This is a genomic window from Streptomyces sp. NPDC005408, assembly GCF_040606445.1.
In the GTDB taxonomy this organism is placed as follows: Bacteria; Actinomycetota; Actinomycetes; order Streptomycetales; family Streptomycetaceae; genus Streptomyces.
Genome location: NZ_JBEXEX010000034.1, coordinates 1 through 57671, shown reverse-complemented (window position 1 = coordinate 57671; position 57671 = coordinate 1). Strand labels below are relative to the sequence as shown.

43 protein-coding genes and 4 pseudogenes (1 of these 47 running past the window's edge) are annotated in these 57671 nt (G+C 67.8%); 25 read left to right on the top strand and 22 right to left on the bottom strand.

What is annotated here, in order from left to right; all coding sequences use genetic code 11:
• On the top strand, window positions 1-388 hold the 3' portion of the coding sequence (locus tag ABZS64_RS27025) for a recombinase family protein (RefSeq protein ID WP_355834810.1). The gene continues 215 nt to the left of window position 1, outside the view; the window shows 388 of its 603 coding nt (coding positions 216-603); its start codon lies off the left edge, out of view; the stop codon is at window positions 386-388.
• A gap of 37 nt (window positions 389-425) precedes the next feature.
• Here ABZS64_RS27025 and ABZS64_RS27020 read toward each other — a convergent pair whose 3' ends face one another.
• The 4 genes from ABZS64_RS27020 to ABZS64_RS27005 all read right to left on the bottom strand — a co-directional run bounded on the left by ABZS64_RS27020 (window position 426) and on the right by ABZS64_RS27005 (window position 4021).
• Window positions 426-584 (bottom strand): hypothetical protein, encoded by a 159-nt coding sequence (locus tag ABZS64_RS27020; RefSeq protein ID WP_355834807.1) that lies wholly within the window; start codon window positions 582-584, stop codon window positions 426-428.
• 83 nt (window positions 585-667) lie between these two features.
• Window positions 668-1189, bottom strand: a complete 522-nt coding sequence (locus tag ABZS64_RS27015; protein ID WP_355834804.1) for a hypothetical protein — start codon at window positions 1187-1189, stop codon at window positions 668-670.
• A 202-nt stretch (window positions 1190-1391) separates the two neighbouring features.
• A complete protein-coding gene (locus ABZS64_RS27010) occupies window positions 1392-2660 on the bottom strand; it encodes an MFS transporter (RefSeq protein ID WP_355834801.1) in 1269 nt (422 codons plus the stop codon).
• Window positions 2657-4021 carry an MBL fold metallo-hydrolase gene (locus ABZS64_RS27005; RefSeq protein WP_355834798.1) on the bottom strand — a complete coding sequence of 455 codons (1365 nt, stop codon included), beginning with the start codon at window positions 4019-4021 and terminating at the stop codon, window positions 2657-2659. The genes ABZS64_RS27010 and ABZS64_RS27005 overlap by 4 nt, the downstream gene beginning before the upstream one ends.
• Before the next feature lie 85 nt (window positions 4022-4106).
• On the opposite strand from ABZS64_RS27005, the gene ABZS64_RS27000 reads away from it, so the two are divergent.
• From ABZS64_RS27000 to ABZS64_RS26970, 7 genes are all read left to right on the top strand, one after another.
• On the top strand, window positions 4107-4775 hold the full coding sequence (locus ABZS64_RS27000) for a metalloregulator ArsR/SmtB family transcription factor (protein ID WP_355834796.1): 669 nt from the start codon (window positions 4107-4109) through the stop codon (window positions 4773-4775).
• Window positions 4772-5941 (top strand): cysteine desulfurase family protein, encoded by a 1170-nt coding sequence (locus ABZS64_RS26995; protein ID WP_355834793.1) that lies wholly within the window; start codon window positions 4772-4774, stop codon window positions 5939-5941. Before ABZS64_RS27000 ends, ABZS64_RS26995 begins: the two co-directional genes overlap by 4 nt.
• Complete coding sequence (locus ABZS64_RS26990) at window positions 5938-6279, top strand: sulfurtransferase TusA family protein (RefSeq protein WP_355834791.1); 342 nt, start codon at window positions 5938-5940, stop codon at window positions 6277-6279. Before ABZS64_RS26995 ends, ABZS64_RS26990 begins: the two co-directional genes overlap by 4 nt.
• Window positions 6280-6479: 200 nt before the next feature.
• Window positions 6480-6815, top strand: a complete 336-nt coding sequence (locus ABZS64_RS26985) for a metalloregulator ArsR/SmtB family transcription factor (RefSeq protein WP_355834789.1) — start codon at window positions 6480-6482, stop codon at window positions 6813-6815.
• Window position 6816: 1 nt separating this feature from the next.
• Window positions 6817-7536 carry a cation transporter gene (locus ABZS64_RS26980; RefSeq protein ID WP_355834785.1) on the top strand — a complete coding sequence of 240 codons (720 nt, stop codon included), beginning with the start codon at window positions 6817-6819 and terminating at the stop codon, window positions 7534-7536.
• The gene (locus tag ABZS64_RS26975) at window positions 7533-8075 is read left to right on the top strand and encodes a hypothetical protein (RefSeq protein WP_355834783.1); all 543 of its coding nucleotides are present in this window, start codon (window positions 7533-7535) and stop codon (window positions 8073-8075) included. Before ABZS64_RS26980 ends, ABZS64_RS26975 begins: the two co-directional genes overlap by 4 nt.
• Entirely contained in the window at window positions 8072-8494 is a 423-nt protein-coding gene (locus tag ABZS64_RS26970) for a spore germination protein GerW family protein (RefSeq protein WP_355834780.1), read from the top strand. The genes ABZS64_RS26975 and ABZS64_RS26970 overlap by 4 nt, the downstream gene beginning before the upstream one ends.
• A gap of 38 nt (window positions 8495-8532) precedes the next feature.
• Here the strand turns inward: ABZS64_RS26970 and ABZS64_RS26965 are convergent, their stop codons facing one another.
• The 5 genes from ABZS64_RS26965 to ABZS64_RS26945 are packed head-to-tail and all read right to left on the bottom strand — an operon-like array spanning window position 8533 to window position 15109.
• Window positions 8533-8982 carry a hypothetical protein gene (locus ABZS64_RS26965; protein ID WP_355834777.1) on the bottom strand — a complete coding sequence of 150 codons (450 nt, stop codon included), beginning with the start codon at window positions 8980-8982 and terminating at the stop codon, window positions 8533-8535.
• Window positions 8983-11130 carry a hypothetical protein gene (locus ABZS64_RS26960; RefSeq protein ID WP_355834774.1) on the bottom strand — a complete coding sequence of 716 codons (2148 nt, stop codon included), beginning with the start codon at window positions 11128-11130 and terminating at the stop codon, window positions 8983-8985.
• Window positions 11127-12986 (bottom strand): hypothetical protein, encoded by a 1860-nt coding sequence (locus ABZS64_RS26955; RefSeq protein ID WP_355834771.1) that lies wholly within the window; start codon window positions 12984-12986, stop codon window positions 11127-11129. The genes ABZS64_RS26960 and ABZS64_RS26955 overlap by 4 nt, the downstream gene beginning before the upstream one ends.
• Complete coding sequence (locus tag ABZS64_RS26950) at window positions 12983-14512, bottom strand: site-specific integrase (protein WP_355834769.1); 1530 nt, start codon at window positions 14510-14512, stop codon at window positions 12983-12985. The genes ABZS64_RS26955 and ABZS64_RS26950 overlap by 4 nt, the downstream gene beginning before the upstream one ends.
• 57 nt (window positions 14513-14569) lie before the next feature.
• Window positions 14570-15109, bottom strand: a complete 540-nt coding sequence (locus ABZS64_RS26945; RefSeq protein ID WP_355834766.1) for a hypothetical protein — start codon at window positions 15107-15109, stop codon at window positions 14570-14572.
• 107 nt (window positions 15110-15216) lie between these two features.
• Here ABZS64_RS26945 and ABZS64_RS26940 point away from each other — a divergent pair, with 107 nt between their 5' ends.
• Together ABZS64_RS26940 and ABZS64_RS26935 are read left to right on the top strand one after the other, a co-directional pair.
• Complete coding sequence (locus ABZS64_RS26940) at window positions 15217-15606, top strand: hypothetical protein (RefSeq protein WP_355834764.1); 390 nt, start codon at window positions 15217-15219, stop codon at window positions 15604-15606.
• Between the two features lie 12 nt (window positions 15607-15618).
• Window positions 15619-15954 carry a DUF6233 domain-containing protein gene (locus ABZS64_RS26935; RefSeq protein WP_355834761.1) on the top strand — a complete coding sequence of 112 codons (336 nt, stop codon included), beginning with the start codon at window positions 15619-15621 and terminating at the stop codon, window positions 15952-15954.
• 175 nt (window positions 15955-16129) lie between these two features.
• On the opposite strand, the gene ABZS64_RS26930 is transcribed toward ABZS64_RS26935, so the two are convergent.
• From ABZS64_RS26930 to ABZS64_RS26910, 5 genes are all read right to left on the bottom strand, one after another.
• On the bottom strand, window positions 16130-16381 hold the full coding sequence (locus ABZS64_RS26930; protein ID WP_355834758.1) for a hypothetical protein: 252 nt from the start codon (window positions 16379-16381) through the stop codon (window positions 16130-16132).
• Entirely contained in the window at window positions 16378-16659 is a 282-nt protein-coding gene (locus ABZS64_RS26925; RefSeq protein WP_355834755.1) for a hypothetical protein, read from the bottom strand. The genes ABZS64_RS26930 and ABZS64_RS26925 overlap by 4 nt, the downstream gene beginning before the upstream one ends.
• A gap of 278 nt (window positions 16660-16937) precedes the next feature.
• Window positions 16938-17372, bottom strand: coding sequence for a restriction endonuclease (locus tag ABZS64_RS26920; protein WP_355834752.1), 435 nt, complete (start codon window positions 17370-17372; stop codon window positions 16938-16940).
• 59 nt (window positions 17373-17431) lie between these two features.
• Window positions 17432-17821: a DUF6415 family natural product biosynthesis protein gene (locus tag ABZS64_RS26915; RefSeq protein WP_355834749.1), complete on the bottom strand. Its 390-nt coding sequence runs from the start codon at window positions 17819-17821 to the stop codon at window positions 17432-17434.
• On the bottom strand, window positions 17818-18483 hold the full coding sequence (locus ABZS64_RS26910; RefSeq protein WP_355834746.1) for an ATP-binding protein: 666 nt from the start codon (window positions 18481-18483) through the stop codon (window positions 17818-17820). The genes ABZS64_RS26915 and ABZS64_RS26910 overlap by 4 nt, the downstream gene beginning before the upstream one ends.
• 195 nt (window positions 18484-18678) lie before the next feature.
• Here ABZS64_RS26910 and ABZS64_RS26905 point away from each other — a divergent pair, with 195 nt between their 5' ends.
• A complete protein-coding gene (locus tag ABZS64_RS26905) occupies window positions 18679-19995 on the top strand; it encodes a hypothetical protein (protein ID WP_355834743.1) in 1317 nt (438 codons plus the stop codon).
• A 10-nt stretch (window positions 19996-20005) separates the two neighbouring features.
• Entirely contained in the window at window positions 20006-20575 is a 570-nt protein-coding gene (locus tag ABZS64_RS26900) for a GNAT family N-acetyltransferase (RefSeq protein ID WP_355834740.1), read from the top strand.
• 108 nt (window positions 20576-20683) lie between these two features.
• Here ABZS64_RS26900 and ABZS64_RS26895 read toward each other — a convergent pair whose 3' ends face one another.
• The gene (locus ABZS64_RS26895; RefSeq protein ID WP_355834737.1) at window positions 20684-20974 is read right to left on the bottom strand and encodes a TauD/TfdA family dioxygenase; all 291 of its coding nucleotides are present in this window, start codon (window positions 20972-20974) and stop codon (window positions 20684-20686) included.
• A gap of 541 nt (window positions 20975-21515) precedes the next feature.
• Window positions 21516-21674: pseudogene (locus ABZS64_RS26890) on the bottom strand (S24 family peptidase); the annotation flags it as partial.
• 129 nt (window positions 21675-21803) lie between these two features.
• Here ABZS64_RS26890 and ABZS64_RS26885 point away from each other — a divergent pair.
• The 9 genes and pseudogenes from ABZS64_RS26885 to ABZS64_RS26845 all read left to right on the top strand — a co-directional run.
• The gene (locus ABZS64_RS26885) at window positions 21804-22895 is read left to right on the top strand and encodes a site-specific integrase (protein WP_355834735.1); all 1092 of its coding nucleotides are present in this window, start codon (window positions 21804-21806) and stop codon (window positions 22893-22895) included.
• Window positions 22896-22974: 79 nt separating this feature from the next.
• Window positions 22975-25458, top strand: a complete 2484-nt coding sequence (locus tag ABZS64_RS26880; RefSeq protein WP_355834732.1) for a hypothetical protein — start codon at window positions 22975-22977, stop codon at window positions 25456-25458.
• The gene (locus ABZS64_RS26875; RefSeq protein WP_355834729.1) at window positions 25455-26018 is read left to right on the top strand and encodes a DUF6262 family protein; all 564 of its coding nucleotides are present in this window, start codon (window positions 25455-25457) and stop codon (window positions 26016-26018) included. Before ABZS64_RS26880 ends, ABZS64_RS26875 begins: the two co-directional genes overlap by 4 nt.
• 1167 nt (window positions 26019-27185) lie before the next feature.
• Entirely contained in the window at window positions 27186-31508 is a 4323-nt protein-coding gene (locus ABZS64_RS26870) for a condensation domain-containing protein (protein WP_355834725.1), read from the top strand.
• A gap of 3 nt (window positions 31509-31511) precedes the next feature.
• A complete protein-coding gene (locus ABZS64_RS26865) occupies window positions 31512-36908 on the top strand; it encodes an amino acid adenylation domain-containing protein (protein WP_355834722.1) in 5397 nt (1798 codons plus the stop codon).
• Window positions 36905-37864, top strand: a complete 960-nt coding sequence (locus ABZS64_RS26860) for an NAD(P)-dependent oxidoreductase (protein ID WP_355834719.1) — start codon at window positions 36905-36907, stop codon at window positions 37862-37864. Before ABZS64_RS26865 ends, ABZS64_RS26860 begins: the two co-directional genes overlap by 4 nt.
• Window positions 37865-37885: 21 nt before the next feature.
• Window positions 37886-38293, top strand: a complete 408-nt coding sequence (locus ABZS64_RS26855; protein ID WP_355834716.1) for a Rid family detoxifying hydrolase — start codon at window positions 37886-37888, stop codon at window positions 38291-38293.
• A complete protein-coding gene (locus tag ABZS64_RS26850) occupies window positions 38290-39189 on the top strand; it encodes a GNAT family N-acetyltransferase (RefSeq protein WP_355834713.1) in 900 nt (299 codons plus the stop codon). The genes ABZS64_RS26855 and ABZS64_RS26850 overlap by 4 nt, the downstream gene beginning before the upstream one ends.
• Window positions 39190-39288: 99 nt before the next feature.
• Window positions 39289-39873 (top strand): annotated as a pseudogene (locus ABZS64_RS26845) (Tn3 family transposase); the annotation flags it as partial.
• Window positions 39874-39911: 38 nt separating this feature from the next.
• On the opposite strand, the gene ABZS64_RS26840 reads toward ABZS64_RS26845, so the two are convergent.
• Window positions 39912-41069 carry a serine hydrolase domain-containing protein gene (locus ABZS64_RS26840; protein WP_355834710.1) on the bottom strand — a complete coding sequence of 386 codons (1158 nt, stop codon included), beginning with the start codon at window positions 41067-41069 and terminating at the stop codon, window positions 39912-39914.
• Between the two features lie 146 nt (window positions 41070-41215).
• Here ABZS64_RS26840 and ABZS64_RS26835 point away from each other — a divergent pair, with 146 nt between their 5' ends.
• Window positions 41216-42007: an IS5 family transposase gene (locus tag ABZS64_RS26835; protein ID WP_355834707.1), complete on the top strand. Its 792-nt coding sequence runs from the start codon at window positions 41216-41218 to the stop codon at window positions 42005-42007.
• Here ABZS64_RS26835 and ABZS64_RS26830 read toward each other — a convergent pair.
• Complete coding sequence (locus ABZS64_RS26830; protein WP_355834704.1) at window positions 41964-42500, bottom strand: hypothetical protein; 537 nt, start codon at window positions 42498-42500, stop codon at window positions 41964-41966. The two genes, ABZS64_RS26835 and ABZS64_RS26830, sit on opposite strands and share 44 nt — an antisense overlap.
• Window positions 42501-42632: 132 nt before the next feature.
• On the opposite strand from ABZS64_RS26830, the gene ABZS64_RS26825 reads away from it, so the two are divergent.
• On the top strand, window positions 42633-42929 hold the full coding sequence (locus ABZS64_RS26825) for a hypothetical protein (RefSeq protein ID WP_355834701.1): 297 nt from the start codon (window positions 42633-42635) through the stop codon (window positions 42927-42929).
• 78 nt (window positions 42930-43007) lie between these two features.
• Here the strand turns inward: ABZS64_RS26825 and ABZS64_RS26820 are convergent.
• From ABZS64_RS26820 to ABZS64_RS26805, 4 genes and pseudogenes are all read right to left on the bottom strand, one after another.
• Window positions 43008-43202: pseudogene (locus ABZS64_RS26820) on the bottom strand (transposase); the annotation flags it as partial.
• A 132-nt stretch (window positions 43203-43334) separates the two neighbouring features.
• Window positions 43335-43817 (bottom strand): hypothetical protein, encoded by a 483-nt coding sequence (locus ABZS64_RS26815; RefSeq protein ID WP_355834699.1) that lies wholly within the window; start codon window positions 43815-43817, stop codon window positions 43335-43337.
• Between the two features lie 77 nt (window positions 43818-43894).
• Window positions 43895-50362, bottom strand: a complete 6468-nt coding sequence (locus tag ABZS64_RS26810) for an RHS repeat-associated core domain-containing protein (protein WP_355834697.1) — start codon at window positions 50360-50362, stop codon at window positions 43895-43897.
• Between the two features lie 193 nt (window positions 50363-50555).
• Window positions 50556-54230 carry a LamG-like jellyroll fold domain-containing protein gene (locus tag ABZS64_RS26805; protein WP_355834694.1) on the bottom strand — a complete coding sequence of 1225 codons (3675 nt, stop codon included), beginning with the start codon at window positions 54228-54230 and terminating at the stop codon, window positions 50556-50558.
• 298 nt (window positions 54231-54528) lie between these two features.
• On the opposite strand from ABZS64_RS26805, the pseudogene ABZS64_RS26800 reads away from it, so the two are divergent.
• Window positions 54529-55093, top strand: a pseudogene (locus ABZS64_RS26800) (IS5 family transposase); the annotation flags it as partial.
• A gap of 465 nt (window positions 55094-55558) precedes the next feature.
• Complete coding sequence (locus ABZS64_RS26795; RefSeq protein ID WP_355834691.1) at window positions 55559-56788, top strand: IS110 family transposase; 1230 nt, start codon at window positions 55559-55561, stop codon at window positions 56786-56788.
• The last annotated feature ends 883 nt before the right edge of the window (window positions 56789-57671 follow it).

Here is a 57671-nt window from a genome sequence, read left to right as displayed (position 1 = left end):
CCTGCATCTGGTCACCCTCGGCGCCGAGCTGCGCGAACGCGGGATCGGCCTGCACGTCATCGAGCAGGGCATCGACACTGCCACCATGGAGGGACGCGCGATGTTCGGCATGCTGTCTGTGCTGGCCGAGCTCCAGCGGGAGCTGATCGTGGCGAATACGAACGACGGGCTCGCCTCCGCGCGGGCCCGCGGCCGTGTCGGAGGGCGTCGGCCGAAGCTCACCGAGGACCAGGCCGCGCTTGCCCAACGGCTCTACGACGAGCGGGAAAAGACCGTCCAGCAGATCGCCGACATGTTCAGCGTGCCTCGCTCGACGGTGTACGGGCACCTCGACCGCGAGAAGACCGTTCCCCGCCAGTCGAAGAAGACCGCCGCGGTGAAGCCCTGAAAGCTACCGGCGGGTTACTTGCTCCCTGGTGTCTGGGCTAGGACTCCGGGGCCGTGTCAGCGGGCCGCAATCCAATCGCGAAGAGTATCCGGCCGTCGGTGAAGTCGCGGCGCTCCATGGCTGCGCCGAAGTACGGCCGTCCCGCCACCTGCAACCGCACGCCGGGCTCTTTGCGCGGCGTGTAGAGCTGCACCATGACCGGCTCCTCCCCCACGGTCATCGGGTCCACCTCCACCGCATTCCGCCGCATGCTCAACGCGCGCTCCTCGTATCGGGCCGTCAGCCGGCGTGACGGTAGGAGGCGGCCGGGCCGACGGTGCCGGAGCCGTACCTGCGGTTGAGGGCGTCGACCGCCTGCTCGGCGCGCAGGCGGTCCTCGCGCATCGCATCGAGGCTCAGCTGCTCGGCCACCGTCTCGGCGGCTACCAGCTGCTCTCCCCTGACCGCCACGCCTCGTACCCGAGCCCGCTGGAGCGCCATGGACCGGTAGAGGTCGTAGGCGAGGTTGCGCAGGTCGTCAGTGTGCGCGGACGGCCCACCCGGCAGCTGCCGGCTGCGGATCAGCTGGCTACTGCCGGCGAACGACACCGTGAGCGTTACTGCTTTCGCGGCCTGGCGGCGGCCGCGCAGGCACTCGCCGAGCTCGGTCGCGCAGGACAGCAGCGCGGCCCGCATCACGTCCGGCGCCAGGGTGTCGGTGGAGAAGCGGCGCGCGGCGGAGGCGCTGTGCGGAAGCTCTGCGGGCACGATTACCCGGCGGTCGATGCCGCGGGTTCCGTCGCTCGTTCGGAGGTGTTGCATTGACAACACCGCCGCGGACGCAGTCGTCAGGTCGGGCGGTACTTGGTGGGCCTGCGGGGTCGGCGGTCTTGACGGTGGCGTTGAGCGGCGACGAGTGCTCGGCGGCGTAGCCGATGGTGCGACAGCAACATCAGGTGCCGAGCGTGTTGGCGGGCGTTGTGCTGGCCGGGGGCAACAGAGGGCAGACCATGACGGTGTCTGCTCACAGGCGGGGGTGGGTCTCGTACATGCGTACCGCGACGAGGAGGCCGGATGCGGCGGTGAGGGCGGCGATGGCCCAGATCGCGGTGGTCAGGCCGTAGGCGTCGGCGAGGACTCCGGCGAGGAGAGCGCCGACGGCGAATCCGCCGTCGCGCCACAGGCGGTAGACGCCGACGGCCCGGGCGCGCCATGCGGGGTGGGCGACGTCGCCGATGACGGCGAGCAGGGTCGGGTAGACCAGGGCGGTGCCGATACCCAGGAGGACTTGGGCGGTGGCCCACACGCCGAAGGTGGTGCCGACGGCGACGAGGGCGATCGCGGCGGCCTGCAGAAGCATCCCGGCGGTGATCAGGTGTTTGCGGCCGATGTGGTCGGACCACCAGCCGGTGAGCATCTGGCCCGCGCCCCAGACGGCGGGGTAGAGGGCGGCGAGGATGCCGATCTGGGCGATGGTCAGGCCGTGGGCGGCGAAGAGCAGGGGGAAGATGCCCCAGGCGAGGGCGTCGTTGAGGTTGTTGACCATGCCTGCCTGGCTTGCGGCGGACAGCGCCTTGTCCTTCAGGCTGGTGAGGCGCGCGATCTGGCCGGTGGTCAGTTCCCCGTCGTGCTCGCTGCCGGCAGGGGTGACGTGGCGGGCGGCTTCGAAGCGGGCGTGGTCGCGGGTCTCGCGTACCGCGAAGGTGGACAGGCCCAGGGCCAGGACGACGTAGGCGGCACCGAGCAGGAACGGCTCGGGGCGAAGTCCGGCGTGCTCGGCGATGGCGCCGGTGGCCATGGCGGTTGCCGCGACGGCGACATAGCCGGCGGCCTCGTTAAAGCCCATGGCCAGGCCGCGCCGTTCGGGGCCGACCAGGTCGATCTTCATGATGACGGTGGTGGACCAGGTCAGGCCCTGGTTGACGCCGAGCAGGATGTTGGCGGCGATGATCCAGCCCCAGGTGGGGCCCCAGGCCAGCATCGCGGGAATCGGCAGCGCAACCAGCCATCCGGCGATCAGGACCGGTTTACGGCCGTAGCGGTCCGACCAGGTGCCGGCGAAGAAGTTGGTGACGGCCTTGGTGGCGCCGAAGGCCAGGATGTAGGTCAGCGCGGAAGTGTAGGCGGACAGGTGGAAGACGTCGTCGGCCAGCAGCGGCAGGACCGTGCGCTCCTGGCCGAGCATGCCGCCGACCAGGGCGTTGACAGCCACGAGCAGGCTGAACTGGGCCAGATTGGCGCGCAGTCCGAGACGTATGTCGGAGCTGGTCTCGTCGGTGGTGTGGGTGGTCACGCGGTCTCCTCCAGGGGGTGGCCGGTGGCCTTGGACCAGTCGCCCGGTCCGCCGTCGAGGACGGCGAGATCTCGGTGGCCGGCGCGCTGCAGGAGGCTGGCGGCGGTCATGGCGCGTTCGCCGTGCCCGCAGTGGACCACCGCGCCGTCCGGTGTTTCATCGGTGCGTGTGATGAGGTCGCCGAGTTCGATGTGGATCGCGTCGGCGATGTGGCCGGTGGTGTGCTCGGCGCTCTGGCGTACGTCGAGGACGGGACGCTCGGCGATCCGGTCGGCGGTGACCAGTGCGATGGTCTGCTGCGGTCCGCCGTCGGTCGTCCAGGCGGCCATGCCGCCGTCGAGGTGCCCGGCCAGCTGCTCGTATCCGATCTTCAGGGACTGCCAGGTGAGTTCGGCGAGGTCCTGTCCTGGGGCGGTGACGAAGACGAGCGGGATGTCGTCGGGGAGCAACCAGCCCAGCCAGGTGGCGAACTGGTCGCGGAGCGGGATGGAGATGGCGCCGGGGATGTGGCCGGCGGCGAAGTCGGCGACGGGGCGTACATCGACGAGCTGTGCGCCCTGGCCCAGCAGTTGGCGTATCTCGGCCGTTGTGAGCGCGGCGAGCGTGGGAGCGGAGCCGATCACCGCGGGCCCGTGCCGGTTGATCTCGCCCAGGCGGTCGAAGTACGCAGGGTAGGAGCCGAGGCTGCCGAGCAACTCCCGTACGAAGGCGTCCTCGTCGGGCGCGGCCAGCAGCAGGTTCGCCTGCTTCTGCGCGGCGATGGTGGTGGTGCGTTCCGCGCCGGGTGGGGCGGAGCAGAAGGATCCGGCGCCGTGCGTGGGCCACACCGCGGTCGCGTCCGGCAGCTTGGCCAGGCGGTGGAGCGAGCGGTATTGGGCGCGGGCCAGCTTCTCCGCGCGTTCGACGCCGAGCAGGTCGGTGCGGGCGGCCGATCCGACGATCAGCGAGCCGCCGGTGAAGACTCCGAGCTCGCGTGCCCCGTCCAGGAGCAGGAAGGACAGGTGCTCGTCGGTGTGGCCGGGGGTGGCCAGCGCGCGCAGGGTCAGTCCGCCGAGGTCGGTCTCGTCGCCGTCGTCGAGCGCGGTGTGCGGGAATGCCCGGTTCCCGGCGGCGGAGGCGAGTACGGCCGCGCCGTCGTCAGCGGCCAGCTGCACCGCACCGGACAGAAAGTCGGCGTGCAGGTGAGTGTCGGCGGCGAAGGCGACCGTGAGCCCGTGCCGCGCGGTAGCCGTCCGCAGGGCGCGTAGATCTCGGCTCGCGTCCACGGCCAGGGCACGTCCGTCGCCGAGGTCGACGAGGTAGGCGCTGTTGCCCAGACCCTCATCGACCAGCGGTATCAAGTGATCGTCGGCGAAGCCCATCAGATCCTCCAGGTGTCACGGCAGGTGCAGGTCGCTTCAGCACCCACCCTTAGCTACAATATTCCATGGAACGATGGAGGATGCCATGGGAGACCCCGCACGCAAAGCCGCCCTGTACGACGCATTCGCACGCACCGGCAAGGCGCTGAGCAGCGGCAAACGGCTGGAACTGCTCGATCTGCTGGCCCAGGGCGAACGCACCGTCGACGCCCTTGCCAAGACCGCCGGGCTGAACCTGACCACCGCCTCTGCGCACCTGCAGACCCTCAAGCAGGCCGGACTCGTGGCCACCCGCCGCGAAGGCGTACGCATCCACTACCGGCTGGCCGGAGACGACGTCGCCGCCCTCTACGCGCTGCTGCGCCAGGTCGCCCAGGCCCACCAGACCGCCGTCGAACCCGCCCGCACCGCCTACCTCGGCACGGACGACGCGGCCGAGGTCGACCGGGAAAACCTGCTCGCCCGCACGGCGGCAGGCGAGGTCGTCATCCTCGATGTGCGTCCGGCCGAGGAGTACGCCGCCGGGCACATCCCCGGCGCGCGCTCCATCCCGGTCGAGGAACTCGCCGACCGCATCGCCGAGTTGCCGGAGGAGACCGAGGTGGTGACCTACTGCCGGGGCGCCTACTGCGTGCTGGCCTACGACGCGGTACGTCTGCTCCGTGAGAGCGGACGCAGAGCAGTGCGGCTCACCGACGGGATGCTGGAGTGGCGACTGGCCGAGCTGCCCGTGGAGACGGAGAGCGCCGCGTGATCCCCGCTCACCCGGGCCTGGCCGGCGGCCCCGTGTACCTCGACTACAACTCCACCACCCCAGTAGACCCGCGGGTGGTCGAAGCGATGCGGCCGTACCTGGCGGACTGGTTCGGCAACCCCTCCAGCGACCACACCTATGCGGCAGAGCCGAAGGCGGCCCTGCACCGCGCCCGCACCCAGGTGGCCGAGCTCATCGGCGCGGAGACGGGCGAGATCGTGTTCACCGGACCCGGCTCGGAAGGGAACAACCTCGCCCTGCGCGGTGCCGTCCTGGCGGCGAAGGTTGACCGCCCGCATGTGATCACGCAGGTCACCGAGCACCCGGCCGTGCTGGAGACCTGCCGCGCGCTGGAGCGCCTGCACGGAATTGAGGTGACGTACCTGCCGGTTGACAGCGACGGCCTGGTCGACCCGGCTGCTCTGGCCTCCGGCCTCACGCCGAGCACGGTCGTCGTCTCAGTGATGGCCGCCAACAACGAGACCGGCGCCCTCCAGCCGATCTCCGACCTGGCCCGCATCACCCGCGCCCACGGTGCGCTTTTCCACTGCGACGCCGCCCAGGCGACCGGAAAGATCCCGCTGGACGTGAGGCACTTGGGCGTCGACCTGCTGACGGTTGTCGGGCACAAGATGTACGCGCCCAAGGGCGTCAGCGCCCTGTACCTACGCCACGGCGTCACGCTCGAACCGCTGCTCTACGGCGGGGGACAGGAGCATGGCCTGCGCGCGGGCACCGAGAACGTGGCGCTCGGCGTCGCGCTTGGCACCGCCGCACAGCTCGCCGCCGCGGACCTGGCAAGCGGCGGCCCCGAACGCGTCGCTGGGCTGCGCGACCGCCTCCACGCCAGTCTGGTCGAGGCACTGCGGGGCCGGGTGCACCTCAACGGCCCCGTGGAACCGCGTCTGCCCAACACCCTCAACATCAGCATCGACGGCGTCCGAGGCCACGAACTCCTCGCCGCTGTACCGGAGATCGCCGCCTCCACCGGCTCAGCCTGTCACAGCGGCACCCGCACCCCCTCACCCGTCCTGCACGTGATGGGCCTGGACGACGCCCGCAGCCTGGGCGCTCTACGGCTGTCGACCGGCCGCTGGACCACGGCGCACGACATCGACCGCGCCGCCGAAGCTCTGATCACCGCCGTCCGCAAAGGTCTCGCATGACCGCCTCTGTCCGTCCAGGCCTGCCTCTGATCGTCGACGGCTCGGGCCTGCTATGCGTCACCCTGCTACTGCGCCTCCGCCGCGAGATCGACGGCGCACTGCCGGGCACCGTCGTGCATGTGAAGGCCACCGATCCGGCCGCCCCGTTGGACCTGGCCGCCTGGTCCCGCCTAACCGGCCACACCTACCTCGGCCCCGTTCCCGGGGACGGGATCGCCGCGACGTACGCCTTTGTCGTCGCCGAGTCCGCGCAGCGCACGGATCCAGGATCGCCATGGCGCCTGGACACCGTTGCGAGCGCAGGCGAGGACGGTGCATGTCCGGCCATCCAACCGTGATGGCCACCGATCCGGCGGCCCCGTCGGACCTGCCCGGCTGGCGCCTACCTCGGCCCCGTCCCGGGCCACGACCAACCGGTGCTCGCACTGCGGGTAAGGCCGGCCCCCGCCTCACCCGGGCCGACGCGCCGTGGGCACAGTCACGGAAGATCACTGATCCATGATTCCCTGAATTCAGGAAGACGTGTACCGTCATTGGTGTGCTGACTCTCGCTCCCGACATCGAGGTGCTGGCGCGGTTCGGCCGCGCCCTCGCCGACCCGATCCGCTGCCGGATCCTGCTCGCCCTGCGTCAAGCCCCCGCCCACCCGGCAGATCTTGCAGACGCCCTGGGCGTCTCGCGGACCAGGCTGTCGAACCACCTGGCATGCCTGCGCGACTGCGGCCTGGTCGTCGCTCTACCGGCCGGCCGCCGCACCCGCTACGAACTCGCCGACGAACGTCTCGGCCACGCCTTGGACGACCTGCGCACCGCCGTGGTAGCCGTCGAGGCGGACCGCACCTGCCCGGACGCTGACGAGAAGGGCTGCTGCTGAGATGACCGCCGAAATACCCATCGGCATAAGCCCGGCCCCCGCCCGCCAAGAGGCGCTCGCCCGCCGGATACGGATGTTGGTCGCGGCGACCATCACCTACAACGTCATCGAAGCCATCGTCGCGATCACCGCCGGAACGATCGCCTCCTCCACCGCGCTGATCGGCTTCGGCCTCGACTCCATCATCGAGGTCTCCTCCGCCGCCGCGGTCGCCTGGCAGTTCTCCGCCCGCGACCACGCACTGCGCGAGGCCCGCGAGAAGACCACCCTGCAGATCATCGCCGTCTCGTTCTTCGCACTGGCCGCGTACGTGAGCTTCGACGCGGCCCGGGCGCTGACCGGCACCGGAGAGGCCGAGCGGTCGATCCCCGGCATCGTGCTGGCGGCCCTGTCCCTGGCGGTGATGCCGTTCCTGTCCGCGGCCCAGCGCAAAGCCGGGCGCGAGCTCGGGTCCGCCTCCGCGGTCGCGGACTCCAAGCAGACCCTCCTGTGCACCTACCTCTCCGCCGTCCTGCTCCTGGGCCTGGTCCTCAACGCCACCCTCGGCTGGTCCTGGGCCGACCCAATCGCCGCCCTCGTCATCGCCGCTGTCGCGGTCAAGGAAGGCCGCGACGCCTGGCAGGGCAAGGGCTGCTGCGCGACCCCCGCCGCCACGGCGCCCGCCAAGCGTGAGGAGGCGGACGCCTGCGGCTGCCGTCCCGGCTGCGACTGCTGCCGATGAACACACCCGCCGCGGCGACGGGCCCGTACACGGGACCACGTTCGGGCACGGCCAGGCCGGACGGCGCGGGCGCGCACGGCAGGCACGTGCGGGAGCCTGGAGACATGGACATCGAGATCCTTCTCGTGCCCGGCTGCCCGAACGAGACGCTCGCGACCGAGCGGCTGCGCCGCGCGCTCGACAGGTCGGGGTTGAGCAGTATCGGATTCACCACCCGCGTCGTGACCGGCCAGGGTGAAGCCGAGCGGATCGGCTTCATCGGCTCCCCGACCATCCTCATCGACGGCCGCGACCCGTTCGCCGAGCCCGGACACACCCCCGGACTGTCCTGCCGGATGTACCGGACCGCGGACGGCCTCGCCGGTGCCCCCGACGCCGGCCAACTCCACCAGGCACTCCGGGCCGCCGCCGTCACCACAGCCGGTCTCACCCTCACCACAGTGGAGAAGTTCGCCTTCCCCGATACGAAATTCCCCGCCCCGGCCGCCGCCCACATCCTCGGCACAGCGGAACGCCCCCATACGGGAGACAGCACATGACGAGCACAGCAGGCGAAAACACGCCCGTCCCCTTGGCCGACCTCAGCGCCGCCCACGCCTCCGTCACCCTCCTGGAGCGCCTGGCCGACAAACTTGGCGGACGGGCCTCCGTGACCGCCGTCTACGGCGAACCCATTACCCGCGACGGCATCACCGTCATTCCGGTCGCCAGGGTCGGCTTCGGCTTCGGCGGTGGCGCCGGACGGGAAATCGGCGCCACCAAAACCGGTGAGGGAGGAGGCGGAGGCGGCGGAGCCGAGGCCCGGCCGCTCGGCTACATCGAGATCACCGACGGCAAGGCCACCTACAAGCCGATCCGCGACCCATGGACGGACGTCGTCCTCCCGCTGGCGGCCCTGCTGGCCGGATCGGCCCTCCCCCGAGTCGTCCGGATGATCAGGCGCCGCGGACACCGCTGACAGTCAGCCATGCCTTGACGCTCACACCTCGATTCTCCTCAGTCCTCAGCGGGGGCTCGTTGTCCCGGAGAGGCGGAAGGCCGCGAGGAGCCAAGGCTGTACGGGAGCACCGTCCCCAAGACCGGTGGAGGCGTGTGGAGGCGGTCGCGCTCTGTCAGGAGTTCGGCGATCACCTGGGCGTAGGTCTCGACACGCTCGGTCAGGTGCCGGTTCGTCTCGAGCAGTCGGCGGTTGCGCTCCTCCAGGTCACTTGCCCGGGCCTGCAGGTGCTGGAACGCGGGCGGGATTCCGTTGGCCAGTGTGCGCCGGGCGAGGAAGTCGTCCTTGAGGTCGGGGTGTTTGTGTGTGAGAACCCACCGTTTGACTCCTGCTTCGGCCGCGAGCTGCAGGACGGTCAGCGCTCCGGTAGAGCGCTGCGGGGTGCCAGCGAGGAGGCGGTCGGCCGCGGTCTGGATGGCGACGCGCTCTGCTGAGCGGTCTGTGGCCATTTAGGGCTCCTGCTGGTCGTGTTCGGCCAAGATGCCTTGGAGGCGGGCGAGTTCGTGCAGCTCGCGCTGGTTGCGGATGGGCGGGGCGAGTGGATCGTCGACGATGTTGCGCAGCCGGTCGGCCTGAGCGCGGACGATTGCGATGTCGCGGTCAGTGCGGGCGATGTTGAGGCAGGTGGGGCGGCAGTCATCGAGGTCAGGGGTGCGGCGGCTGCTGTGCTCGTCGCCGGCGAGGCGGCAGGCCGCCCGGGCGGGGTCCAGGACACACGTCATGCCCGTGCCGGGGTAGACCATGAGGTCGGGGTTGGCCAGCAGGGTCGCGGCGTCGCGGCGGATACGCAGAACACGTCCGGCGAAGCGGGCTGCAGCAGCAACGCGGTGACGGTATCGGTCGGCTGCGGGGCCGCTGACGTGCTCTGCGGCGGCGAGGTGCTCGCGGGCCTCCGCGAGCTCGTCGAGCCGGGCAAGCCATTGCTCGAAGACGAGTTCGTCGGGGAAGCCGGAGGCGTAGGTACCGGAGTAGCCGAGGGTCATCTGCACGCGGACGTGGCCGTACTGGACGGCGGCGGCGACCAGACCTCGGGGCTTGCGCACGATGAACCAGGCCAGGGTGCGGCGCAGTCTGCTGGAGCTGATCGCAGGCCGGGCCGGATCCGGCGGGATCGGGTCGGGGCGCCGGTGGGCTGTGCAGTAGTCGTTGACCCAGGTGATGAAGGCGTTGATGTCGGCGCTGGCGTTGGAGTCTGTGCGTGCCTTCCCGGCGCGCTGGTAGAGGCTGGCGGCGGTGGCGCGGCCGTCGATGTTCAAGGTAGTGGGGAAGAGCAGTTCGGCGTTGTGGAGGCGTTCGAGGACGGTCACGGCGCGGGCGACGGGTTCGACGACCACCCAGGGGTCGGGGCGTTCCTCGCCCTGGGGGATGTGACGGCCGGCGGTGTCTCGTACTCCTTTGAAATGCTGGCCGTGGATCAGTGTCAGGCCGGTGTTGGAGTCGCGGCGGGCGCATCCACGCTGGAGGTTGAGGGCTTCGCCCGGACGCATACCGGAGAGGTACGCGATGACGATGAAGCAGGCGGTGCTCAGGTGGCGGGCCATCTGCGGGGCCTGCTCGTAGGTGATCGGGCCCGGTAGCCAGGGGACTCCGTCAAGGCCAGCGGTGATAGGGGCGAACAGAGGGGAGCCGTCGGCGACCGGAAGCCCTGCGGCATCGACGGCCCGCACTAGATGAGGGCTCTGTATCAGGGAAATGACGTCGATTCGCCGGGCGATGTGGCTGTAGTTGACCCGCAGAATCCCGTCCGGGCCCGACTTGCCCGGCAGCGGCAGGCTGCGCCGGCGGTAGCGGTCCAGCAGGCGTTCCAGGTCCTTCATCCGCTCGCCGGGGGCCCGCGGCGCGGGCATCGGAGACAGTCCGGCGGCCCGTCCGGACGGGGTACGCACGCAGATCGCCTTGAATTCGCCGAACGCAGCCGTAATGTCGTCGGCGAAGAGCTCGATGAACCGCAGGGCCCAGCTCAGCAGCGCTGTCATCGTGTCTGGGTGGACCCGCTGGGTCCGGTTCTCTCCCGATGGGTCGCGGCGGGTACCCAGGATGTCGGCGATGAGTTCGCCCCGCCACGGAGCCGCAGCCGGCAGCCGGTCGCCCGGCGGCAGGAGCTCGCGCAGGGACCACAGCCGGACCACCACGGCCAACAGGTCCTCACCTGTGCCGTGCGGCAGGCCGGTTGCACGGACATGGGCTGCGAAGTCGTCCAGATCCGCGCTGGTGAGACGGTGTAGAGAATCCGCGGCCCGGGCGTCGGCCCAGTGCGCGAAGCTGCGCAGACTCTGGAAATAGGTGGCCACTGTGCGTACAGCGGGCCGTGAGGAGCTCGCCCGGTAGTAGGACGGCATACTCTCCGGCGGGTTAATCCACAGCCACACAACATGCTTGACCGTGCTGGTGTATGCGGATGGCACGGTGGTGAAGTCCAGGGAGAGCGCTTTGGCGTGCGCTTCGAACAACCCCGGTGTCAGGTCCCAGCGGTCGTCGGCGAACCGCGACAGTGTGTGGGCATCGGTGCCGGGCCTAAGGGGTCGCTCCCGTAGTACGAGCTCGCCAGGAGCTGGGCGAGAGGGGAACGCGGCCGTGGCCGCGGCGGGTGTGGTCATCGGTCCAGCCCGCGGCTCAGCAGACGCTCCACGAGTTCGTGCTCGCGCTCGGCGCACCGGGCTCTGGCCGAGGCGACGTGCTGGGGCGGGAACTGTTTGAGGATGTCGGTGAGCTGGCTGGCCGGAATGCCGTAGCGCTGGGCCCACTGCGAGGGCGGCATTGCTGCGCGCCGGGCATCGATCTTTTCCAACGTGAGGGCCAGGACCGGCAGGTGCTCGGGGGTGGCACGTGCACACGGGCAGGACAGGCACAGCAGGAAGGAGGCCGGACACGGCTCGCCGGGCGGCGCATGGGGACTGGCCCGGTGGCCGGTACACGCAGCCAGCGCGGTATCCAGGCGTCCGGCCAGCACCTCCTTGAAAGTGCTGGCCGACAGGCCGAAGCGGCCCGCCACCCGGCCCGGATCCTCACGGGCTTCGGCCAGATCGGCCTCGGTCATCACCGCCATCGCCGGCAGTGCACGGGCCTTGGCCACCTGCTGTTCCAGGACCTCGGCAACGACTCTCTGGTAATCGGTGAGGTTGCCTCGGTTGCGGGCCAGGTAGTCGTTGGCCAGGGTCAGCTCGCTGTGCGCCACCGGCCGTTGATTCGCCTCCAGCCAAGTCAGGCGCAGGCGCCTCGAATCCACATGCAGCGGTCCCTCTCCGGCAAACTCTGTGCTGCTCGTGAGGGACATAATCTTGGACCAGGTGTGGACCATGCTTGAGGGCATGCCCGTGCGAAAGCCCGAGCCATGGGGGCCCTTGAGGCTGAAGTAGACCAGCAGCGCGTCCGTCCGCGCCCAGACGCGCGAGGCGGCGCCCAGATCGATCAGCAGCATGTAGAGGCCAAACGGCGTGTGCAGATCCCACCGGGCGCCCTCCTTGCGGCTGGCTCCCTGCTGCAGAGGTACCGTGCGGCGCGAAGAGGCAGGTCCTCGCCGGGGCTTGAGCCAGTCGACCAGCGCAGTCGCTTGCCCGCCCGCGCCGCCGTCCGGGCGGTGATGATCTGTGACGGCTGACGCGATCGTGCTGTGATTCTCTCCGGTCAGGCACATCATCAGCACCCCGGCTGCAGCCACGTCCAGGAACGTCAGGTGCAGCTGCGCCATCAGCGCCGGCGAGCCACCGTGACGCCGCACCATCGAGACCGGCGTGGCCGGGGCCGAGTGCGGACGGCGCGGGACCTCTCCGGTGCGGTCGATGTGATCCAGCAGCCACCCCGCCTCCCAGGCGCGGACATTCGACTCCCGGCTCACCAGACCCGCCCTCCAGTCGGCCAGCCGCTGGCGGGCGTCTGCGATCCGCTGGCGGGCGTCTGCGATCCGCTGAGCGGCTGAGCGGACCTCCTGCCGAGCCCGGCGCGTGATCTGCTCGAACTCCTCCGCCCGGTAGGCACGTCCGGCGTTCCTGTTCCTGGGCAGATTCACCTGGGACAGCCGAGTCAGGAACACGTCCGCTCCTGCGGCCGGGGCGTGGCGCAGCAGGGACCGGAACGTGCACAACAGGCTGGGCATCGACGCCGATCCGCGGTGCTTGAGCAGAAACCCGTCCAGGTGAACCGCCGCGAGCTCAGCGGGCAGGGCCGGCGGACGCGACAAAGACGCCAGATACTCGGTGAACATGCGCACTACCCGAACGAAGTCCCGCGCGGAACCGGGCGTGCGCCGCGTTCCCGCGGGCCCTGTCGCCGAGGCCAGCGCGGCGCCGAACCATTGGCGAAGGGCGCCGCTGACCGGCAGCACGGACAAATCGAAGTCCGCCCAGCTTCCCTTGCGCTCATGAAAGACCCGGACCCGGCACTCATCCCCGTCGAGGAACAGCCTCTCGGGAGCCTGGTACCCGGCATGGGGCAACGCTGCCCGGCGCCCGTTCACCAGACCCCCTTGACCAGCGGATCGGTCATGACCTGCGGGTGGTCGGCGAACATCTCTGCCATCAGCGAGGCCATCGCCGTCCCGTGAGCGTGCTCGATCAGCAGCTCTACCTCCAGGTCCCGGAAGGGCTCCAGGTAGATGTCCATCGTGGTCGCCACATCCGCGTGGCCCAGCAGCGTCTGAACCAGGAACCAGGTATCACCGAACTGCGCACGAAAATCACGCATCTCGGCTTCGTCCAAGTGCGCGTAGCGCCGCTCGTACAGCATCTTGCCGACCGAGTACCAGCGCAGCGCCATCGAGTGCCGCAGCATGTGCGGTGTCGCCGACAACCCGGCCAGTCCGATGGCCGTCACACGCTCGTTAGCCCGGGTGAAGGTGTGCTCCCAACCCTTCGGCTGACGTGGCAGGCCATCCTCGTTCAGCCACAATGCCGCCGGCGCCAGCCCCGACGGTGTCTGCAGGAAGATCCGCCGTCGCACCGTAGGCCCCAGCACGTCCAGCGGAACCGTCTGCCGACAGCCATCCGCATCGCGCAAGTGGACGCGGCGCCCGCCCACGATCCGCTCCAGCACCAGCATCCCGACCACCCGCTCGTACCGGCCTGCGGCCTGAGCCCGCCGCACCGCCGCTGAGCGCTCACCCTCCGCATACGACAGCCAGCCCGACAACACCGCCCGCGGAACCCAGAACGTCCGGCCACGGCTGTTCTTCGCGCACGCGGCCGCCAGCCGCCCGGAGAAATAGCCCCGCCCCGAATCAGCCGGCAGCTCCAGCTGCAGCAGACTCCCACCCTCCGTCAGCCGCAATCCCGTCCCGTAGAGCCCATCCGCGAACGCGCAGTCACGCTGCCCGTTGCGACCCCGCCAAGAACTGAGCTCATCGCCGGACAGGTCCAGGCCCCCCAGGCCCACATCCCGCCAGCGCTGGTAGCCAGCCGGGTCCAGCCACTTCACGTCCTTGCTTTTGACCACCCCAGGAGAGGCCGCGAACCCCGCCACCACAGCACCCGAACGTGCTGCAACTCGCGGCTGGCGCCGCTCCACCGGATTGGCCACTCCGTACCGCGCCAACGCCCATTCATAGAAGGCGTTCACCGCCACCAGGTTGTCCACCACGGTCGAGCCCCCAACACGCCACGGATTGGCCTCATCCGTCATCCGCCAGAACTTCAGGGCCTCGACGTCCTCGGCGCGGGCTTCGTGCCAACGTCTGCCCATGCTGTCCAGGAAGTTGAGCCAGAGCACCAGACCCCGGGCGTACTTCTCATTCGTGCCTTCCGCGCGGTTCCGCATCCGTAGCGACGCGAAGAACGCGTTCACCTCGGCGATCACCCTGCCTGACGAGTGCAGGACCACCGGCTGCCGCGCCCTCGTCCCGTGACGCCGAGCCCACTCTGTCAACGATGGCAGGCCAGCCAGCAGCGGATCGTCCCGGTACCAGCGCACCTCTCGAACCGGATCGCACCAGAGCACTTCCCAACACCCCTCAGAAGAAGTGATCTTGGGAATCGAATCAGTAAGCACGTCCGGCAACATAGGGGCCGCAAATAGGGGCTGTCGCGCTACAACACCCGAAAGTGGCTAAAGAGCGCGGGCCCGCTCCCGCAGCAGCCGTCCCGGCCGGCCGCCCAGGACCCGCTGCACTGTGGCCTCGGGCAGGCTCGCCAGCAGCCCGATCGTGTGCACCCCGAATTTGGTGAGCGTGTCCGCCTGGGTCTTGCCGATGCCGTAGAGCTCGCCGACTGGCCGTGGATGCAGGAAGTCGGCGACTGCCTCGCTGCTGGAGCCGACCGTGCACACCCCGCGGGGTCCGGGTTCGCGCGATGCCATCGCGGCGATCGACCAGTTGCTTGCCACGCCGATCTTGACTGGCAGCCCGTACAGGGCCAGGGCCCGGGCGCGAATCATGCGCGCCAGGTCAGCCGGGGCCCGGTCGAAGTACCGCAGACTGGAGGTCACGTCCGCCACCAGCGCTGCGGGGGGCAGCGCCTGAACGAGGGGCGTTACCTCGGTGACCAGGCCCAGGAGCAGCCGGAACAGGTCTTCGTCGACCGGCGCCTCGCAGCGAAGGTGCAGGATCGGCGAGCCGTGTTCCGTGGCTTGCTCGTGTTCTTTGTCCATGGCGGCACCTCCACCCCCACCGTATCGAACTAGTATTCGAACACGCATCTCCTTGCGTTTCGTGTGTCGCTCGTCTTCCGTATTCGAACAGGCGTATGATTCAGGCCATGGCCGGATACGACTTCCCCCGAGACCTGCGCGACGCTGAGCTGCGCCGTCAGCAGGTGCGCGCCGCCTACGCGGCCCTGTGCCGGACCCTTCCGTGGTCCGTCGAACCCGCCGACGGATGGACCGGCGACAAGCAGCTCTACAGCGACTATGTGGGCGGCATGCCGGACAGCCCCGGCTACACCGACCAGCAAACAGCAGACGAAGAGCGGCTGCGCCGGATGCTTCTGGACCTGTCGATCACTGTATCGACGCATCCGTACTGGGCGACGCTGACCGAGAACGTGGTGGAGGAGCGGATGGCACTCAAGCACTCCCCCGGCGCCCTCACACAGCCCTCCGAGCAGGACCCGGCCGCGGAGGAGTGCCTCGCCACGCTGGCCGCGTAAAGAGGGACCCCCATGTCCGAGCCAGCCCCATCCCAGCTGCAGATGCTCCACTTTCTGCGACGTGTGCAGCTCCAGCAGCTGGAGCAGACCGAGCGCTGGATCCGCGACGCGGAGAGCCTCCACGCTGCCCAAGCGGCTCGGCGGCCGCCCCCGCCGCCCCCGGACTGGCTGTTGGAGCGGGGCATCGGCCAAGGAGCTCGCCCGGTTCTCGTTCATACCGGCTCCTGCTACATGCACTTCACACGCCGCAAGCCCCTCAGCCGGGACGAAGCCCGCCAGGCCATGATCGACGGCATCCCGGCCTGCACCCACTGCCACCCCGATACGGCGCTGGGCTTCCTCGACTGATCATGCAGTCGACCCCGTACTGCCTGGAGCAGGCGGGGCTGAGCTCGGCATTCAATACCTGCCCGGGATCGCCTTGTTGAGCTGACCCCGGGTTCCGGCGTTTGCGGGATAGAACCCCCGCGGAGCCGTGCCCCCGCTCAGGGGCGGCCACCAAGGGCACGCCGCCTGTTCTCGGTCAGCCGTCGTAGGCGATCTGCAGCACACGCACGATCTGCATCGCCGGGGTGTCGGTGACCAGCAGCATCACCAGCACCCGGTCCAGGATAAGGAGCCGCGTGACGCCGTCGTCGATTCCGTACGGATCGGTGTGGCCGACGGGGTCCTCGCAGACTTCGGCCAGAGCCAGCGTCAGGGCGAGAGACGCGTCATCGGGCAGCGAGTCGTAGACCGCCTGGACGACCGAGTCAATCTTGAGCTGGAAGGTCACGCAGCTCCCCGCGCGCGGGCGGCATCAGCCTGGACCCGGTCGGTGATGTCGATCCAGTCGCCCGGTGCCTCGCGGCCTTCCGCCTCGGCCGCTGAAATCGCTCGGCCTCGCTCCGCGGCGGCCAGCAGGTCCGTCGCGCGCTGCTGCCACTTGGCGAAGACGGCGAGCAGCTCGTGCGCGGGCGCCCTGTTGATCTCGGCGAGGAAGCGCTGGGACAGCGTCGGATGGCCAAGCGCATTACAGATGCGCTCGATGGTCCACGGCTCGTGACCGCTCATGAGGCCCCTCCATCAGCTGTCTGGCGTACAGCACCACGCTAGCGCAGTGCCCCAGACCCGTCACAGGAGTCGAGCAGACGCTGTGCCTCCCACGAGCCGCAGCGAGCAAGGGCAGATCCGGTCTGGGGAATCAAGCCCGCCGCCGGCGCCGAGCAGGGCAGCCCTCCCGGCCGGGGGGGCCGGGGAGTCCCGGTGGTGCCGGTGCAGAGCAGCCACCAGGACTCCCGGTGTCGCCCGCGCCCACGGGGGAGAGCATCGGGCGAGCCTTTGAGAGGCGGTCAGACCGGGGACGGCGCAGGATGATCGGTCTCCAGCCGGTCGAGGCGTTCGTACAGGGCGCGCACAAGACGGGCGCGGTGCTGCACGCAGGCGGCGGTGCCCTTGGAGGGCGTGCTCAGGCGCCGCTCGGCTTCGGCGAGCACCACTTCGGTCAGCGCCCGGGTCTCGCTGTCGCCCGGCAGTTGGTCACAGCGGCGGCGTACGTCGACGGCGACGGCGACGGCGACGGCGACGGCGACGGCGACGGCGACGGCGACGGCCCGAGCGTGCCCGGTCAATTGCAGGGCGATCTGCTCGTAGTCCCTCGGCTGGAGCGCGCCCGGGTCGGTCACCGCGAGCACGGCCTTGACCAGCGACATGTGCGGTTCGCGGTCGAGTGGGAGTTCCGCAGCGAGGAGCCCCTCGGGGTCGTACAGAACCTGGTGGGTGGTCATGAGGCTGCTGCCTTCTTCTCGATCGCCGCCAGCTCGCGCCGTGGGACTGTTCATGGTGGTCAGTCCTCCACCAGCAGTTCCAGGAGGTCCTGGGTGACCAGCGCCAGCCTCCGGAGATGTCCGCGGGCAGGTAGGAAGTCTCCGGGCGGCTCCTCCACCCGGAGAGCCCGCGCGCGCGTGATCGTTCTGGACGCTTCTGCGCCGGGCTGGTCATGGGACTGCTCCAGGACGATGGCCGCCAACTGCATGAGCGCCCCCCGGAGCCGTTGGGTCAGCTCCTCGAGCTCGTCCATGGCCGGAGCGGCGTCCTGGCCGAGTACCGCTTCGAGGTGGTCGTAGAAGGAGTCCAGGTCGACGCTGTCCAGGCAGACGGACCTGCGAAGACCGGCCAGGACCCGCTCGATGACCTCGCGGCTGTTCTCACACCGCTGCACGGGCTGCGCTGTCACTGGCACCTCGCTGCCGTGGTCACGGCGAGGGTGCACCAGGTACGCCTTCCGTCCTCGCTGACCCCCCACGAGTCCGCGGTTGAGGCGACGATGGTCATGCCCCGGCCGCTTTCGTCGTCCGGCCCCGCCGCGCACACGTACGGCCGGACCGCTGATCCGTCATACACCTCGATCCGCACCTCACTCGCGCTGTGGATCAGTCGTAAGGCGAACTCCGTGCCCTGGCCGTGGACAAGCGCATTGGTCACCAGTTCGCTGATCAGCAGGACGGCGCTGTCAGCGAGGCCGTCCAGCTTCAAGCGGTGCAGCTGCGCGCGGGCGATCCGCCGGAGCTGACCGGGTCGCCTCAGATCTTGGGCGGTCAGCTCGACCCCCGGGCGTGAGGAGCGTGCGACGGCCACCTCGACCCCGTTGAGCACCGCTTCGGCGTCAACCGCCATGGTGCCGCTGGTGCGGTTGGCGAGGTGCTGGGCGAGATCGTCGGTCGAACGCGTCGCCATGGCCCACCGGTTGTCAGCGACGGTCACCAGCCAGCACCAGGTCCCCGTTCCGCCGGAGGCGTTCGGCACAGCACTCTCCCTCAACGCGGCCACCGCGTTGCCTGCCAGCGGCATGTCAGTGGTAGGTGCGGCGAAGGCGTTATCCGTCGCGGTATGCGTCACGGTGGCCCTCCCCTGCCCGGTCGTCATGTCTGTGTGTCCACGCAAGCAGGAGGCCGCGTGAGGGTGCGATGCGAGGGCCATGTAAGAGCGATGCAATTCCCGCTCGGTTGGGTGATCTGAGCCGAGCTAAGGGCATGAAACGGGTGGGAGCGGTACGGTCGCCGCACCCGCCCACCCGGATGTCCGGAGCCCGGTATGGCCGACCACCGCAACCCGCCCAACCACCACCTGCGCGCCGTACGCGAGAACGAACTTCAAATGTCGCGGAGCGAGTTCGCGAAGCTAGTCGTCGATACGGGCACCGAGATGGGCGAGACCGCAGGCTGCACCGCACGGCTGGTCGCAGCCTGGGAGGACGGGGACGTCGCCTGCCCCCGCTCCAACTATCGGCGCATCCTCACCCAGCTGACCGGCCGGACCATGCTCGAACTGGGCTTCCAGCGCACCGGCCCTGCTCTCGTACGGCAACCGTCCGCTGGAACGCACGGGTTGGATCGGCAGGAGGTGGACCCGGTGGACCGCCGCGCCTTCCTGGCCGACAGCGCGGGCGCTGCCCTGTCCCTGGTTCCCCTCGGGTCTCGCCTGGAGAAGGCGCCCGGCAGGGTCGGGGTCGCCGACGTGCGCGCGGTCGACCAGGCCGTGACCACCATTTACAGCCACGATCACGACCACGGCTCTGCGGCACTGCGCCGCAATGCCTCGACTGCCCTGCACACCGCTTACCAGTGGCTGCAGGACGGCACGTACACGGAGAAGACCGGAAAGAGACTGCGCGCGGCGACGGGCCACCTCTCGATCGCCGCCGGGTGGCTCAGCTACGACTCCGGCCGGGCCGCCGACGCCCGCTCTCTGTACAACGAGGCCCTCGCCGCCGCCCGGATCGCCGACGATGCCGGTCTGGAAGGCCATGCCTTCGGATGCCTGAGCCTGCTGGCCAAGGCATCCGGCCGGCCCCGCGAGGCGATCAGCGCCGCCCAGGGCGCGCAGAGCGTGGTCCGCACCTACGGATCCCCGCGCATGCTGTCGTTGTTCGCGATGCGGGAGGCCGGCGGCTGGGCACTCCTGGGCGACCGCAGCGCCACCGACAAGGCCATCGTGGCAGCCCACCACCTCTACGCGAAGGGCCCACGCGAAGAAGCCGATCCAACCTGGCTGGAGTTCTACACCGTCGCCGAACTCGCCGGTCTGGAAGCCCTCGCCCGCGCCGATCTCGCTCAGCACGAACGAGCTGCCGCCGGGGCCGAACAGGCCGTCCTCCTGCACGGCGACGCGTTCGCCAGAAACAGGGCCTTGTACCAGGCCGACATCGCCATCCAACATGCGGTGAGGGAACGACCGGAGCCCGAGGCAGCCGCCGAAGCCGCCGGACACGTCCTCGCCTACCTCCCCGAAGTGCGGTCCGACCGGCTGCTGCAACAGCTGCACAACGTCAACAGCGCGCTCCAGCGGCACACCGACGTCCCCGCGGTCGCCGACTGGCTCGAGGACTACCGCGCCACCATCGGCACTTGAGGAGGAACCGGTGACCACCCCGAGCACCCGCACCGACGTGGTGATCCGCACCTACGGCCCCGGCCAGGTCCCGCCGATGCTCGATGTGGTCGCCGACATCTGGGCCGACGCGCACCCCGAGCTGGTCGACAACCCAGGCGCCGCATCCCTGGGCCTGTCCGTTCCCGCACTGCACCGCCAGATCACCGGGCACCTCAAGCACACCGGCCTCGCCCTGGTCGTCGCCTACGCGGGCGGCACCCCAGTGGGCTTCGCCTACGCCTTCCCCTGCTCCGCCGAATACTGGTTCGGTTCCGACCTGGTCGACCAGGCGCCCGAAGCTGCCCGCACCGAGCGGCTGATGGGCTTGTGCGAGCTCGCCGTCCGCCCGCCCTGGCAATCCCAGGGCATCGGCTCCCGCCTCCACGCTGCGCTGCTCACGGCCATCAATCCACGGTGGTCGTCGCTGCTCGCGCTGCCCTCCAACGAGCGCGGGCAAGGCCTGTATGCCCGACTTGGCTACACGTACGCCGGCGCGTATCGAAACACCCCAGACGGACCCGAGTTCGATCTCCTGCTCCTCCAGGTTCAGGCCGAGTGACACCTTGGATCCTTCACGGACGGATGACTCCCTGATCGTCTGCTGTGGTGGGCGCAGGCGCGAATGTCGATGGGGCGGGGCCGGTGGTGCGGTCTCCTCACGCGCCCGTCATGCGCGACGGCGGGAGTACGGCGCCCAGCCCAAGTGCGGCCCGGCGGACGGCACACCGAACGCCAGCGGGGCACCTCTCCCCCCGCCGCCAGCCTGATGGACGCGCGCGTCGGCGATAAGGGTCTTGGGGAAGGGCAGACGGCCGTGGCCGAAGCGGTTGTTGTCCAGGATGATCATCTGTCCCGGGCGCAGGACGTGGGTGTAGCGGGCGGCCGGGTGGTTGGCTGCGTGTGCGAATCGGGCGAGGGCCTGTGCGTACCGCTCGCGGAGCTCGGACTCCATGGCCATGCCGGGGAGCTGGTCCAGGAATTGCGAGGAAGTACCGGGCCCCGAGGTCGTCGTCAGATTCGGCGTCGTCTAGGGCGTAGAGCAGGGGCAGCCCTGACCATTCGTCGACGACGTGCTGGACGGTGATCTTGATCGGGGTCTGCGTCAGCAGCGCGTAGTCGGCGTCGTAGGTGTCGGGATCGCTCGCGCGCATCTGCCGCAGTGCATCGGGCCACCGTACGACCGTGGACTCCCCGGATTCTCCGGGCTTCGCAGACCATCCGTCGGTGACCATCAGCATCGCGATGACGCGGTGCAGGTAGGGGATGAGGGATCCCTCGGCGGTGTCGAGCACGGTGAGATCGGGGGCGAGGGCGACGAGCCGGGCCCGGAAGGTGTGCGGGGCGGGGGCTAACAGCACGAACCCTGCCGCCGTCTCCACGTACCCGCCGAGGCTGCCCCAGCCCCGGGCGGACTTCCATGTCGGTGCCCGCGAACCGTACCCCGTCGCCGGAGTCAGCGACGGTCGCGGTCCACGGCCCGAGCGGGGCGCTGGTCGCCGTCAGACAGTGCGCAGTACGGCGACCACTTTGCCGAGGATGGCCGCGTCATCACCGGGTAGGGGCTGGTACGCGGGATTGTGTGGCATCAGCCAAACCCGGCCAGCCTCGCGTCGCAGCCGCTTGACGGTGGCTTCTCCGTCCAGGAGGGCGGCCACGTTCTACGGGGTTCCTATAGGTGTGGTGTTACGTGGTGCGAGTGTTCCTCGTTGGTGCTTGGACGCTCGTACTCGCAGGGTGTGGCTCTGTGGCGGGTTGTTGCATGATCCGTCAGAGCACCGGAGTTTCACATGCGGGCTTTCCCCGTGGTCCTGCCCTCGGGCACGCGGTACTGGACCGTCCTCGATGACGACCTCCTCGTCGTCCCCGTCGCCGACAGTTGGGGGCGATACCAGCGCTTCGGTCGCAGCCGAGCCGAACTCACGACCAAGACGAACGCGGGAGGCGCGGCGCTCTACCTCCGTTGGTGCAGTGCAACCGGCCGCGACTGGAGGAAGGCCGCTCGCGACCTCGGCTTGTTCATCGTCTGGCTGAAGCACACTCCCTCGCGAGCGGATGAGGATGGTCCTGTAGTTGTCCGGTCCGGTCCGGGCGGCACGCCGGTTCGGCGTGAGCGCCGGATCAACGTTGTGCTCTCGGCCACCCGCGGGTTCCTCTCGTACGCGGTCTCGATCGCCGAGGCGCCGCGCTCAGTACTCGGGCAGCTTTACGAACTGGGCGACAGCCGGGACCTGCCCGCGGAGGCTCAGGGGGAGGACTCCGGGCTGTTCTACCGGCTTCGGGCCCGCCACCGGCTGCAGGAGCCAGAGACCGAGGTCGACCGGGCTTCCGACGAGGAGATCGTCGGCATGTTCATGGAGTGCCGCTGCGCCCGCGATCGACTCGTTGTGTTGCTGCTGGGGCGAGTGGGTCTCCGGCGCGGGCAAGCAGCGGGCCTCCATCGGTCCGACTGCCACATGCTGGCGGACTCGCGTGCGCTCGGATGCGACTACAAGGGGCCCCACATCCACGTGCGACGCCGGGAGAACGCCAATGGTGCCTGGTCCAAGTCCCGCGAGTCCTGGATTCAGCCCGTGGACTTCCTTGTCGTGCAGGCCTACGACCAGTACGTCGATGAGCGGTTCGAACTGCTCGGTGCCGGCGGCAGCGACTTCCTGCTGGTGAACCTCTTTCGCGGAGTGCTTGGAGCGCCGATGACGCCGGAGGCGATCTACGAGCTGTTCGAGCGGCTGACGCGGCGGGCGGGGCTTTCTAGGAAGGTGGGGGTCCGCACATGGCCCGTCGCGCGTTCGGCAGCAATGTGTCGGATGCCGGCGGCGAACTTGATGAAGTCCAGGCCCTGTTGGGGCAGAAGCGCCCCGAGTCGGCCCGTCCCTATGTGATCCCAGATCAAACCCGGTTGCGGGAGGCGGTGGAACGGGTTCCGTCTCCTCGGGAGCTATACGGGCGAGGTGAGCGCTGATGTCGGCGATTGCCCTGCCGGCGCTGCCGCCGGCGACTGCCGCACGGACCCAGGTGCTGATCGAGGCCCTGGACTCGGATTTCCTCGAACTCATCTCCTGGGACTGGGAGTTGGGGGTTCTTCTCTACCCGCTGGATCACCCGGTGATCGGGATGCCGGAGTGCCAGGTGCGGGGGTGCGACAAGGGATACGAGAGCAGGGGTCCGTTGTGCTCCGGCTGTCGCATTCGCTGGAACAAGTCGGGACTGAGCATCGAGGACTTCCTCGGCAGCCACGAGCGGTACAACGTCGTTCACGTCCGCCAGGAGCTGTGCCAGCTGCCGGGCTGCAAGCGGCCCTGGCGGAGCCCGACTGCGGCTCTATGCCAGAACCATCACTACCAGCGGAAACACCGGCTGAAGATCTCCATCGAGGAGTTCCTCGTCCACCCTTCGCCGCAGCCGCTCCCAGGTCATGGAGCATGCGGAGTGGCGGCTTGCCTCCGCCAGAGGGTCACCCCGAGCACGCCGTACTGCGACGCGCACCGGCAAAAGCTCAGCAAGGCGAAGTCTGCGGGCACCTTCGACGGCGACGAGGAGCTGTGGTGGCTGACGGCTCCGCCTATCCACATGGGCCGCGAGGTCAGCATGCGGGGCCTGCCGCGACGGCTGGTCGCCGAGCTTCTGTATTGCGTGCAGCAGCGCACCGCGAACGGCGTGCGGACGGTCGGGCACTGCCTGCGGGTGATCTGCGACCGGCTCCGTTTCCTGCGGTGCGAGACCCTCGACGACCTCGAAGATCCGGAGGCGACGGGGCTGAAGGGCCACAATGTCTCGCTGGTCACGACCATGCGCAGGACCCTCCACCGGCTTGGTACAACCCCGGAGGAGGAGTCGCGCCGCGATGTATGGGACCTTGCGATCTTCGGGTTCAGCGGCACAGCCGACTTCACGGAGATCCGTCAGGACACGCTGCGCGAAGCCACGAGGATCTGGGCCGCCGATGATCTGCCGCGGCGCCGCGGGAAAAGCGGCGGTCGCACGCTGCAGCGGCAGATCGACGCGATGGTGGAGCTTTCAAAGAGCCTGCGCCTCCAGCGTGAGGGCGGTGGGCAGATCGTCGCGCTGCTCGACCGACGCGACATCGTCGCGTTCTGTAACCGGCTCGCCTTCAAGACAGAGAACGGGCAGTTGAGCGCGCACCAGCGCCTCTACACGGCGCGGACCGTGCGCAAGGTCCTGAACCGGTGGCGCACCCTCGGCCTCACCGGCAAGGGCGAGATCCTCGAAGGCCTGCGGGCGGACTTCGTCATGGGGCCCGAGGATATGCCCGACGATCCGGAGGACACCGAGGCCGGCAAGGACCTGCCCGACGAGGTGATGCAGCAGCTCTGCGACAACCTGAACCTCCTGGAGGAGATGAGCAGCATCGAAGTGCGGGTCTGCACGGAACTGCTGATCGACACGGGCCGTCGGCCCGACGAAGTCTGCCGGCTCCCCTTGGACTGCCTTGAGCGAGATCCGGATGGCAGCCCCGTGCTCCTCTACGACAACCACAAGGCCTTCCGGCTGGGCAGACGGCTCCCGATCGCGAAGGTGACCGCGGCGGTGATTACCGCTCAGCAGGAACGCGTACGTCGGCGCTTCCCCGACGCCCCCTCCTCCGAGCTGAAGCTGCTGCCCTCTCCGGTCGCCAACCCGTGGGGAACCAAACTCATCTCCGGGATCTGGGAACAGCACCGGAACTGGGTCCGCGCCCTGCCCGAATTCCTCGTGCCCCTCGAGGTGGAGGTGGACGGCGAACTCGTCACGAAGCTCCTGCCGTTCGACAGGAAGAAGATCTTCCCGTACGCGTACCGGCACAGCTTCGCGCAGCGGCACGCTGATGCCGGCGTCAAGCCGGAGGTACTCAAGGACCTCATGGACCATCGCCAGCTGCAGACCAGCCAGGCGTACTACCGCATCGGCCAGGACAGGCGGCGTGAAGCCATCAACCGGGTCGCGGTTATGCAGTTCGACCGGCACGGCAAGCGGGTGTGGCGCCAGGTTCAGGGGCTCTTGGACTCCGAGCACGTACGGCGCGAGATCGGCGAGGTCGCCACGGCGTACGGCGTGTGCAGGGAACCCACGAACGTGGCGGCCGGCGGGCACAGCTGCCCACTGCGCTTTCGCTGCCTGGGCTGCGAACACTTCCACACCGACGTCTCCTACCTGCCGGACCTGGAGGCGTACCACGCCGACCTCCTGCGCAGCCGCGAGAAGTTGATGTCCGCCTTCGAAGCGGACGACTGGGCCCGCGCCGAGGCCATGCCGTCCCAGGAGGAGATCCGCCGGGTCCGCCGACTGATCAACCGCGTCAAGGCGGACCTGGACGACCTCACCGAGGAGGAGCGGGTGCAGATCCAGCAGGCGGTCTCGGTCATCCGCCGCGGGCGCAGCGTGATGCTCGGGATGCCTCGCATCGGCCAGCCCTTGCCCGACGTCCGGCCGAGGAGGACTACGTGAGTTCCGCGATGAGCGCCGGCCGCCAGGCGGATGGCGACCGGCGCCGCCAGCGGGTCGTGAAGGCCGTCAACGCCGCCGCACAGAAGGGAAGCCGCATCACGGTCTCGGGCATCGCCCGGCAGGCCGGGGTGGACCGGACCTTTCTGTACCGGCACCGGGATCTGCTCGCCCTGGTGCACGCTGCCGAGCTCGAGCCGGCCGAGCAGGACCCAGCATCGGGTGCCTCCGCGGTGAGCAGAGCCTCGCTCCAGGCCGATCTCGCGAACGCGCAGGCCCGCACCGTCCGCCTGTCCGCACGAGTTCAGCAGTTGGAGAGGCGCTTGTCCCAGGAACTGGGCGAGCAGGCATGGCGCGAGTCGGGCCTTGGCGCTCCTACCGACATCGAGGAGCTTCAGCGAACGATCACGCGGCTCGAGCAACGCAACGCCGAATTGACCAGGGCCCTGGAAGAGAGCCAGGCCGATCTGGCGGCGGCCCGGGAAGCCAACCGTGAACTGACCCGGGCGCTCAACCAGCGCGGAGAGCAGGCGGGATCGGGGCTGCCCGTACGCCCGCAGTGACGCCGATGGGGACGCTGGGCTATGCCCCAGCGTCCTCGACGAGGGGTAGTCCGCGAGGGTCGGGAACGGCTTGCCTTCCTCGGCGACGGAGGCTTCCCAGGGCGAGAGCGCTTCGCCGGTGAGGTGCCGGATGGCATGACGCTCGTGAGATGCACATGACTCGCCCCGCTGTCGGCCCAGTGGAATCTCAGAGTCGGCGCGTCCAGGGGGAAGCTCGGGTGTTCGTCGATCCCGACCACCTTGATGCGGAACCAGCGCGGCCATGCGCTCCACTCCGAATAGGCCGCCGCCCCGGTCCACAGGACTTCGACGACCTCGCCGTCACCGTCCACCGTACGGGGCAGGAGGCAGCAGGCCTGCGCGACGGCGACTTCCGGAACATCAAGTGAACACCGCCCGGCCGTGAGCTCCCAGGCCTGCGTCTTCCACTCCTCGATCGTCCTGGAGGGCCGCATCGAACTCAGATTCTGCCCGATGGTGGTCAAGACCTCGTGGCGCCAGACAGCGACCAGGAAGTTTCTGGCGGTCACCTTCCCCAACGTCGGATCCGGCTCCCGGAGCTCCACGACCGGGGCGGCCGCCGTGCCGGCCAGCCGGAGGAGGTGCTCTTCACCGACATCGAGCACCTAAAAGTTCGACCTGTAGCAGCCACGCCCTGAACAAATCGCGCCGCCATGGCGGTGAACTATCGTCGCTGCGGGACATAGGAATCAACGATGGTTGGAGTCTGGCCGTGGAGCGCTCAGACGCCATGACGCCGTGGTGGCGGAGGCTTCGTCTACCGTCGTGGGTCACGGGCGGCCGGTGGATTGCGCGGATTGGCCTGCCGGACGGCGGGACAGCGCCAACGGCGGTGACCGGACTTCCCAACCATGACCGCACTCGAATTCTCGCAGCTTCCACGCATGGCTGCGGTCCAGCATCTGATCTCAGCCCTCATTGAAACCACCCCTTACCCGCCACCTCACCCGTGTCAGTCCGAGGTTGAAAAGGCTGTGATATGGCAGTCAATCCCTACATGCCGAGGGCCGCTCTACTGCATCATGACTGCACCCATCTGCTCCTGTGGACGAGCTGAATGTGATCAAGGCACAGATCAACCTCACCGTACACGGCGGGTCCCGGCTGGGCCTGACGCGTAGAAGCCGTAGAGACGGGACAGTGGCAATGGACGACAGTCACGATCCACCACGACTGAACGACCGGGCCTTACCCGGGGACCGTAACGGGACCGAGATCCTTACCGATATCTGGCGCAAGCTGCTTGCCATCGACGAGATCGGCCCGGAGGACAACTTCTTCCGTCTCGGTGGCGACTCCATCATCGCGCTGCAGATGGTCACGCTCGCGCGGCGCAGCGGCTTGGCATTGAACGTACCCGACATCTTCAAGCACCCCACCATCGCGGCGCTCACGGCTCGCGACGCCCATGCGCTTCCGGCGGTCGAACGCGTGCCGGTCATCCGATCGACGAAGCCCGGCCTGAGCCCGATGCAGCTGTGGTTCCTGGAGGGCCAGCCGGCCGAAGCATTGCACCAGTACAACTTCGCCAAGTTGATCGCCGTTCCGGCAGGCATATCGAGCGGCGATGTTCGGGCATTGGCAACGTCGTTGTTCACCCGGCATGCCTCGCTGCGGCTGCGGTTCGACCGGATCGGTGACTCCTGGCAGGGGGTGGAACTGCCCCTCGACGAGGAACTCGTGCAACGTGCGGTGCAGCTGATCGATCTGCGGGGGCTGCCTCCCGAACTGGCGGAGGCAGCGGTGACCACGCACTCGAACGCAGTGCAGGCGAAATTCGACGTGCGCATCGGGCCTCTGTTCCGCTTGGTCAGTTACGACCACGGACTCGATCGGCCAGGTGAGCTGCTGATCGCCGCGCATCATCTACTCGTCGACGGGGTGTCCTGGCGGGTACTGCTCGACGACATCGAGGCCGCGCTGGCGCAACTGGCCGCAGGTGAGCCGACCGCGTCGGAGCCGGGATCGGACGCGTTACAGGCATGGCTGGCCGCGTTGCGTCAGTACGCCGCATCGGACCGGCTGCGTACCCAGCGCGACTATTGGCTGCGCGTGCTCGAACGCGACGGTCCGGGACTGCCGGTGGACCGCGAGTCGGCGATTTCCCGCGCAGGGTCGGCGTGCGAGGTGGCGGTCGCGTTGTCGCCTGCCGATACCGCGGACCTGCTTCGCCTTGCTGCCACCGCCCACCAGACACGCATCAACGAACTGCTGCTCGCCGCGCTGCTGTTGGCGGTCAACCGGTGGGCTTCGGTGCGGGAGATCTGCGTCGATCTGGAGGGGCACGGGCGCACGGAGGTTGCCGAAGACGTGGACGTCAGCGCGACCGTCGGGTGGTTCACCAGCAAGTACCCGGTCCAGCTGAGCATGCCGGACACCCAGTCCGCAGATGTCGCGTCGGTCGTCGACACGGTGGAGCGGGAGCTCTCGCGCGTTCCGGACGGCGGTGTCGGCTACGGCGTGCTGCGGTATCTGCTGCGGGACGCGGAGATCGCCGCACGGGAAGCGCGGTCGGGGGGCCAGATCCTGTTCAACTACCTTGGCCGCTGGGGCGGTGACGGCGACCCGTTCAGCCGCGACCGTCTCGTCGCGCTGCGTGGACCGCAGTACCGCCTGCCCTATCTCTTTGAGATCACGGGCCAGGTCGGTGACGACGTCATGCGCTTCACGTTCGTCTACGACGAGAACCGATACGACGCCGCGACGGTGGACGCGCTCGCCGAAGGCTATCTCGCCGCGTTGCGCCGGGTGATACGGGACGGCACGCGCCTGCCTGGCCCGCTCGACGTGCCGGCGGACACCATCGAGCAGCTCACCCGGGCTGGTGCCGTCTTCAGCGACGTCTATCCGGCGACGCCGCTGCAGAAGGGGATCCTTGTGGAGAGCCTGGTCTCCGCGGATCCCGGCACCTATGTCGTCCAGGAGCTGCACCACCTCAGCCGAGTGGATCCGGCCGGATGGCACGCGGCATGTCACGCGCTGATGCGTCGGCACCCAGTGCTCTCGACCAGCTTCACGCCGTGCGCGCACCACGGCTACGTCCAGGTGGTGAACCAGGAGGTGCCGCTGCCGTGGCGGTACGTGGACCTGCGCGGCGTCGCCGCACACCGGCAGGAGGAGGAGACTGCCCGACTCGCCGCTCAGGATGCGGCTGACGGGTTCGAGCCGGAGCACGCGCCGCTGATCCGATTCCTGCTCGTGCGGACCGGCGCCGACAGCGCGGCCTTCTGTGTCACGTTCCACCATGCGCTGCTCGATGGTTGGAGTACCGCGATCCTGTACGCCGAGCTGCGCCGACTCTACGACCGGCGGCAGGCCGGCGAGGAGTTGGTGCTGCCGCCTGCTCCGCCGTTCCGCTCGTTCGTCGAGTGGCTCGCGACGCAGGAGGCCGAGCCCCTCAGGGCGTTCTGGGAACACTGGGCGGAGGGGGTCGACACCGAGCCGTTGAAGGACGTGCCCCGACTCGGGCGCGGTGGGGTGGTTGGCGCGCGCCACGCCACGCTCACCCTGGACGCGGACGACACGCTCGCCTTGACGACGTGGGCGTCGGCCAACGACCTCACGCTTGCCACGGTGATCCAGGGGGCATGGACGCTCGTACTCAGAGAGCGCAGCAGGTCCGCCACCCTGTCATACGGCGTGACAGTGTCCGGTCGGCACCCGGCGATTCCCCATGTGGAAAGCATCGTCGGCCCGCTGATCAACACGCTGCCGGTGAAGGTCACCTGTGCCAACGGCACGCCTGCGGTCGAGTGGCTGCGGGAACTGCAGTCCAGTCTGCTCGAGCTGGAGCAGTACGGGGCGATGAGCCTGTATGACATCCAGCGGGTGGCCGCCACGTCCCGTCAGCCCCTCTTCGACACACTGGTGGTCTTCCAGAACTTCCCGCAGGAGCCGACAGGGGTGGACGCGTCCCGCGATTGGTCGATGACCTCGACCACGCTGCGCGACCAGACGCACTACGACCTGACACTTGTCGTGACAGCCGAGCATTCGGTCAACTGCGACTTGGTATACCGCTCGTCGCGCCTGTTCGAGCAGGACGCCCGTTCCCTGATCTCGTCGTTGGAGTCCTTCCTCCAGGCGATCGCGGGTGCTGGTCCAGACACCGCCGTCGGCGAGGTGCTGCGAGCGGCCACCACCGCGTCCTCCGGTCACGAGCAGCCGCCGGGTCGTGAGGCGTTTCGCCGGGCCGCCGCGGCGCTGGCCGAGGAGGAGGAACGCCAGCAGGCGCTGCTGCATCTGACCGCGAACGAGAACGTCATGTCTGCCGCCGTGCAGGCACATCTCAGCTCCGGTCTGGCCGGCCGGTACCACCTCGGGACGAGCCGCGACTATCAGCGCAAGGACGTCGTCGACAAGGGCGGACTGGTGTTCCGAGGGCTGCCCCACCTCTATGAGGTGGAAGCGGCCGCGGCCGAGGTGTTCCGGCGCCGTCTCGGCGGCGCGGTCACCGACTTCCGGCCTCTGTCCGGCGTACACGCGATGATGTGCACCATCCTCAGCGTGACGGAGCCCGGCGATGTCGTGCTGTCGATCAACCCGGACAACGGCGGTCACTTCGCCACGGCCAACCTCGTGCACGCTCTCGGGCGCCGGAGCGTTCTGATGGACTTCGACCACGCCACCCTCGGTCCGGATCTCGACGAACTGCGCCGACTGCGCCGCAGGCGTGGTGGGATCGCCCTGGCATACCTTGACGACGCAGTGCCCCTGTATCCCATGCCGGTCGGCGAGATCCGCGCGATCCTCGGACCGGACACCCTGATCGCCTACGACGCTTCGCACGTGCTCGGCTTACTCATGGGCGGTGTGTGGGGCGCGCCTGTCGTCGACGGCTGGGACATCATCCAGGGCAACACCCACAAGACCTTTCCCGGGCCGCAGAAGGGAATCTTGCATTTCGCGGATCCGAGGCTCGCCGCCGAGGCGATGGAGCGCATCACCGCCGGCCTGGTGTCGAGCCAGCACACCCACCACGCGGCGGCCCTGTACCTGAGCGCGATCGAGCTGGATCCGCATCTGCCTGCGTATGCGGCCCAGACGGTCGCGAACGCGCAGGCGCTGTCGCAGCACCTGCGGGCCACAGGTCTGCGCCTGCTCACCGGCGGCGCCCGGCCGACGCAGACCCATCAGCTCTTTGTGTTCCCGCCCGCGCCCTTCAGCGGGCTCGCCGCGGTCCGGCAACTGCTCGAATGCGGCATCAGCGTGAACTCGCGGATCACCTACGGCAACGACGTCATTCGGGTCGGTGTCCAGGAGGTCACGCGTCGCGGCATGACCGAGCCGCAGATGGCGACCATCGCCGACATTATCGCCGGCGCGCTGGTCGAACGCCGCCGCCCCGAACTCGTCCGGGAACGCGTCCGCACCCTCGCCGAGGAGTTCGCGACAGTGCGCTACACGTCCGATGAACTCGTCCGGCGCCCCCTGAATGGTCCGGCCCGACCCGTCGAGTTGGAGGAGTAGCGCATGCCCGAGGCCGCCGAGCCAGCCGCCCCGCCGTCCCACTCCACCGGTCCCGTGCGGCCGTTACCGCCGGTGGCACTTCCGCTCCACGAGTTCGAACGGTGCGTGAGCCGGTATCCCGACCGTACCGCGGTGCGCTTCGGCGCCAAGGAGGTGAGCTACCGGCGGCTCGACGCGATGGCCGCAGCGGTGGCCGGTACCATCGCTGCCCGAGGGCCCACCGGCGAGCTGGTCGCGGTCTGCCTACCGCGCTGCATCGAGCTGGTGGCCGTCATCTACGGCATCCACAAAGCAGGCTTCGGCTACCTTCCGCTCGACACCGCGGGGCCGAAGGACAGGCTGGGATATCTGCTCGGCGACGCCGGCGTATCACTGGTCATCACCGACCGCCCGCGCAGCAGCACGCTTCCCGCTGCGGACCCTGTGCTCGTAGAGGAGATCGACTGGCTGGCTGAGCCGGCTGCCGCCGTTCCCCGGCGCCGCGACGATGCGCTCGCCTACGCGATCTACACCTCGGGGTCGACAGGCCGGCCGAAGGGGGTCGCCGTCTCGCACCGCAGCCTGTGGAACCGTATCGACTGGATGCAGCGTGAGTACCCGCTCGGACCCAACGATCGAGTACTGCAGAAGACCCCATACACGTTCGACGTGTCGGTGTGGGAGCTCTTCTGGCCTCTGATGTACGGCGCGACGCTGGTGTTGCTCGCGCCAGACGCGCACCGTGACCCTGACCAGATCATCGACTGCGTCGAGAAGCACTCGGTCACCGTCGCGCACTTCGTGCCGTCGATGCTCAGCATGTTCCTGGAGTTCCATGAGCCGGGCCGGTGCCGCAGTCTACGGCTCACCTTCTCCAGTGGCGAAGCGCTGTCCTACCCCCTCGTCGACCGGTTCTCGGCGCAACTGCCGGACACGCGCTTGATCAACCTGTACGGCCCGACCGAGGCGACGATCGACGTGACCGCGTGGGACTGCGCGGATCCGCGGGAAGGGACCGCCCCACCGATCGGCCGCCCCATCCAGAACACACAGTGCCTCGTCCTCACCTCCCACGGCCGCCTGGCCCCGGTGGGCACGGTTGGCGAACTGCACCTGTCCGGGGTGGGGCTTGCCGTCGGCTACCTGAACCATCCCGAACTCACCGAGCGATCCTTCGTCGCGAACCCCTACGGCTACGGTACCGAGGAATTCGCGCGGCTGTACCGCACCGGGGACCTCGCTCGCGTACTGGAATCGGGCAACATCGAGTACCTCGGCCGCAACGACGACCAAGTCAAGGTCCATGGATTCCGGATCGAGCTGTCGGAGGTCAACGCCGCTCTGGAGGAGGACACCCACGTTGCCGCGGCCGTGACGATCAAGCGAGACGAGCAGCTGGTGGCGTTCGTCCAGGCGCGCCCGGTGCCGGACGACGCTGCGCTGGTCGAGCAGTTGCGGACACGGCTGGCGGAGAGGCTGCCCGGCTACCTGCTCCCGCACCGGCTCGTGCTGGTGGACCGCATCCCGGTCACCGGCAACGGCAAGGTGGACCGCACGCGGCTGTCCCGGGTCCCGCTGACCCGTTCTGCTCGGCTGAAGCTGGTGGAGGCACCCGAATACCGACGACCGGTGACAGCGTTCCAGGACAGCGTGCTGCGGTACGGCGAGGGGCCGACCGGTCACGACCGCTACGTCCTGCAATGGACTGTGCCGGTGACCGGGACGATCGACCGGCACCACTTCGCGACCGCCTGTGCCACCGTGACAGCCAGGCACGACATGCTTCGCGCCCGATTCCCGCTCGACCCGGCGTCGCACCGCTACCACTGGGTCTGCGCCGACCACGGTGCCGAGCCGGAGTTCGTCGACCTGTCGGGGTCGACCGGGGGCGACCGCCGGGCGGCCGAACTGAGTCGGCTCCAGCGGGACCTGGGCTTCCCGCTCGCCACGGACCCGCCCGTTCGGTTCGTACTCGTCCAGTTGGCCGCTGACCGCGCGGTCATCATTGTGACCACCCACCATGTGGTGCTCGATGGCAGGTCCGCAGACCTGCTCACCGACGAGCTGATGCGGGTCTACGCCGCACTCTGCAGCGGAGCGCCGGTTCCCGAGCTGCCCGCGCCGGTCACGTTCGCCGAGTACGCCGACTGGGTCGACGGACTCGACCCGGAGAGCGCGCGCACGTATTGGGCCGACCGCCTGACCGGCACCGTTCCCGGACGGTTCCTGGTCGACGCCAGTACGCTCGGCGCCCGTCGGCCTGATCCGGCCGACGGCTCGCGGTTCCTCCTGCGGAACCGGCAGTTCGTACTGCCGGAGAAAGTGTCCCGGGCACTGCGCGAGCACGGTCTGACGCTCTCCACCGCGATGAATCTTGTGTTCGCGATGGTGCTCTCCCGCTACCTCGGTAAGCTTCACGTGACCTGGGGCAACACCGTCGACATGCGACCGGCGCACCTCGAGGGCGGCGACCGCATCATCGGTCCCTGCATCGCCACTGTGCCCATCACCGCAGACCTCGCCGCGGACGGAACCATGGTCGAGCACCTGGAGCGGCTCCAGTTGCAGGTCGTGGAGTCGCGACAGCACGCGCACCTACATCCGGCCGCGATCGCCGCAGCGGGTCCATCCGGCAGCCTGTTCGACGCGCTCTTCACATTCCAACGTGGCCGACAGGGACCCGCAGCAGACGGAGAGGCCGACTCTCCACCCATATCGATCGAAATCTCATCGCACTATCCGCTGACGCTGTCCGTCACCCATCTGGGCACCAGCGTCGAGCTGCACGTCTCGGCTCGCGACGACGTCCTGGATCAACGGCAACTCACCGATTTCACCGAATTGTTGGTCGGTACGGCCGGCAATCTCGCCGGGATGCTGGACACGCCACCGAGCCAGATCGACGTCTGCTCTCCGGCGTATCGGGGGGCGGCCCGGCCGCCCTCCCTGCTCAGCGGACCCGACGGGCTGTACACCAGCGGCGAGGACCTCCTGCCGAAGATCCGGGAGTTCGCCGAGCAGAATCCAGACCGTACCGCGGTCGTCGATCCCGACGAACGCGCCCACACTTACGCCGAACTCGAACGGGCCAGCGACCGGCTGGCGTGGTCGCTGCGGCACGCGCATGTCGGAGGCGCCGTCGGCATCGCGCTGCCCAGGTCCTTCGACCTCGTCGTGGCCGCGTTGGCAGTGCTGAAGACCGGCGGCCAGATCGTCAGCCTGGAGCTGGACTTTCCTGACGGGCTGCTGCGGGACATATGCAGCCGGCTCGGCGTCAGCGGCCTGATCACAGCCGTGCCCCTGCGAGATCGGTTCTCCGGCCTCGCATCGGTCATGGTCGATCCCCGCGCCCACGATGCGCCGGACACCCGCTTCCCGGTCAGGAACCCGGGTAGCGCTTGTGTCGTCAACTACACCTCCGGGTCGACCGGCCGCCCGAAGTTCGTACGCACCGGCCTCGACGCCCACGCCAACCGCCTTGCCTGGCTCCGGGAGACATTCCCGGCACGTGCAGACGACGTGTTCTGCCTGCGGACCAGGCTCGCTTTCGCCCCAGCGCTGCGGGAGATCCTCGAACCATTGACGCAGGGCGCCCCGCTGGTCCTGATCCCCGAGTCGGCGGCGAGCGACGTCACGCGATTCACGACGGTGATGCGCGAGCACCACGTCACCCGAATGTTCCTCACCCCAAGCCTGATCCGGGTGCTGCTCGACAGCGGCGCCGCCGAGGCCATGGAGGAACTGCGGATCATCGAGATCAGTGGTGAGCCGGTGCCGACCGACCTGGTGGAGCGGCTGCGCAGCCGGATACCCGGCACCACCCTGCTCAACCGGTACGGCGCGACCGAGGCAGCCTCCGTGGTCTGGGGCGAGCTCCCCGACCAGGCAGACGCTCCGGCCGACCATCGGCCCCACCCGGTCGGTACGCCTATCCGCAACACCTCGGTGCTCATCGTCGACGAGCACGGCCGGCTCGTGCCGCGCGCAGTGGTCGGCGAGATCTGGCTCGCCGGTGACAGCACATCACTCGGATACAGCGACCTCGCTCAGACCGCAGCGTCATTCGGTTTCCACATGTTGTCCGACGGCAACGAGCAGCATCTGTTCAAGACCGGCGATCTCGGCTACGTCGATGACCACGGACAGCTGCACTTCTCCGGCCGACGGTCGAGGATGATCAAGCGGGCCGGGTTCCGCATCGAACCGCGCGCAATCGAGCTGGCTCTGGAGGAGCATCCAGACATCGATCGCTGTGTCCTCGCGACCGCGGTCGGCGGACCAACCGGCATGCGCCTGGTCGCCATCGTCACAGCGGTCGGCGCTGAGGCTCCCAGCATCCGCGACCTCCGCCGGTTCGCCACAGAGCGCCTGCCCCCATACATGCTGCCCCACGAATACAGGACCGTGGCGGCGATACCCTTGACGGACAGCGGCAAGGTCGACCACGTCGCGCTCGGCCGATTGGCACAAACCACGTCGGGTGCGCCGGAACCGGCCGCAACCGTCGTCGAGGAGCGGCTCGTCACGCTCTTCTGCGACGTCCTCCGCTGCTCAACTGTCAGCGTGCTGGACGACTTTGCCGACCTCGGCGGCGATTCTCTGCTTGCGATGCGCCTGGCCCACAAGATCGGCATCGCTTTCGACCGGAGGGTCACGCCGCGCATGCTGTTCGAACACGGCACCATCCGGCGCCTCGCGGAACACCTGACAGCGCGGCTCACGACCGCGCCCTACCTGCTGCTGGGATCGCCTGCCGCGACCGCAACCGTGGTGGCGTTCCCGCCTGCCGGTGGCACCGCCGCGTCCTACCGGTCCTGGGAGCCGTACCTCGGCGATCGGACCGCGTTGTACGCCTTTGACCCGCTGCCCGGCGAACCGACGACTGTTGAGGAAATCGCGGAGTACTACGTGGCGCGAATCCGCGACCTCACCGATCAACAAGTGGTGTTGGCGGGATGGTCGCTCGGCGGGACGATCGCCTACGCGACGGGCTGTCTGATGGCCGAGGCCGGACTGCCCGTCTCGCGGTTGTTCCTGGTCGACCCTGCTTTCTACACCCCCGAGTACGACGACACCGATGATCCTGGTGGCTTCGCGGCGTTTCTGGAACGCCAATTGGATGTCGCACAGATCCCGACCACCGACCGAGAAAGTCTCGTCGGGCGACTCGTGGAGGACAGCCGCCTTGTCCGTGGCTATCGGCCGACCAGCTACCAGGGCGCACTGACGATCGTAAAGCCCAGGAAAGTGTCGGCTGAGGAGCGGAACTTCCGCAGGCCCCTCAATGGACTCGAACACTGCGCCGCCGGCCACATCCGGGTCCGGGTCACCCTGGGCAACCACATGACCATGATGAGCCGGCACGCAAGCGAGATCTGCCAACTCCTGGCCTCAGACCTGCACAGTGAGGGAGTCGCATGAGACCCAAGCTGTTGATGCTCGACACGATCGCACTCGACGCGGTGGAGCGACTGCGCGAATTCGCCGACGTCGACGATGGCCGGCAATACCCACCCGCACTGGTGTCGCAACGCATCGGCGAATACGACGGCCTCATCATCAAGAGCGGCAACCGGATCGGGCGTGACCTGCTCAGCCGGGCCAAACGGCTGAAGGTCATCGGGCGGGCTGGTTCAGGCACCGACAACATCGACCTCGACACCGCCCATGAGATGGGCGTTACGGTCATCACCTCGCCGGCCGGCAACGCCTGCTCGGTCGCTGAGTACGTGGTGTGCACGGCGCTGCTGCTGTGCCACCAGTTCATCGACGCGCACCGGGGAGCCCAGCACAACGACTTCCGCCGGGCCTCCTGGCAAGGACGTAATCTCGCCGCGCTCACAGTCGGTGTCGTCGGCACCGGCCATATCGGTCTCGCCGTCATCGAGAAGCTGGTGCCGCTGGCCGGTCGAGTACTGGCCAGCGGCTCGTCTTCCGTCCATCGACGCGCCGTCGAGGATCGCGGCGCCGGCTACGTGGACGACCTGGCCGTACTGCTCGGTTCGAGCGACATCGTCACCCTCCATGTGCCGCTCACCGACGCCACCCGGCGCCTGCTCGACGCAACGGCGTTCGCACGCATGCGTCCGGGGACACTACTGATCAACTCGGCGCGAGGCGAGCTGATCGACGACGAGGCGTTGCTCACCGCCCTGCGGACCGGGACAGTGGGCGCGGCGGCGCTCGACACGGTCCATCCCGATCCACCGTTCGGTCAACCGCCCGAGTACTGCCAGTACAGCCACTACTGGGTGCACCACCCCCGCGTGTTCTACACCCCGCACATCGCTGCGGGCACCCAGGACGCACTCCAGGACGTGGCGTCGCGCCTCGTGGACGCCCTCGAGCGGTTCTTCACCGACTCGCCGAAGTGCTGACGCACCAGAAAAGGAGTACCGATGAGGGAGCCGATCATCGCACCCGGGGCGCCAGCCCCCAAAGGCGCGTACTCGCAGGCAGTCCGCGCGGGGCAGGTGGTGTTTCTCAGCGGTCAGCTGCCGGTGGACCCGGCAACCGGGGAATTGGTACCGGGTGATCCGCACGACGCGGTCCGCAGATGTATGCAGAACCTGCAGGCTGTCTGCACAGCGGCCGGCGGTTCGCTGGACGACGTGGTCAAACTGTCCGTGTGCTTCGCCGATCCGGCGATCTCGGCGGCCCTCGACGACGTCGTGCGCGAGATGTTCCACCATCCCTATCCCGCCCGTATCCGCCTCAACGTCGCGACACTCTCACGGGGAGCCACCGTAGAAGTCGAGGCCGTCATGTACCTCGCCCCTGACTGGCCCCGAGAGGAGCACGGATGAGCATGACGACCACGCAGATTCGCGCAATGCGCCCGGATGACCTCTCGGTCGCGCTCGACGTAATGGAAGCCGCAATGGCAGACTTCTTTCCCAAAGTGGCTCGGAAGTTCACCCCTATGACAGATGAGGGGCGAAAGCGCACGCTTCACGCGCTGGCACGCACGCTGTCCGAGAATCATGGCGGCAGCTTCGTCACGGTGAACGGCGACGGCCTTGTCGATGGTATGGCTGTCTCCGTCAAGCGGGACGGGCAGTGGGGGCTCGCCCTCCTCTTCGTGCATCCCGACGCCCAGGGAAGGGGCATCGCGACGCACCTGTTGAAGCACGCAAGCCACTACGGGGCCGACTGCACCCACCGAGTGATCGTCTCTTCCGAAAACCCGGCCGCGCTTCGGCTCTACCTGTCGCTGGGGCTGCGCGCGTATCCAGGGTTCCGGGCCTCGGGCATTCCCCAGGGCGGTATCCGTCGGATCACATCGAGCATCGAACCCGGCTCTGTCGCTGATATCGGCCTCGTGACGGAGATCGACCGCGCCAACACCACGGCGACGCGAGGCGAGGACATCCGATACCTCCTCGACCAGGGTGCGCGACTCGTCCTCGGCTCGGCCAGGAACACGCATGGGTTCGCTGTCCTCCGACCCGGTGACGGGCTCGTGAGCGGAAGTCCGGTCATGCTCGCGGCGGACACACCGGAGGTCGCTCGTGACCTCCTGCTCTGGACATTGCAGCAACAAGACGGCCCAGTCAGCCTTTATGGGTTGACGGCCACGCACCACTGGGCGATTGACGCCTGCGATGCAGTCAGGCTCACACTCCGACCCGGGCCAACACTGTGCTACGCGCCTGGCACTTCGCCGCCTCTTACGGCCACGGTCCACGGTCTTTACTTCTGAGCGAATGGCCTGTTCTGTGCGGTGCGAACGCGTGCCCGTATCCGTCGCCGTCAGCCGGTGCGCCGAGCGCGGGTCAGCGCCAGGCCGCCGAGAGCCGTGCACTGGCCGGACATGCTCCGGGTGGTCGGCTCCCTGGTCACCGGGCAGGTGCGGGCGTACGACCTGTTGCGGATGTTCGGCCGCGAGGGACGCCCCACCCCGCTGGGCACGGCGTTCGCCGAGTACGGGCGGATCGCCAAGACCCTGCACCTGCTGCGCGTGGTCGACCCGGTCGACGACACCTACCGGCGGCAGATGAACCGGCAGCTCACCGTGCAGGAGTCCCGCCACAAGCTCGCCCGGGACATCTGCCACGGCAAGCGCGGGCAGATCATGCAGGCGTACCGGACGGGACAGGAGGACCAGCTCGGCGCGCTCGGGCTGGTGCTGAATGCCGCCGCGCTGTGGACGACTCGCTATCTGGACGCCGCCGTCGAGGAGTTGCGGGCGCTGCCGGCCGAGGAGCGCGAGCACGACGTCCTGGACGAGGACGTCGCCCGCGTCTCCCCGCTCAAGCACGCGAACCTCAACGTGCTCGGCCGCTACAGCTTCCGCTCCTCCACCCCGGTCGACGGCGGCCTGCGCCCGCTGCGCGACCCGGGTGCGCCGGAGCTGGACGAGGACGACGACGGCGGGCAGGAATGAGCATCAGGAGCCGACCAGGCCCGACCCGTGACCGGTGTTCAGGTATCGCTCCGGCGGCAGAACTTCGCCTCAAGCAGATCAGTGAAGATACCGATGGGGTCGTCCCAACCACCGTTGCTCCAGTCGCCGTTGACGTTGGTGGTGACCATCTGCTCGCCATCGCGAGAGCCGTAGGCGTAGGACCACGATCCGAAAAGCGCACCCCCCATGCCCCAGACCGTTTCCCCGCAGGGCAGTCTCACTGAGGAAACGCCGAGGCCATAGGCGGCGTTAGGAATCCAGTCGCGGGTGGGCACGGTGGTGAACATGTCGCGTTGTTGGTCCGGTCGCAGTATCCCGCCCCCCAGCAGGGCGCCGAAGAACCGGTTCAGGTCCCCGGCGGTGGAGATCATGCCGCCGGCTGCCCAGAACATGGATGAATCGAGCTCGGTCGCGTCGTGGACCGGCGCGCCGGGGTCCGTCTGGAACAGCTTCGTGTAGTGCCGGGAGTGTGGCCCGTGGATCGTCGGGTCGCTGCCGTGCGGCAGATACGTACCAGCCAGGCCGAATGGGCGGGAGATCCGCTCCGTGATCTCTTCGGCAAGCGCGCGGCCGGTGGCCCGTTCGATGATCATGCCTGCGAGGACGTAGTTGGTGTTGGAATACGCCCAGCCCGAACCCGGTGCGAAGGTGGGCGGATGAGACATGGCGATCTGCACCAGTGACTCGGGCGGGTGTGTCTCGTAACGGTTCAGCGCTTCCTGATCATCGGTGTAGTTGAAGATCCCGCTCGTATGGTTGAGCAGCATCCTGATGTTCACCCTGGCACCGTCGTGGTGATGGCCATGCACCACCCCAGGCAGCCACTGTTCCGCGGTGTCATCCAGGCCCAGCCTGCCTTCCGCCGCCAGCTGCAGCACGACGGTGGCCACGAATGTCTTGCTGATACTGCCGATGCGGAACCGGTCCTGCTGCGAACGCTTGCGGCCGGTTCGAGTGTCAGCTACTCCTGCGGCCCCGAACCACTGCCGGTCGCCATCGCAAGCCTCAGCGAGAATGCCGGGGAGGCCTCCTTGAGTCACAGCTTGCTGAAGTAAGTAGCTGTTGTCGTTCCGATCTTGAGGGGTGTGTGTCGAACGGGAGTCTCGATCGGGTGATCGCAGCTGGTCGCCGGCATGAAGGCAGGGCCTCTTGGTAGCTCGGGGTTGCGAAGCCAACCGAGATCCAGGAGACCCTGTTGCCGCAGTTGTACGTGCTCGCGCCGGTGGAGTTCAACTCGGCTGCACCGACGTGTGATTGTGTCGCTCACCGGTTCGGAAACGCGGCCGATCACCCGGAACGTGTTCGCTGGTATCCCTCGGACATGACGGACGCGGAGTGGGCCGTGGTCCGGCCGCTGTTGCCGGTGCCCGGCTGGTTGCGTGGCCGGGGTGGGCAGCCGGAGGCGTACTGCCACCGGGCGATACTGGACGCGATCCGCTACCTCGCCGACAACGGCATCAAGTGGCGGGCGATGCCTGCCGACTTCCCGCCGTGGGACCGGGTCTATGCGTTCTTCCGCCGCTGGCGCGACCACGCCCTGGTCAAGGAGTTTCACGACCGGTTGCGCGCAAGGATCCGCGAGAGGGAGGGGCGCGACAGGGAGCCGACGGCCGGCGTGATCGACTCGCAGTCCGTCAAAGCGGATGCCGTCGTCGGCTCCGACAGCCGTGGCTTCGACGGCGGCAAGCTGATCAACGGGCGCAAGCGGCACGTCGTGGTCGACACGCTCGGCCTGCTGCTGGGCGTGATGGTCACCGCCGCGGACACCGGCGACCGCGCCGCCGCCCAGGTCCTGCTCGGGCAGGTCGCCGATGCACACCACCGGCTGGAACTGGTCTGGGCCGACGGCGGCTACACCGGCCCCCTCGTCGAGTACTGCCTGGCCACGCTCGCCCTGGTCCTCACGATCGTCAAACGCAGTGACGACATGCGCGGCTTCGTGGTCCTGCCCAAGCGGTGGATCGTCGAGCGCCTCTTCGCCCACCTGATGCGCACCCGCCGCCTGGCACGCGACTACGAACGCCGCACCACCAGCGCCGAGGCGATGATCTACTGGTCGATGACCCTGCTCATGCCCCGCCGCCTCGCCCGGCCACACCCTGAGCGAGTGTGAACCGGCCCGGCTGCCGCTCGGCCAGCCAGCCCCGCGCGACCAGGCGTTTCGCCTTCGACCGCAGCGCCTCCACCTTGGCCGGCACCGCGTCCAGACCGAACATCACGGCCAACTCCTGGCAGGTCAGCGGCCCTTGATGGAGCCGGTCCCGGTCCGAGAGCGCCGTGAGGATGCGCTGGTAGTCCACCGACAGCGCCGACCAGGCCAGTCCCTCACGCCACACCGGCACCTGCGACTTCGGCTTCGCCGAATCCCGGGGCGCCGACGGCCCGCCCGCAGCCCGCGGATCCGGAACGTCCTGCGTGTCGGCGGTGCTGCCGCAGTCCGGAGCCAGCACCGCATCGACCCGCCTGCGGGCGATGACCCACTCCTGCCATTCCAGCTCGGCCACGGCCAGTTCGGCCTGGATACGGTCGGCCTCCTCACGCAGCCCGTCGACCCGACAGCGAGCTGCGAGCTCGCGCTGTTCCAGCAGTCCGACAACCGACGGCATCCGCAACCTCCCAGGGAGCGACGACACGACAGGTCACGACTCCCACAGAATCACCACCCCTACTCCTGACCAGCGAAAACGCCGCCCACAAGTCCGGAAAGACAACAACTTCTTAAGAAGAGCCTCGTTCGTATGCGGGCCGCTGACGAGATCGACCAAGACGAGTTCATCGAGCAGCGAGACGAGTTCGTCCACGAGATCGCAGAGGCCGAGGCCAAGCTCAAGCGTTCCACTGCGCGCAAGGTTCCCACGATCCCCAAGCGTGAGATCTTCAATGGCCTCATGGCGGAATGGCCGCACATGGATGACGACACGAAGCGCGCGGCGCTGCGCAAGGTGATTTGGCGTGTCACGGCCAGTCGCGGGCACTTCCACGATCGGAGCCGCTACAAGATCATTCCACTGTGGGAGCGGCCTGAGACCGCATGACATGTGAGACGCCGCCCTCAACCCGCAGTGCTAGAGGGCGGCGGGCGGTAGTCGTTGACTGCCCCGCCAGCAAGCGCGGACGGTCTTGATGGTGATATCGAGGCAGGTCTTTGCCCAGGTCACCAGCTTCCCGGCGTATGCGTAGTCGGCCCAGACGATGGCGATCTCGGGGTGCATGAAGGCGAGGCGGAACAACAGCTCCTTGGCCGCGTCACGGTCGGTCACATTGGCGGCAGTGACCATCACCACCAGCACCAGGCGACGGACCAGATGGGGCCCCGGAACTCATAGGAGCCCGCCAGGTCGCTTCCTGGCGGGCTCCTGCGTGAATGAGTTTACCCTCGCTGAAAAGCCGTGCAGCACTCAGGGGCGTGCAACCGCGACCCAGAGACTCGGCAAGAGCAGTCAGGGTTCACTGGGCTCCTTTGCAGATTCAGCCCTGGTAAGTCGTATGTCAAGACCACATGGCAGATCCGGATCATCCGAAGCACACAGGGCCTTGCCACCATCAACGACATTCAGGGAAACCTCGCACCCGCCTTGCGGAACCCCCTCGAAGGTAAGCCCCAAACTATTCCCCGAAGTTGCCTTTTTGGATACGAATACAGATCCGCCGACCTTTCCTTCATCCACAAAGAATCCCCAGGAACCACCACCACTCCCGTCCGGACAGTCGTCGTAGATCTGACTCTTAACCTCCAGGCCCGACACCTCGAACGTATGGTCTTCACGAAGGGAAATGAGACCACCGGAGGGTTCACTCCAGGTGCCGACAACCGATGAAGCTTGCACAGTTGCCAACTCCTCCCCCCCTGCACAGGCGGAAATTAGGAACAGGGGAGTGACCACGGCCAAGAGTCGCGAAAGTTTTACTGCGGAACGCCCCATCAACTCTCCTCCAAGCCTGCGATTTCCGCCGCACTGACGCCCAGCAGAGCCATCGCGACCGAACAGATTCCGCTACTCTACTCGACCCAGCATCCGCAGCCGTTCAGCGGTAGCCTCTCTTGCCAGGAGAAGTTCTCGGTGACCGCAGCACCGCGGCTGTTGGTGAACCGGGGATTCCAGCTCCGAGGAATGAAGTGAGTGGCAGAATTCCAGTCCGAGATGTTCGTCGCGGTGAATTGAATTCGAGCTATTCCCTTCTTCCTGTCCACTGACTGAATTTGAGCCGTGGCAGAGTAGCTACCCAGGAATGCGTCGGCTTGATTCTTGGTCCCTATAGCTCCGTTGGTGAGCACACCACCCATATCATTTGCTACCCCCCGGAGAGTGTTCAGCCTCCACCACGGGCTACCTGGCTCCGGACCTCTATCCTTGTAGCTGAATTTATATGGCTCCTTGGCTGCGTCCGCATTCATGCCATCCTTCACCGCCTGCGCCAGCACTGCAGAACGCGCTTTAGATACAGCCTCATCACCCGCCAGGATGGCAGTGAACGCATCACCTCCTCGGAACTTCTGCGACTTACCCAGTGGCCAGCCATGACCCCAGAGCCAGCCGAGAAACAGCGCCCTGGATGTTTCCCATTCATTCCGCGTATCACGATCATCGACGATTCCGAAGTAGCTTGTCGCCTGCTCCAGCAGATTGTTGTTCCCAAAACGGAAAGTCGGATCCCAGGACTTGGTGACGAGGTTGTAGGTCAACCCGGGTTCCCAGCCGCCCAGGGTGTTTCCACCGCTATCCGTGGAAGAGGTACCGCCTGTACCACCATTACTCGTGGAAGCTTGCTGAATACCATTCTGTATTAGCTTCGGAAAGTTGATCCAGAGGCCGGAGGGGTCACTATGAGTAGCCGGGTTCTGGTTGGCGTAGGAATAGCCGTTGAGTGATTGATGCTGGTCAGAGGCGAATACGGGGTCAACGCTGATGAATTGACCAATTCCCGGGTCGTATTCGCGGGCACCGACGTGGGTGAGCCCGGTTGTGGCGTCGGCGGGCTTGCCGAGGAAGGCCTTGTCGTCCGGCCACGCCGTGGGTGCGGTGCCACGACGTGCGCCGAAGGGCGTGGTGTAGCGCTTGGTCGCCGCAAGCGTCGTGGCGTCGATCGCGAGGCTGGAGGTTCCGTGGTGGTCAGCAGCCAGGAAGTTGAGCTTGCTTCCCGTGGTGCCCGCCGTGGCGGTGCGGACTGCGATGGTCTGGCCTGCGGCCGTGTAGTTGCGGGTGCCGGACAGTGTCTTGGTCGCGCCCTTGGCGGTGAGGCGGATCTCGGTGCCAGCGAGGTAGAGGACGGTGTCGCCGTCGGCGGTGGTGTTGCGGCGGATCAGGAGTTCGCCGGACGCGTCGTAGAGGTAGCTCGTGCCGGTGGCAGGTTTGGTGTCTGCTGCCGGTTCGCTGCTGCCGACGAGCTTGCCTTCGGTGTTCCAGGTCAGGGTCTGCTGAGCCTGGGTGCCGGGGCGGCTGGTGGTGTTGCCCGCCTTGTCGTAGCCGTAGCTATTGGTCTTGGTGCCGACGACTGTCTTGGCCAGCGGGTGGGGTTGGTTGTCGGCGGTGCCGTAGGTATACGCGGTCGTCGTGTCGCCCGCCGTCGTGTGTTGAGTCTCGGACTTGCGCTGCCCGGCTTCGTTGTAGGTGTAGCTGGACCAGTAGGGCGCCGCGCCGTCCAGGTTGCCAGTTGTACGGCCGCTGGCCGCACAATCGGCCGTCTTCGGAGTCCAGGCCTCGGTCAGGCGGCGGTGGCCGTCGTAGGTGAAGCACTGGTTGTCTGTCTTGCCGGTGACGAGGGTGCTGCTGTCGAAGATCTTCGTGACGTTGCCCGCCTGGTCCTGGGTGAAGGCGAGGTCTTGCAGGGGGTCGCTGTGGATGGATGATTCAACGAAGGAGTTCGCTAGGCGGTGAGTGCCCTGCTCATATGCGTAGTTGAGGTAGAGCTTCTTCGTGGACGTCGGGTCGGTGGCAAGGTCAAGGCGCCACAGGTCGCCGAGCGGAGAGTAGAACCCGCCTTGGAGAAGGCCCTTGGAGGTCTCCTGCAGGCCAATGCCGGTGAAGTTGTACGTGTTATCCACGACCTCGGACGGCAGACCGGCCACGGCCGGGCTGCTGGATGAGGCGATGGTGCCGTCGAGGAAGTAGCTGGTGGAGAACGACAGGGTCTGCGGGACACCGGCGGCGACCAGGGGTTCCTTGGTGCTGTCGGGGAGGATCAGCTGACTTCCGGTGACCTGGTAGAGGTTGTCGTAGCCGGTGACCTTGTTGGTGTAGGCCTTGCCGGTCAGGCCGCCGTCGTAGCGGACAGCTGTGTCCTGCTGGCCCTTCCTGAGCGTGTCGAAGGTCCAGGCGGCGAGCTTGGTGGCGTCCGTCTTGGTGCCGTCCCACAGGCCGGTCTTGCGGCCGAGAATGTCGTACTCGGAGACGAGTGTCCTGCCCCGGGCCACGTCAGTGGTACCGATGGCTTGGTCGAGTTCATTGAAGGCCGTGGTCGATTTGCCCTTGTCCGGGTCAGTCGCTTCGATAGGGCGGCCGAACAGGTCGTAGCCGTAGTACCAGGTGGTCTGGTCGGGGCCGGTGACAGTCTTCTGCTTGCCGGCCGGAGTGTACGTGAAAGCGGTCTTGGTGAAATCGCTGCCGGTGGGCTGCGTGCCGCCGTATTCACGGCGCTCGGTGGTCTGGCCTAGCGCGTTGGCGACCACGGCGGTGGCCTGGCCGCCGGCCGGGGCGCTGCTGGTCACGGTGTCGCCCGTGTAGGTGGTGGCGGTGGTCCAGAGAGGGGCGTTGAAGCTCTGAGTGACGGCGGTGGTCGGGCGGGCTGCGCCGTCGTAGGTGGTGACGGTCTCCATGGGGGCCTGGCCGCCGTCGATCTCGACCATGGTTCCGGACGGGTTGGTGGCGTTGGCCCAGATGTCACCCGAGGCCTTCACCGCGAGTCCGCGCTCGTCGTAGACGGTCTGCGAGATGACGCTGCCGCCGGATGGGGAAGGTTTCTGCACCTGCCGGGGGCGCAGGAGCGAGTCGTAGATCTCGTAGGTCGTGTTGTAGCCGGAGCCGTTACCGCGGGCCGTGGCAGTCGAAATCCACGGCAGGGCGGAGGCGGTGACGCTGTAGGTGTAGATGTAGTTGGCGGGTGCGTTCAGCACCCTCAGGCGGTTGGGCAGCCAGACGCTGCTGACCCGGCCGAGCGCGTCATACGTCGACTCGGTGACCTTGCTGTTCGGGTCGGTGATCTTCGTGGTGGCGCCGGTGGCGAAGTCGACCAGCGTGGTGGTCTTGTAGAGCTTGGCATCCTCCACCGACGACGACGTCAGCGGCCCGACCGCCACCGGGTTGTAGGTCGTCTTCGCGGTGGTGGTGTCGTTGGTGTCCTTGACCGTCAGCGGACGGCCCAGCACGTCGTAGGTGGTGGTGGCCGTCTTCTGCCAGATGGGCTGGTCGTCGGTGCCGTATCCCTTGGCGCGGCCGGTCCACAGTGGCTCCCCCTTAATGGGGGTCTGTGTGGCCGTCCAGGTGATGGTGTCGTAGGCGGTGGCAGTGTCGGAGATGACGTCACCAGCGCGCTGTGCGTCGGTGGGAAGGTCGAACTTGTCGTCGGTCAGTTCGCAGGGATCAGCGACCGGCTGGGGCTTGATGTTCGAGGTGATTCGAGTGCGCGAGACGAGGTTGTTGATGCCCAGCGTGTCGTTGCGGGCGTACCAGGTGCGGGTGCAGGTCTCGTCACCGAGGTCGGCGTCGTTCCCCTTGTCCAGGCTTTTGACGGCCATGCCGTAGTCGTCGTACGTGGACACTGTGGTCCGGACACGATCAACCGAGGTGCCGCCGCTGGTGATGTTGGTGCGGGCGTGGCTTGCGCCGGTGCGGACGTAGTACGCCTCGGTGTCCGCGTAGGACTTGTGCTGGGTCGCGGTGCGCTTCGACCAGGGGTCGTTGACGGTGCCGGTGACTTCCTGGGCGCCGTTGTAGGTGACGCTTTCGCGGGTGAACCCGGCATATTGGTCGGCATCCGCCATCGGCGCGGCCTTGATGCCGCCGGCTGTGACGCTTTTGCGCTGGTCCGGGTCGGGGTTCTTGCCGTCCGTCCCGAGGACGCGGTCGTCGTTCATGCCGCGCATGTAGACGTTGACCGTCTTGGACTGCGTCTTGCCCGGCAGGCCGGTGACGTGGGTGACCTTTTCGAAGCCCCGCCAGATCGACCAGGTGCGTTCCTTCTCCTTGGTCAGCGGGTCGTCGTTGTAGTGCCAGGCACCGCCACCGGAATAGGTGTAGGTGTGCTGGACAGCCAGTGCGCCGCCGTACGTGTCATTGGTGGAGACGACCTCGACGGGATACTTGTGGAACCAGTCCAGAACGGGGTCCTTCTCACCGTTCGGGGACCAGTACACCGGATAGCAGCGGCGGGTGTTGGTGTCCACCTTGGGCATGGTCTGCCCAGCCAGGCAGTCGGCCTGCATGTAGGAGACGGTGGTCTGCGCGCCGGCCTCTGAGGTGATGGCCTTCAGGCGGGGCTTGGTCAGCGGCAGGATGTTGTCGGTGGCGCCGTCGACCCGGTTGGGGCGGGACTCGTGGTCGAACTTGACCGGGTCGAGCGTGATGTCGGTGCCGCGCTTGCCGGTGTGCCGGATCTCATCGAGCCACAGCGTCTGGTCGGTGGAGTCGCCGGTGTCGCCGGGGTCGAGGTACTGCTGCTTCAGCGCCCATGCATCCACGGACGCGAAACCCGGGGTGGCGGCGGCCGCATCCCAGGCCTGCGTGGCGATGCCGGTCATGCGCTTGCGGGTGTAGAAGGAAGGGCCGATGTTGCCGGTGCACTTCTGATCCGCCTTGCACTCCGCGTCGAACGGCACATCGGGCCAGTTGTCGCGGGTCGCGTCGGTCAGGGAGCCGCAGTCCCCGGTGATGCAGCGCTCGGCGTAGCCGAGGACGACCTTGTTCGAGGCGGCCGGGGTGGCGGTGAACAGGGCGCCGGCGCGCTGGCCGTAGCGGATCTCTGTCAGGTAGCCGCCGCGGGTGTAGGCGGTGCCGTTGTTGTCGTCACCGAGCATGTCGTAGTTGTTTTGCTCGGCGACGTACCAGTAGGACATGGCGTTTTGGTGGGTGTCCTCAACATAATCGAGGTTCCACCGCCAAGCCTGCGTCTTGGACCGGCCGGAGAAGGTGGAGCCGTCGGCGTAGCCGGGCTCGCCCGCGTCATCGCCGAAGACCGGGACGGTCCATACCGAGTTGGTGCGGTCGGTGGCGCCGGCGCCGTCGAGCTTGTTGAGGCCGAAGACGTACTTGGTGCCGTCGCCGGTAGTGACGGTCCAGTGCTCGCCGTTGTCATCACCGTTGTCCGCGCCGGTGGCAACGGTCACGGTGGAGGCGTCGTCGTTCTTCAGCCGCCACGTGCCGTCCGTGTCGTTCTTGACGAGTTCGGTTGCCTTGCCGTTGAGGACGAGGGAGGCGTTGTCGTACTTCCAGCACAGATCATGCTTGTCGGTCTGGCCGTCGTCGTCACAACTGCCGTACTTGCGCTCGACGTAGGACGAGGTGATGTCGAAGCCCTCGCCGATTACCGTGCCCTGGTTGTTGGTGGACGCGGTCCGCCCATCGACGCTGCCAGAGTCGTAAGAGATCGACAGGTCCGGCTTGGGGCCGGCCGCGGACGGCGGGACGCGCAGCGGGTAGGACCACGTGAAGGTGCCCGAGGAGCCACCCGCCTCCCACGTGGAGGACGCAGCGAGCGGGGTGGCCTTGTAGTCACCGGCCCCCGACTTGGTACCCGCCGCGAGCGCGAGAACCATCGTCTCGCCGACACGGGCCGTGGGCTGGCCCGAGGAGACGGCAGCAGGCTTGAACGCCAGGGGTGCTTCGAGGCGGTTGTTCTTACGCTTGTTCGTGAATTCCAGTGGGGTGCGGGTGCGGCATTTCGCCAGGGTCGGCGTGGTCAGCGCGCAGCCGGGCAGGCGCAGCACCTGCAGGCGCCCGGCCCAGTCACCGCCGTAGGCGGAGGCGAAGGCCTGGTAGTTGATGCCGAGTTCGGCCGAGCCGCCGGTGTGCGGGCCGGTGGCGGTCAGCACCACGCCCTTCACACCAAGCGCCGTGGCCTGCTTCTGGTCCAGAGTATTGACCACAACCGAGCCAGCGACTGGGGGCTGTCGCTTGCTCTTGCTTTTCCCCTTGGCAGGCTTCGGGTGGCCGAGGGTGACGGGCAGCGTCCCGGGGGCGGCCTTCGCCGCACCCGAGGTCGGCAGCGTCAGGGTGGACTGTCCGGCCGATGGCCACGTGACGGTCTTCGCCCGGTCTTTCTTCGCCCGGGCGATCTCTGCCTTATCGGCGGCCGCGGCCTTCTTCAGAACTGCGGCGGTCCTCTTGTCCGCCTTCGCGATGAACGGCGACACCTTGACGGACTTGAACTTCGGCAGGGCTGACGGGCCCAGCGGATCCGGATCAGCCGCCCACGCGATTGGCGTCAGCAGGCCCGGCACCATCGCGAACCCGATGATCGTGGCGAGCCGTCGCATCCACCCTCTCCTCGCGCCGGACGCGCGTGCGCCCATGCCGCCAGACCTACCGAAGTTCGTCATTTCCCGCCCCTGGTGTGTGCGACCCGTCCGAGCCGCGGCTTTATGCCCCGGCCGGTGGCCGGGTTCATGCGTGTGCGTGGGGCAGGTCCGGGCACTCGTGCGGGCCCGGACCCGCGGTACTACATGAGCGCTAGGCGCCAGAATCCTGCGTCTGGGCTTGCACCTGGGCGCCGGACAGGGCGCCGGTCCAGACCCGAAGCTTCTGCAGTGCGCCGGGCAGGTAGTGGGCTGTGGTGCCCGCTGTAGTGCCCCGGCCGGCCGACAACTCACCCGCGCCCTGTTGCGCGGCGGTGAAGGAGTTCGTATCGCCCGAGTCGGTCATCTGCTCAGTTCCGATGAACAGGCGCAGCTCACCATATTTCTCGGTTATTCCCTCAGTTCGCCTGGCCTGTGCGTCGAAGACGGCGGTGACATCGACGGTCGCGCCTGTCGTGTCAGCGAAGCCATTGAGCTGTGCGACCTCCGCGGACTGGACCACCTGGCCGGTGCCGTCGACGGCGGTGCGGGTGAACTTCCACTGGTAGGCGTCGTCTGCGAGTTTCACGACCCACAGGGCCCAGGAGGATTCCCCGCCGGTGCGCTGTCCGGCGACCTGTGCCTGGTAGCCGACCGGCTTCGTATCGAGGCTGTCCTTGTTGAGGCTGACCCTGGCAGAGACGGTGAACGAACCGGTCTCGTCCACCACCGGGCCGGTGGCGGCCGCGTAGCCGGTGGTGCCGTTCAGGACAATGCCTTGCTCCGCGTTCAGCGTCGCGCCGCCGGCCAGTGTCAGGTTCGGCCTCTGGTACAGCGAGGAGTCCTGAACTGCGGCGCCAGTGGTGGCGGTTGCATCCCAGGAGACAGCGAGGGCGGTGGCCGGCTCGCTGTTCTCGGTCAGCTTCGCCTCGTCCGCGATGAGCGGACGCCCCTGGGCCCGCTGCCACACCGCCAACTCGTCGACGCGGCCCATGAAGTACTCACCGGCCTTGGAACCGCCGACCCGCATGTCCCCCAATGAGGTCCACGGCGTGTAGGAGGCATTCTCCTTTGCCAGAACGACTCCCGTCTCGAGCCCCTGAGGGCGACCGTTGACGAACAACTGGATGGTGTCGTTCGCCTTGTCCTGGTCGCCCTTGGTGTCGAACACGCCGGTCAGATGCGTCCACACCTTGGTGGGCGGGTTCGCCGTATCGGCGAGTGCACTGACATAGACCGTGGTGGCGGAGTCGGCCACGGCCCGGTTGAACACCCACTTCTTCTGAGAGCCCGAAAAGAAAAGGTTGAACGCCGCGAAGTTGTAGGTGCCCGGAGCGGAAGCAACCACCCTCGTCTTGGAGGTGTCGGTCAGCATGACCCATGCCGAAACGGTGAACGACTTGGCGGTGTCCACGGGGGCGCCGCCCTGGGTCGAGGCATAGCCGATCTGCTGCGCGGGATCCGTGACGTCGTCATTCAGGCGCAACGAATGGTCATCGATACCGCGGCGCCCCTCAAGCCCCCAGGTTGCGGCCTTGCCCGCCTGCTGGTGCAGCTCAATGGGATGACGAATGGTGCCGTCGGTCGCGCTATCCGTGCCGTCGTCGAAGTGCCAACGCCCCACAGCGCCGTCTGGCTCGTCCACCTTGAATTTGAAGGTCGAGGCTGGGCCGTAGCGGTTGCGGACGTCCTTGGCCTCAACCGTCAGTGTCGTAGAGCCCGCTACGGGCGGCGTTACATCGGTGACGGTGACGACGTCCCCGCTCGCGTCGAACGAGGCCACTTCTGTGGCGCCTGGCTTGGTGGACAGGGACCAGCGGTAGCCGATGATGTCCGGGTCGGTTGTGTCGCTTGCGTCTTCGGGATTTGGTTTGAACGTGAAGGAACCGGCCACACCCGGCTCGCCGCAGCCCGCGCCCGCACACGCCGCGTTGTACGGAGTGCCCGGCTCGATCACAGGCGCCAAGGGTGCATCAAGGTCGATCTTGAAGTAGCACCAGTGCGAGTACCCCGAGGAGATGGCCGTGGTGACACCCTCATAGGTCCAGAACGACTGGGTGAGCACCTTGAACCGGTACAGCGTGCCATCAGCCCCACCAGCCAGGCTCACCTTCTCCAAGTCACCGTTTATGTCGTAACCTGCGGTCGGTTCGTTGACCTGCCAGGCGTCGACGAAGCCATTCCCTGTGTTCTTCTGCACGAAGAAGTGGGAACGCAGCGATCCCTTCTCCGAGTCATTGGACGGTGTCTGCAAAGTGCGGACCCTGCCCTGCAGCGTGGGATCCACACGCGTGGCGATGTCGGGGGCATTCGCGTCGACGGAACAATGTGCCTCCGCGCCGTCCCCGGGAATCGCGCCGACGTTGATCGGGTATCCGGGCTTGAGGACATAGACGACCTGCAGCTCCGCGTTCTCCTTGAACCGCTTCCAGGCGTCCGGGTCGTTCTCGTTCTTGGCCCGCAGCATCAGCGTCAGGCGAGAGAAGTTGCCGTCGGCGAACGACCGGACCGTCTTGGTCAGGTTCTCGTCCGGCTCACTCGCACTGTCGTTGAACTCGACCCACGAGTCCGGCTGGCCAGGCGAGCAGAGATCTCCCCGGCCCGCCGAAACACTCCGGTCACCCATCAAGTCCAGCTGCGAGGGACCGGGCCAGCGCGTGGCGCTGGAGATGTTGTTCGTGCGCCACAGATCCACATCGTGCGCGCTGCACGAGAACGACCATGTCTCGTACGCGCGGAAGGTGGCGTCGATGACGTACTTGCCCGACAGCTGGGCCGGGGAGAACTCGAAGTACATGCGGTTGGTGTAGTCCGTGCCGCAGTACCAGGGGCCCAGATGGCTGCAGTTGCCGACACCCAGGTCGCCGCTGAAGTCCCAGAAGTGGTCCCCGTCCGAGGACAGCACCGTCTTCTCCGAAACGCCCAGCCCGATGGAGGGGTCGATGTAGACCGGGTAGACGGTGCCCTTACCGCGCAGCAATGTCAGGTTCGGCTCGACCGCGACCGCGCCCTCTTCAACCTGTACGGGGAGTTCAGCGCTAGCATCGTCGTGGTCCGGCCGGGCCGCCTCCGGATCACCGTCCACCGCGGCGGCCGGCTCATCCGTCGCCTCCGTACGGAGCATCTGCGACTGCACACCGGCACCTGCGGCGTCGCCCTTGGAGTCCCACATCAGGCCGGCTGGGCCGGTGAGCACGTTGTTGCCGTCGCCGTCCACGGCGCGCAGTCCCCCACCCGCACCGGGCAGGATTTCCAGCTTGTCACCCGACGCCGTGAGCTTGACTTGCTCCAGGTCAGCGTTGGACGCGGCTTCGGCGGACTTGACCACGAGCACCTCGCGGTAACCGGTGGCCGTCGCCGTCAGTTGCAGGTCGACGCCCTTGAACACCTCGGAGTAGGTGGCAGTCGCTCCGTCCAGCTTCGGCTCCGGCAGCGCCTGCGGCCAGCCCAGCTCGACCGCACCCTTTGACGTGGCCAGCCGGATCAGATCCTTGCCGCTGCCGCCACCGGCGAACGACAAGTCCACTACGGCGGCCTTCGGGCCCACTGTGCCGTCCGCACGCCGCTCCAGCGTCACATCGACATCGCGCCAGGAGCCGTCGTCGCCCTTGACCCGCTGAGGCGTCGTCGACTGCGTCAGCGTGAACGTGCCGTCCGGATTCGCTTCGGTCTTGGTGTACTCGGTGCGCTCCTCGACGACCTCAACCGGCTCACCCAAGGCTGCAGCACGCTCAAGTGCACCCTGAGGCTGGGCAGCTACCTGGTTCTCCAGGGCCGACGGCGCGGCCGCCTGCGCCACAGCAGGCACGAGACCCACCGCCAGCGCGCCGACGGCAACGGTCGCACCCACTCTGCGGCGCGCACGACGCCACACCCCACCACTCACAACCCCACCCCAGGTCTTACATGGTTCCTACATGAGCCCGCCAAATATGCGGTTCCATTTCTGACGAGTCAACAGTGATCCACATCACACGATGAACAAAAGCTGCAGATAGGACAACATGCAACTTCACAGGGGGCCCTGACCCGCCATCAACCGGCACGGGCTTCCACGCGCGGGAACCAGGGCCCGCTGCGGAATCGGAGGGGCCACCCCCGCGAGGGCGCAAACCGATTCGGCCCGCCTCGCATTCATGCTCGTCGACTCAGGCACGACCTGTTGGCGCAGGCTGCGGGACTGGAACGACGCCGGCGTATGGCAGCGGCTCCACGAAGTCCCTGCTCGCCGAGCTGAACGCGGCGGCGAAGCTCGACTGGTCCCGCTCCGTGGTCGACTCCTCCCATGTCGGGGCACTAAAGGGGGAGCCAGACGGGCCCCTCGCCGGTCGACCGAGGGCGGGCTGGCTCGAAGCACCACGTGATCACCGACGGACATGGCACCCCGCTCGCGGTGCTGTTGACCGGCGGCAACCGCAATACCGCACCCAGCTGCTGCCCTTGCTCGATGCGATCCCGCCGGTCCGCGGCCGGGTCGGCCGTCCCCGCCGCAAGCCGGACTCATTGTTCGCCGACCGCGGCTACGACCACGACATCTACCGCGACCAGGTCCGCGCCCGCGGCATCGTTCCGGCGATCGCCCGTCGCGGCACCCGGCACGGCACCGGACTGGGTACCTACCGGTGGGTGGTCGAGCGCACCTTCGCCTGGCGACACGGCTTCCGACGCCTCCGCGTCCGTTGGGAAAGACGCGACGACATCCACGAAGCCTAATTCGTTCTCAGCAGCCCACACAGAGCGGTTGTCGCTACAGCGGGCTGTTCGAGTACGGGGCTGCGACGCCTCCGGCGAACCGGGTTCATCGAGACCTCCGCATAGAGCGGCGTGTAGTCCCCGTGCTCGTGGTGGTGGTCGCGTGGGCGTCGGACGGATTCCTACACGAAGCCTGGCTTGAGAGGCCTTGAGCGAAGAGCGAAGCGCTCGCGCCTGCGTGACCGCCGCTACCCCAGACTGTGCTTGCTCGTTGACGTTGTGGTGCGAGCCCGCTGCATGGTGACCTCTCGATATGCCCGAGCTTTGAGAGCTCCCGTCGAGACCGAGGCCCGTGTGACGCGCTGGTGCCACGAACGGCTAGTGAGGTGGCGGACCGGCCTTGTCGCCGAGTCCTGGAATTAGGTCGCTGCGTGGCCCGCATGCGCTCGTGACCAGCGCAAACACTCACGCCATGGGGAGGGTGCCTTGATCTACTGCGGAATCGACTGGGCCGAGAGGACGCACGACGTCGCCTTGGTCGACGACTCGGGCCAGCTGCTGGCCAAACGCCACATCACCGATGATGCGACCGGCTATAAGGTCTTGTTGGACCTGCTTGCCGAGTACGGCGACACCGAGGAACACCCGATCCCGGTGGCGATTGAGACCTCCCGCGGTCTGCTGGTCGCCGTGCTGCGGCAGGGCAAGCGGAAGGTCTTCGCGATCAACCCGATGGCCGCCGCCCGCTACCGCGACCGGCACAGCGTCTCCCGCAAAAAGTCCGACCCGGGCGACGCCCTGGTGCTCGCGAACATCCTGCGCACCGACATGCACGCTCACCGGGTCTTGCCCGATGACAGCGATCTGGCCCGCGCCATCGCCGTCCTTGCTGGCGCACAGCAGGACTCCACCTGGAACCGCCAGCAGATTTCTAACCAGCTCCGCTCCCTGCTGCGCGAGTATTACCCAGCCGCCCTGGCGGCGTTCGAGTCCTGGAAGAACGGTCTCTGCCGCTCTGAAGCCCACGAAGTTCTCAAGCTGGCTCCAACTCCCACGCGAGCTGCCCGACTGACTCGCGCCCAGCTCCAAGCCGCCCTCAAGCGGGCTGGCCGCCAACGCGGCATCGAAGCCGAGACCGAACGCCTCCGTGAGGTCTTCCGCGAGAGCTCCACCCACCAACCTGCCCTCGTCGAGGACGCGCTCGGCAAACAGATGCTCGCCCTCCTGGTCCAGTTGAAGGCCGCCTGCACCGCGACAGACGACCTCGCCCAGGCGGTGGCGGAAGCTTTCCCTCAGCATCCGGACGCTGAGATCATTCTCAGTTTTCCCGGCCTCGGCGTCCAACTCGGCGCCCGGGTACTTGCTGAGATCGGGGACGACCGCGGCCGTTTCGCCGATGCCCGCGGCCTGAAGGCATACGCCGGCGCCTCACCCATCACCAGGGCCTCCGGCAAGAAGTCCAGCATCACCCGCCGTTGGGTCAAGAACGACCGCCTCAACCACGCCGGCTACCTCTGGGCCTTCTCCGCCCTCCGGGCCTCGCCCGGAGCCATGGCTCACTACCGCCGCCGCCGCGACGAGCACGGGGACTGGCACGCTGCAGCCCAGCGCAACCTCTTCAACCGCATGCTCGGACAGATGTTCCACTGCCTCCAGTGGCGCGAACTGTTCGATGAAAACACCGCATTCCCAACTGCCCTGGCCGCTGCGGCTTGACGACTTGAGGTCGTGAGGTGTCTTCCTGAAACTGGCCTGCTGCCTGCACTCACCGGCGCATGGAATCACTATGCAAGTCACTGCATGACGGCACTCGTCATGCCTCGGAGGCGTAATTCGGATTCGCCTGAAAGGTTCCGGTGAGTTCCCCGCGCTGGTCCACCTCCCATGCCCCAATGATGGCCGTTGGGGGCACCGCCCCATTGGGATCGCTCACCATGTCGCCGTCGATTTCGTACACCCACCCACCCGGGTGTCGACGAGCCTCCGCCACCAACTCGGGCGGCGGTGTACGCGACGGCTGAGCCCTACCTCTCTCGCGCCTGAAGAGCCATGCCATGCCTGCTCCCCCTCATCAGTGAGCCTGGAAGCCATCGTGCCGCAAAGGCGGACCACTGAAGCAACTGCCCCAGGCTGACGAGGAGCCCTTGCACCACGGCGACCCACATCATTCTGGTTGTCCGGCTTGCGGACGACGCGGCCATGCCTGGGATCTGAGCAACTGCGTCCAATGCGATGCACGACTCCATCGCGAGTGACGGCAAGGCAGCGCAAAGACGCCAACCTCCGTACGTATTTGGAGCGAGCGGCGTCTTCGCGCTTCAGGCAGCCGCAGGGAGGTCCATCACCTCGACGCCCGTCTTCTCTGATTCCTCCAGCTCACGCAAGTACCGACGGGCAGCAGCCTTGCCGATGATCTGCCAGAACTCAGCCCAGCACTCATCCTCAGTTGGGCGCCCTTTGGAAGAGGTCACAACCACACCTCGCCTTCTGCTTTGAGGCGTTCGGGGTCTGTCAAACGAGCGGTGTAACTAGGGTTATTGGAGTTACTGACGGGCTGCGGAGAGGCGGCCGTCGAAGGTGATGTCGAAGGCGTTGAGTG

Bases quoted from the DNA above. Each gene is read 5' to 3' on its own strand.
- ABZS64_RS26935 (WP_355834761.1), top strand. From the start codon at position 15,619: ATGTCCGAGCCAGCCCCATCCCAGCTGCAGATGCTCCACTTTCTGCGA.
- ABZS64_RS26940 (WP_355834764.1), top strand. From the start codon at position 15,217: ATGGCCGGATACGACTTCCCCCGAGACCTGCGCGACGCTGAGCTGCGC.
- ABZS64_RS26870 (WP_355834725.1), top strand. From the start codon at position 27,186: ATGGACGACAGTCACGATCCACCACGACTGAACGACCGGGCCTTACCC.
- ABZS64_RS27020 (WP_355834807.1), bottom strand. From the start codon at position 584: ATGGTGCAGCTCTACACGCCGCGCAAAGAGCCCGGCGTGCGGTTGCAG.
- ABZS64_RS26810 (WP_355834697.1), bottom strand. From the start codon at position 50,362: ATGCGACGGCTCGCCACGATCATCGGGTTCGCGATGGTGCCGGGCCTG.
- ABZS64_RS26830 (WP_355834704.1), bottom strand. From the start codon at position 42,500: ATGCCGTCGGTTGTCGGACTGCTGGAACAGCGCGAGCTCGCAGCTCGC.
- ABZS64_RS26920 (WP_355834752.1), bottom strand. From the start codon at position 17,372: ATGACCACCCACCAGGTTCTGTACGACCCCGAGGGGCTCCTCGCTGCG.
- ABZS64_RS26815 (WP_355834699.1), bottom strand. From the start codon at position 43,817: ATGGGGCGTTCCGCAGTAAAACTTTCGCGACTCTTGGCCGTGGTCACT.
- ABZS64_RS26925 (WP_355834755.1), bottom strand. From the start codon at position 16,659: ATGAGCGGTCACGAGCCGTGGACCATCGAGCGCATCTGTAATGCGCTT.
- ABZS64_RS26945 (WP_355834766.1), bottom strand. From the start codon at position 15,109: ATGGACAAAGAACACGAGCAAGCCACGGAACACGGCTCGCCGATCCTG.
- ABZS64_RS26850 (WP_355834713.1), top strand. From the start codon at position 38,290: ATGAGCATGACGACCACGCAGATTCGCGCAATGCGCCCGGATGACCTC.
- ABZS64_RS27005 (WP_355834798.1), bottom strand. From the start codon at position 4,021: ATGGGCTTCGCCGACGATCACTTGATACCGCTGGTCGATGAGGGTCTG.
- ABZS64_RS26990 (WP_355834791.1), top strand. From the start codon at position 5,938: ATGACCGCCTCTGTCCGTCCAGGCCTGCCTCTGATCGTCGACGGCTCG.
- ABZS64_RS26865 (WP_355834722.1), top strand. From the start codon at position 31,512: ATGCCCGAGGCCGCCGAGCCAGCCGCCCCGCCGTCCCACTCCACCGGT.
- ABZS64_RS27000 (WP_355834796.1), top strand. From the start codon at position 4,107: ATGGGAGACCCCGCACGCAAAGCCGCCCTGTACGACGCATTCGCACGC.
- ABZS64_RS26905 (WP_355834743.1), top strand. From the start codon at position 18,679: ATGGCCGACCACCGCAACCCGCCCAACCACCACCTGCGCGCCGTACGC.
- ABZS64_RS26970 (WP_355834780.1), top strand. From the start codon at position 8,072: ATGACGAGCACAGCAGGCGAAAACACGCCCGTCCCCTTGGCCGACCTC.
- ABZS64_RS26975 (WP_355834783.1), top strand. From the start codon at position 7,533: ATGAACACACCCGCCGCGGCGACGGGCCCGTACACGGGACCACGTTCG.
- ABZS64_RS26895 (WP_355834737.1), bottom strand. From the start codon at position 20,974: ATGGCCATGGAGTCCGAGCTCCGCGAGCGGTACGCACAGGCCCTCGCC.
- ABZS64_RS26960 (WP_355834774.1), bottom strand. From the start codon at position 11,130: ATGACCACACCCGCCGCGGCCACGGCCGCGTTCCCCTCTCGCCCAGCT.
- ABZS64_RS27015 (WP_355834804.1), bottom strand. From the start codon at position 1,189: ATGCAACACCTCCGAACGAGCGACGGAACCCGCGGCATCGACCGCCGG.
- ABZS64_RS26855 (WP_355834716.1), top strand. From the start codon at position 37,886: ATGAGGGAGCCGATCATCGCACCCGGGGCGCCAGCCCCCAAAGGCGCG.
- ABZS64_RS26880 (WP_355834732.1), top strand. From the start codon at position 22,975: ATGTCGGCGATTGCCCTGCCGGCGCTGCCGCCGGCGACTGCCGCACGG.
- ABZS64_RS26965 (WP_355834777.1), bottom strand. From the start codon at position 8,982: ATGGCCACAGACCGCTCAGCAGAGCGCGTCGCCATCCAGACCGCGGCC.
- ABZS64_RS26980 (WP_355834785.1), top strand. From the start codon at position 6,817: ATGACCGCCGAAATACCCATCGGCATAAGCCCGGCCCCCGCCCGCCAA.
- ABZS64_RS26885 (WP_355834735.1), top strand. From the start codon at position 21,804: ATGCGGGCTTTCCCCGTGGTCCTGCCCTCGGGCACGCGGTACTGGACC.
- ABZS64_RS26860 (WP_355834719.1), top strand. From the start codon at position 36,905: ATGAGACCCAAGCTGTTGATGCTCGACACGATCGCACTCGACGCGGTG.
- ABZS64_RS26835 (WP_355834707.1), top strand. From the start codon at position 41,216: ATGACGGACGCGGAGTGGGCCGTGGTCCGGCCGCTGTTGCCGGTGCCC.
- ABZS64_RS26825 (WP_355834701.1), top strand. From the start codon at position 42,633: ATGCGGGCCGCTGACGAGATCGACCAAGACGAGTTCATCGAGCAGCGA.